Origin of the sequence: Oribacterium sp. Sow4_G1_1, from assembly GCF_052116105.1 — a bacterium.
In the GTDB taxonomy this organism is placed as follows: Bacteria; Bacillota; Clostridia; order Lachnospirales; family Lachnospiraceae; genus Oribacterium.
Genome location: NZ_JBQKLS010000001.1, coordinates 1 through 57,671 on the forward strand (window position 1 = coordinate 1; position 57,671 = coordinate 57,671).

Sequence of the window (57,671 nt, forward strand, 5' to 3'; positions counted from 1 at the left end):
AAAAATAACATCAAACAACCCCCCCCCCCCCCCCCCCCCCCCCCCCCCCCCCCCCCCCCCCCCCCCCCCCCCCCCCCCCCCCCCCCCCCCCCCCGGTACTAGCGTTCGCATATTAAGGCTCGGAAACCTCGAAAATCATATCACCATAGCTCGGATACGGCCACAGATCCTTATCCACGATCTGCTCCAGCTCATCGACCGGTGTACGCAGTGCCCGCATATCCGGCACGATCGTATCGTGGTATGCCCGTGCCTTCTTCTCGGCATCCTTCTCCGGGCCATACAGCTCGACATCCTGCAGCAGCTTCGTTCTTGCCTGCTCCATATCCGAAAGCAGCTTCGACGCATGCAGCAGAAGTCCCTTCTGAACCGATACATCCGCCTCCGGGCATGCCTCGCTCACCTTGCGGATCGAATCGGCGAGACGCGTGGTGTAGTGGATAACCGCCGGGATGATCTGCTTGCCGGAGATATTGATCATCGCACGTGCCTCGATATTGATGACCTTCGAGTACTGCTCGTACTCGACCTCCTCACGGCTCACCAGCTCGGCCTCTGTATAGATACCGAACTCCTTAAAGAGCTTGATCGCCTTCTCGGTGGTCAGGGCCGGAATCGCATCCACCATGGACGGAAGATTCGGAAGACCTCTGCGCTCTGCCTCCTCTACCCACTCCTCGGAGTAGCCGTTTCCGTTAAAGATGATCCGCTGGTGCTCCGTCAGGAGCTTCTTGATGTAATCATGACACGCATCGCTGAAGTTCTCTGCCTTCTCCAGTACGTCGGCGGCTTCCTTAAACTGCTCAGCGACGATAGCGTCGAGGATAATGTTCGCACTTGCGATGGACTCGGCCGAACCCACCATACGGAACTCGAACTTGTTACCGGTAAAGGCAAACGGTGACGTACGGTTACGATCGGTGACATCCGCATAGAGATCCGGCATGGTGTTGACACCGGTCGGAAGGATCTTGCCCTGCTTCGACTCGGTCGCATAGCCGGTACCGATCAGCTGCTCCACGACATCCTCGAGCTGGGTGCCGATGAACGCAGAAACGATCGCTGGTGGTGCCTCATCCGCACCGAGACGATGCTCGTTTCCGACATCCGCCGCACTGAGACGAAGGAGATCCGCATGCTTATCGACCGCGGCCAGTACGCAGGAAAGAACCAGAAGGAACTGAATGTTCTCATGCGGTGTCTCGCCAGGATACATCAGATTGATGCCATCATCCGTTACGAGCGACCAGTTGTTGTGCTTACCGGAACCATTGACACCGGAGAACGGCTTCTCATGGAGCAGGCACTCGAGACCATGGCGTGGTGCGGTCTTCTTCATGACCTCCATCACCAGCTGGTTATGGTCGACCGCAAGGTTCGCCTCATCATAGACCGGTGCCAGCTCATGCTGTGCCGGTGCGACCTCGTTGTGCTCCGTCTTCGCGGTGACGCCGAGCTTCCAGAGCTGCACATCCACATCGCGCATGAAGGCGGCGATGCGATGACGGATGGAACCGAAGTAGTGGTCATCGAGCTCCTGGCCCTTCGCCGGCATCACGCCGAAGAGGGTACGCCCCGTATAGATGAGGTCCTTCCGCTTCAGATACTTGTTCCGGTCGATCAGGAAATACTCCTGCTCTGCACCGACGGATGGCTTCACCGACTTCGATGTCGTGTTACCGAACAGACGGAGAATACGCAGTGCCTGCTCATTGATCGCCTGCATGGAGCGAAGCAGCGGGGTCTTCGTATCCAGCGCCTCACCACCGAAGGAACAGAAGGAGGTCGGGATGCAAAGTGTTACGATTTCGCCATTCTCTCCCTCGCGACGAAGGAAGGCCGGGCTGGTGCAGTCCCAGATGGTGTAGCCTCTCGCCTCAAAGGTCGCACGAAGTCCACCGGACGGAAATGAAGAAGCATCGGCCTCACTGCGGACCAGCTCCTTGCCGGAGAACTCCATGATGACCTTACCGTCGGCATCGGCGGCCGAGATAAAGGAATCATGCTTCTCTGCGGTGATCCCGGTCAGCGGCTGGAACCAGTGCGTGTAATGGGTCGCACCGTTCTCGAGTGCCCACTCCTTCATCGCCTGCGCAACCGCATCCGCGATGGTCGGATCGAGCTCGTAGCCCTCTGTGATGGTCTTCTTCAGCTTCTTATAGACTGCCTTCGGAAGACGCTCCTGCATCACCTTGTCGTTAAAGACATCCTCACCGAAAATTTCCGTAACATTTATAACTTCACTCATTCATTGTCTCCTTCTACTCCCCTATGAAAGGCAGGACATAGTGCGTGAAAAGAACCCGTCCCAGGATCTGGGACAGGTTCTAAAAGTAACCGTTAGATTAAGCCTTGTGTGCGGAACCGAATACAGCGATACGTGCCTTGCACTCCTCGATGATGGCCTCTGCACCCGGCTTCAGAAGCTTACGAGGATCGTAGCCCTTACCCTGAAGATCCTTACCAGCCTCGATGTACGCTCTGGTCGCCTTGGCAAATACGATCTGAAGCTCGGTATTTACGTTGATCTTTGAAACACCGAGAGAAATGGCCTTCTGGATCATCTCATCCGGGATACCGGAACCACCATGCAGAACCATCGGAAGATCACCGATCTGCTCCTTGATGGCTGCGAGTACATCGAAGTCGAGACCCTGCCAGTCTGCCGGATATACACCGTGGATGTTACCGATACCAGCTGCAAGGAAGTCTACACCGAGATCTGCGATGCGCTTGCACTCTGCAGGATCTGCCTTCTCACCGGCAGAGGTAACACCATCCTCTACACCACCGATACCGCCGACCTCAGCCTCCAGGCTGCAGCCATGCTCGTGTGCGAGCTTTACGAGCTCCTTGGTCTTCTCCACGTTCTCGTCGATGTCATAGTGTGAGCCATCGAACATAACTGACGTAAAGCCGGCCTCGATGCAAGCCTTCGCTCCATCGTATGTGCCGTGGTCAAGGTGAAGTGCCACCGGAACGGTGATGCCGAGCTCCTCAACCATCGCCTTTACCATCGCAGCAACGGTCTTAAAGCCGGTCATGTACTTGCCTGCACCCTCGGATACACCGAGGATTACCGGAGACTGCACCTCCTCGCATGCAAGCAGTACAGACTTCGCCCACTCCAGATCGTTGATGTTGAAGTGTGGTACAGCATAGTGACCAGCCAGTGCCTTATCAAGCATTCCCTTAGCGTTAACTAACATTGTATTTCCTCCTAATAAAACAGCATTTAGAAACTATGTGAATATATTAACACAGCCTGCATTGTATTTCTATAGAAACATAGACAAGCTCTACTTCGTTTTCCATGTTTCCTATACACATTTTCACTAAACACATCCCTGTCGCTCTCTCACAGGCACGATGCGCTCTCTGAAAAATCTCAGACGAAGAGGAAGTCCTCGACCATCTTTTTCATCTCGGAAATCTCGCAGACCTCGCTGTGACGGATCGCTGCGTTTCGTACCTCACGAATCGCACGTGGCTCCGGCACACCGGAAATCTCCGACAGCTGGTCGATGACAGCGAACACATCCTGATGCTCCACATCGTACCCAAGGGCCTTCATCACATTCGGTGCAAACTTATACGGGCTTGCGGTCGATGCGACCACGGTCTTACGGGTATCGCCCGTCTTTTCAGCATACTGCTTATAGACGGCAGATGCAACTGCTGTATGCGGATCCAGTACATATCCGGCCTCTTCCTTCAGATCACGGATGGTCTTAAAGACCTCCGGCTCCTCTGCGAAGCCACCGACGAAGTCCGCCATGAACTGACGCATATCTTCACTCACTTCATACACACCCTTCGTACGAAGGTCCTCCATGAGCTGTGCGGTCTTCACACTGTTGCAGCCGGTGCTGAGATAGATAAGGCGCTCCAGGTTCGAGGAGATCAGGATATCCATCGACGGGCTGGAGGTAAGGATAAACGGACGGTTCCGATTATACTCACCGGTACCGAAGAAGTCCGTCAATACCTTATTTTCGTTGGATGCGCAGATCAGCTTCTCGATCGGCACCCCCATGTGCTTCGCGAGATACGCTGCCAGGATATTACCGAAGTTACCGGTCGGGACGCAGACATCGATCTTCTCACCCTCTGCGGCATCACCAGCCTGAAGCATCTGACCATATGCATAGACATAGTAGACCACCTGCGGAACCAGACGGCCTATGTTGATGGAGTTTGCCGAGCTCAGAACGACGCCCTGTGCCTTCAGCTTCTGTGCAAATGCCTGATCATGGAAGATCTGCTTCACACCGGTCTGGGCATCATCGAAGTTGCCACGGATCGCTGCTGCGTGGGTATTCTTCCCCGGTTCGGTCCGCATCTGCAGCTCCTGGAAACGGGAAACACCTCCATACGGATAGAATACGATGATTTCCGTACCCGGTACATCCGCGAAGCCGGCCATCGCCGCCTTTCCGGTATCACCGGAGGTCGCGGTCAGGATCACGATACGATCCGTCACCTGATTCTTCCGTGCACTGGTCACCATCAGGTGTGGGAGGATGGAGAGGGCCATATCCTTAAATGCGATGGTTTTTCCGTGAAACAGCTCGAGGTACCATGCGCCGCCCTTCTTTACCAGCGGTGCGATCTTCGGATCCTCGAACTTCTCATCGTAGGCCGCACAGATACAGTGACGGAGCTCCTCCTCGGTAAAATCCGTGAAAAACTCCTTCATAATCTCATACGCAAGATCCTGATATGAAAGCGTGCTTAATTCCGAAAGTGACTTCGTAAGTACCGGCAGTTTCTCCGGCATGAAAAGACCACCATCCGACGCGAGCCCCTTCAGAATGGCCTCCGATGCGCGGAGGCCATTCTCTCCCCCTCGGGTACTGTTGTAAAGCATGCGGCTACCTCCCATTTTTATATACATGTATGTTTAACTGACTGCTTCTATCCTTCATCGGCCGACCTCGACCGTGAGGGGCGGTTAATCGGCTCCGTTCTCCAGTGTATCGAGAATCTTCTGAATCTTCGTACGCATGAGATCGAAGGCGACATCGTTCATACCACTGTTGATGACGATGTCCGCGAGTGCTTTCGTCGGCTCGACATACAGATAGTGCATCGGCTTCACGGTCGTCAGATACTGCTCGGAGATATCCTCGACATGACGGCCACGCTCCTTCACATCACGGATGATGCGACGGATGATACGCTCATCTGCATCGGCTTCCACATAGATTTTAATATCGAAAAGGGAACGAAGCTCCGGATTTTCGAGGACGAGGATGCCCTCGACGATGATGATTCTGCTCGGTCGAAGCTCGGTCGTCTCCTGCGAACGATTATGCTCGGCATAGTTATACACCGGACACTGTACGCACTCGCCGCGCCGAAGTGCCTTCAGATGTGCGATGAGAAGATCCGTTTCGAAGGCATCCGGATGATCGTAGTTCACCTTCTGACGTACCTCAAACGGGATGCCATCGTTCGACTTATAGTAATTATCGTGATAAATCACGGTAACCTGATCACCAAATTCCTTCTTAAGACGATTCGTAAAGGTAGACTTGCCGGAGCCTGAACCACCGGCGATACCGATCATGATACAGTTCATCTTTCACCTCTCCCATCTCTGTTCAATAGATAACATTTAAGCATAAACAGACTTCGTTTTCAAGAATTGCTTTATGTGCATAAAAAGAGAAACAATCGCGATTCCGAGCAGCACCCCGCTGCTGTCAATGAGCACATCGCTCACCCGCCCGGCACGTCCCGGCACAAACAGCTGATGAAACTCATCACTCGCTGCATAGAGAACACCGAGCGGAAAGGCCGTACAGAGCAGCCTTCTCCGCTTCGGTACCACCGCTACCGACAGTGCACTCAGACTGTACAGTATGCCGAGCACCGTATACTCGCTGGCATGGGCGAGCTTCCGCACCGGATAGTCGATCTGCATCGCAAGTTCCCGCTGCTCTCCTGCCGGCCAGTCACGATAGCCCGGCACCACGAGCTCTGCCACGAGCGTACCGGCCCGAAGGCTTGTTTCCGTCGACACATCTGCGTTCTGCTGCGACATCATAAAAATAAACACCATCCATAAGAGGCTCAGCAGGAAGCAGACACGTGCCGCTTTCCGTCGTCTCGGAGCTGCAGCCTGTATTCTGTTTTCCGTGATATCCACCACTTCTTTCATTCTGTTCGTTCTGTCTCCTGTCACTGTCGATCCCGTATGCCATGAGCCGAAATCTATCCCTGCGGTCGAAGCATAGGACATCTTCTGTCCTTGCCGCTCTTTCGTCTACGCTTTCCGGCGTACCGGATGCGGCTTCAGCTGTCGCATACTGAAGCCGAGTGCCAGAAGCGACAGAAGCATAAAAAACAGGAGGGCGATGACATACGCCTGTACCCCACCGATGCCGAAGCGTCCACGGAACTGAACGAACAGCAGCGCGGCCAGGATGCAGAGCGCCATGCCGGCATACGACACCAGCGTGGCGGCCGTTGTGATATAGATACTGACACTGACGAGTATGCCGATGCTCGTGGACAGCAGCGCGCATACGAAGGCCGTAAGCAGGTACATCAGGATATCGAAGAAGGTAATACCGCCATAGATGTATACGGTTGCGAAGATCGGAAGTGCCGTCGCAACGAGCAGCATCAGTGTACTCATCACACTCATCAGCTTGCCGATGATGATATCCGCCGGTGTCAGCTGAGTCGTCAGCAGAAGCCCCAGTGAACGCTGGTCCCGCTCACTGGCAACGGAGGACGCGGCCAGTGCCGGCGCGAGCAGAAGCACGAGCAGAAGCTCCAGCAGTGCTGCGATATAGTAGATACGCAGGAAGCTCTGATACGCGATCTCCCCCGTCAGCTCCGCCGTCGAGACGATATAAAACAGATTGATCAGAATCAGGATGCTCAGTCCCCCGTTCAGGAGTGTCACAAGCAGCGGAAGCGTCAGACTACGTGCATTGATGAGCTCATCCCTCCGGAAAATCGGATTCCGCTTCATAGTATGTCACCCTCCTTTCTTCACGTGCACCGGTCAGCTGCAGGAAAAGAGATTCCAGGTCGCCCTTCTCCCGATGGAAGCCGCGTACCGGCACACCCGCCTCGATCAGTCGACGAAGCAGTGCCGATTCCTCCTTCTGTGAGCCCGCATACGTAATCAGCAGATTCTTATCCCGGATACTGATCGATTTCACCAGACGATCATGCTTCAGTGTCTGCATCGCCGAGCTCAGATTTCCTGCGATGCTGATGATGATCGGATTCGACGCATCCACCCGATCCAGCACCTCATGGATTTTTCCTTCCATGACCAGACGACCGCGGTCGAGGATGCCGATATCCGTACACAGATCCGAAATCTCCGTCAGTGTACGTGAACTGATCAGGATGGTCTTTTCGGAATCCGCGAGGCTTGCGAGGATCTGCCGGAACTCGAAGCGCGTCGCCGGATCCAGATCGACCGTCGGCTCATCCATAACGAGAATCTTCGGGTCATGGATCAACGCACGGGCCAGGCTCAGCTTCTGCTGCATTCCCCGGCTCAGCGAATCCATATACTGCCCCTGCCGATCACGTAACCCGACGAGATCGAGCAGCATCTGAATCTGTCGCTTCGTCTTCACACCGGACAGATCATAGCAGTCCGCAAAAAAGTCCATATACTCTGATACACGAAGGTTCGGGTAGGCACCGATGCGATCCGGCACATATCCGATGCGGCGCTTCAGGCGACGCACATCCGCGCCTGCCTCCATATCATCGATCAGGACCTGGCCGCTGTCCGGATATACGAGTCCGAGCAGCATACGAAGTGCCGTGGTTTTCCCGGCACCATTCGGTCCGACGAGTGCATACAGTGCGCCATCCTCCACATGCATCGTGAGCCCATCGAGCGCTGTCACATGGCCGTAGCTCTTTTTGACATTTTCAAAAGAAATCATGGATACGCTCCTTTCTCATCCGTGGCTGACCCCCCATACAGATTCTTTCCGATCTCATCCGATGCCGGGCTCTGTTTCCTCCGACACACTGCCTTCCCCGACATACTCGGATGCCTCAAGTTCAGCCGCATCGATCATCTCCACCGGCTTTTCTTCTGTATTCCGTGCCGTCACGGTCAGCATCGGGAGATACCGTCGCTCATCGATCCCCGTGTTCTCCTCACTCGAGGTATAGCGCACGATGAGTATGTTGTCCTCATCGAGATAGCTGTTAAGCTGTGCCCGCGTCAGCACACCGTTTCCGATATCGATGACATCGAAGCCGCCGGTCGTATAATTATAGAAGCTCATGCTGCCACGGAACGGACGCACGCTGCCGATGGACTTCGCCTCCCCCGCATCTTCCGCCGAAAGACTCTCGATTGTGAGAGTCGTGATGTCACTGCCCTCGCCGAGATGGTACTCAAGCGTCGTCGGCCATGCACTCGCGACCGTGTTCTCCGTCGCATCATAATCACCCGACTGGATCTGCGGATCCGTCGAGAGTGCACTGTAGCTGTAGACATCCCCCACGCGGGTACTGAACGGCAGAGAGGAAACCACCATCGTGAAGCCATAGCTGTCGATATCCGTCTGCTCTGTGAAATCCAGTGGCTGCTTCTCTGGATTCTCCTCCCGGACGCAGCCGACGATGCGCGCATCACTGAAATAGCCGTTCAGGCTGTTCATCAGATAGTAGCGAAGGAAGCTCTGCCAGCCTCCGCTGGTGACACTGGCGGCGATTTTCCGGCTGTCACCCACCGGCACATTGATGGTCTCACAGCTTCCGAGGTCAATGCTGGCACCGGCATCCAGACGTCCGATCCGGATCACCTTTCCATAGATCAGCAGTGCCGCATCGCCGAGGTCATAGGCCGTACCATTTGTGAGCGTGCCACGTACACTGCCGTCCGCAAAGACGATATCCGACTGGAAGCTTCCATCGGCGTTCGGCATGTTGTTGTGAAGCTCGAAGTAACGGGCCGCAAACGGTGCCGCGTTCTGAATCGTGATCGTCTTTTTCTCACGACCGTTATCGATGCTCGTATGACTTACATTCTCCTCCATAGACAGCAGTCCCTGGATATCGCCTGTAAAGTCCGCGCCCTTCAAGATTGGATACACATCATACTCGGTCTTCACCGGAAGCTCATAGCTTCGGTAGTAGGGTGAGCGCAGATTCAGATAATCCGTCTCATCGACGCTCTCCGCCGAGATGTTTTTCAGACGGACACAGGTCAGGAACGGCCCCATGAAACGTGTGCCGAGTCCCATGACATACACGAGAATGATCGTCAGCGCCGTCACCAGCAGGACGCCCGGACGGTACATCCGAAGGACCTCCCGTTCACGCATGAAAAAGTAAAGTCCTGGACCGATCAGAAGAACATAGGCAGCGAGAATGACGGCATAGAGCAGTGGCTTCGGCACCTTTCGGAGATCACTCAGGTTCATAAGCTCCTGTACATTCCAGTAGCGGGCGAGACTCCGCTCCGAAGCCGTGATCGAGAGATTTTCGAGACGCGTTTTCCCGAGAACAGCAGAAAAGAGCTGGTCGATGTATCCACTCTGATCCGTGGCGAAACGCGTAAGGTCACAGAAATCATACCCGCTGATGGCGACGATACCCGCACCCTCCGAGATCTCCGAAACGATCGGCACACCATCCGAAAGCACGACCTCCTGTCCACCCTTGATCTGAACCGGGGAGGCCGTCAGTGAGAGGAATTCCAGATCTCCGTTCTCGTGATACGCGTTCCCCATTTCGAGACTCATCTCCGTCGGCTGAAGTGCATTTCGTAGATACCCTGCGTAGTATGGGCTCAGGGCATCCTCCCCACGCGCTCCTGTTCCCAGCAGCAGGATACCGCCATCCCGTACCCACTGTGCGATGACCTCTGCCTCGTTCTTACGTATCCTCTTCATCGAAAAGTTCGAAATCAGAAGAACGTCCAGCTGATCGAGCTCGTTTTCTGAATCTGGCAGATCATCGACCGGCAGAATCACACTCCGGGTCCTGAGAATACCGTTATTGATCCCCACATTATCCAGATAACTGAGCGCCTCTGGATGATCGGAGATGATCCCGATGATAAGCTCTGCATCGGAGCCTGCGACATCGAGGCCGATCCGCCGTGAGCCCAGCGTATGCCCCTCTCTGTCCTCCGCCGTCACCAGCAGCTGGCTGATACCGGAGCTGAGTGACACGGTTACATTCAGCGTATCCGAGGAACCGCCCTCGACGATTTTCTGATAGCGGTACTCATAGACACTGTCCTCCGACTCAACCATATAGACATGGATATAGCCGGAGAAGGTACTCTCCTGATGGTTTTCGATGCCGATGCTGAGCGGCAGACGTCGGCCGGCTTTCGCTGTGTTCTGATAGCCATAGGTCACCGAGAGATCGACGGTATCCGCATAGCTACGCACTGAAAACAGAAGCAGCAGGCAGAGCAGGGTCAGTATGAACCACAGCCCCCGGCCGGTACTGCGGAAGCCAGATAGACGATATGAAATTCGCTGCATCGACATACTTCGCTTATATCCGGAACTCAAAATGTTCTCTCCCCATCAAAATGAATCTTCAGTCGGACCGTGAAGACCGTTCCCGAAAGATCTGAAGAAACCGACACCGTACCATGATGCATATCGGTGATGTTCTTGACGATGGCCAGACCGAGGCCCGTTCCACCGGGACCGGACGCGTTCGTCCGGCTGTGATCCGTCCGATAAAAGCGGTCGAAAATCAGCGGCAGCTCATTTGCCGGAATCACATAACCGTAATTCACGATTTTGATCGTCACGATCTCTCGATCCGCCCGGAGATTGACCCGGACACGCTTTCCTTCCTTACCGTACTTGATGGCATTGCCGATCAGATTGTCGAAAAGTCGTGCCAGCAGATCACCATCGGCTTCGATGATCTGCGACTTCCGATTCGATACGAAATCATAGCTGAGGCCGTTTTTCTGAAAATTCGGGTAGCTCTCCTCGAGAAGCTGTGCCAGCAGCTCGACGATGTCCACCTTCGCCACGTTCATATTGATTTTTCCATAGGATAGCTTCGTGAAGCCGAACAGCTCCTCGATCAGCTTCTGAAGGCGTACCGACTTGTTGTAGGCGATGTCCAGATACTTCTGCTGCATCTCCGGTGAGAGCTTCTGATTCTTCCGAAGCAGCTCGAGATATCCGAGGATAGAAGTCAGCGGTGTCCTGAGATCATGTGCGACATTGGTAATCAGATCCGTCTTCGACTGCTCCGATGTCCGCTCCTTATCGATGAGCTCCTGGATATCCTCCTCCATACGATTCAGATTTTCGGCGATATCCGTGAGTTCCCCCTCCCCCTCCAGCTCCAGGCGGGTACTGAGATCCCCCTCGGAAATCTGCTTCACTGCACGGGCGATCGTCTCGACATCCCGCGCCATCTTTCGTTGCAAAAGCAGGAAAATCAGGGAAAACAGGAGAATTCCGAGCAGCACAAAAAGCAGGACACTGATGGTCGAGCCGAGCGCGAAGCGCTGCAGGGCCTGAGAATCGTTTCCTGTCTGATAAAGAAAGCTGGTGATGGCTGTAAGATTCGTGATGAGAAACACGAGGAGGATGATCGTAATCACCGACGCGATGCCGATATGTGCCATCAGCTGCATCATATAGCCATGCCCATGGGTATGATTTTTCTGCTCGTTCTTATCTTTTTCCAAGGTCGTGATGCTTACTTCTCGATCTTATAACCGATGCCCCAGACGGTCGAGATGATCTTGTTCTCGCGGCTCTCCTCCCGCAGCTTTCCACGCAAACGGCGGATGTGCACCATCACCGTGTTGTTGGCCTCATAAACCTTTTCATCCCATACCTTTTCGAAGATCTCATCGGTGGAGAACACCTTGCCCGGATGGGATGCCAGCAGGAACAGAATCTCGAACTCGATCGGCGTCAGCTTGATTTCCTCGCCGTCCACCAGTACACGATGATTATCCTTGTTGATGGTGAGGTCACGGATCGTGATCTCACTGCTGGCGAACTGATCCGCTGCGTTCGGGTTCAGCTGCGTATATCGGCGAAGCTGTGACTTCACGCGTGCCGTCAGCTCCAGCGGATTAAACGGCTTCGTCACATAATCGTCCGCACCGCCGGTGAGGCCGACGATCTTATCGAGGTCCGTGGACTTCGCCGACAACATGATGATCGGGATGTTGGACTTCGTCCGGATCTTCCGGCACATCTCGAGACCGTTCATGCCCGGCATCATGATGTCGAGCAGCACGAGATGGATCTCCTGCTCATCGAGGATCTTCAGGCCCTCTTCTGCATTGTAGGCCTTAAATACCTTATATCCGTCACTGACGAGATAGATCTCCACCAGCTCTGCGATTTCCTTTTCATCGTCAACGACGAGCACACTAATCTGTGACATAGTTACTCCTTTCCGTAATTCCCCAGGATACGAAGGGATGTGATCTGATCCTCGAGTCCGGCGAGTGCATTGATGACATTCGGCATGGACAGGTTTCCCTCGAGATCGACGAAGAAGCGATACTCGAACGGCTTCTCCTGAATCGGCCGGGACTGGATCATCAGCATATTGACATCATTGAATATAAAATTACCCAGTGCATTATAGAGCGTACCCGGCTTATGTGCTGTTTCGAAGCAGATACTGATCTTCTCTGCATCCGCTGTATAGACGCGCTCACGGCCGAGCACGATAAAGCGGGTCGTGTTGCTCTTTTCCTGATTGACTCCATGCTGCAGAATCGTCAGTCCATACAGCTCCGCAGAGAGCTCGGAGGCGAGTGCTGCGCAGCACGGATCCTGATGATCCCGGACGTACGCTGCAGCGACTGCGGTGTTCAGCACCGGCACCGCCTCGATCTCCGGATGTGCCTCCAGAAAGGCCGCGCACTGACCGAGTGCCTGTGGATGTGAGTAGATCCGCTTCAGTCCGTCCACGCTGGCGCCCGCCACGCTCATCAGCGCATGCGCCACATGCAGATCGACCTCCTCGACGATCGCGAGCGACGGATAGCGCACCAGAAGATCGAAAATATCTGAAACTGCCCCATGACTGGAATTCTCGATCGGAAGCACTGCGTAGTCCGCCTGTTCCTCCACGACCTCGTCCATGGCATCCTTCCATGTTTTCACATGGCGGAGTGCTGTCTCCGTGCCGAAGCACTGTCGTGCCGCAAGATGGGCATACGCACCCTCGACGCCCTGATAAACGACGCGCTTTCCACTCTTCGGAATCGCATCGAGCTTCTCGAAATCCGCATGGAAGCTCTTGCCATGTGCAGACAGAATACCGAACTGCCGGCGTCTCGAAATCGTCATCATCTGCTGATAGAGCTCCCGGATCGCCTTCCGATCGAAATCCGTATCGAGATAGGACTGTACGGTATCCAGCTTCTGCGCCTCCCGTACTGGATCAAATACCGCTTTGCCGGTTTCGATCTTATACTCTGCCACCTTTTCGCAGAGGTCCATCCGCTGCTTATAAAGCTCTGTAATCTGGTAATCCAGTACATCGAGCTGGTCACGAATCTTTAAAAGTGCGTTTTTTTCTTCCATGTAATGACCCTTTAGTCTTTCTCTTCTGCCAGCAGTGTCTGGATATCCGCCTTCACCCTCGCCTGAACACAGGCGCCGATGTGCTTCTGCTCCTCTGCACCGAGGTTTTTCACCTCGATCGGAGCACCGATGCGCACCTTGATATGCTTCGGTCTGATCGCCGGGAACTGCGCCTCCAGAATATCGCGTGTTCCGATCATCGATACCGGCACGATCTTACATCCGGTCTTCTCTGCCACCTTGAAGGAGCCCTCCTTAAAGGTCTCCATGTCGAGCTCTGTCGCACCTTCTGAACGGGTGCCCTCCGGGTAGATCCAGATGGACTGCCCCTCCCGCACCTGCTTGATGGCCGTGATGATGACCTTCAGGGACTGCTTCAGATTATTTCGATCCATAAACAGACAGCCGAGCTCGTCCATCCAGCGCTTCAACGGCCGGATCTTCTCGATCTCTGCCTTCGCGATGAAGCCGGTCGGGCGGTCCACCAGGGTATAGGCGATGATGACATCGAAATACGAGCGGTGATTTCCGACGAACAGGACACCCTCGTCCTTCGGGATCGACGTGAGGTTTTCCATTCCCTCAACCTCCACCGTCACATGGGCTGTTTTCAGAATCTTCCGGAAGATGCCCTGCACGAGCGGCAGAGTATACTCCGCGCGCTTCTTCGGGTCCTGGATCGCCTCGATCTTTCTACGGTAGTAAAGACTTCCGAAGGTCAAAAAAAACAGTACATTTGCTAAAACTGCGATCGTATACAGCATATCGACTCCTTATGTGCGCTTCCATACTTCTGCACGTTCCGGCAGAAAGCATGCATACGCAGCTGTGTATCTGTAAACACCCGGTTTCAGGGTGCCTGGTCACATAGTTTCGAACGTTTCATCCGCCTGTGCGCTTACAATACATCCGAAAAATGCGGACGGAGCTTACGGAAAAACGAGAGGCCGACGAAGAAAATCACGAGCGTCACCACCCAGAAGTAAATGCCGAGGGTCGGGCGCATCCAGAACCCGGCTCCCGTCAGCATGGAATCACGGTACCCCGCCACGATATAGTAGAGCGGATTCAGCTTCAGCAGGGTTCCGACCCATGGTGCACGGCTCGTAAAGAGGGTTTCATCGTACATGATCGGGCACATCCAGATACCGAACTGGAGGCAGATTCCGACGATCTGCTGCATGTCCTTAAAGAAGACATTGACCGCACTCGTGAGATAGCCGAGACCCAGCACCAGCACGGAAGCAGCGAAGCTGTAGTAGATGATCTGGAGCCAGCTGAGCATCGGGGTTTTGCCGGACACGAGGAAGGCGACCAGCATGATCACGATGAAACAGAGGTGAACGAAAAAGCAGGACGCGAGCTTGATGATCGGAAGGAGCTCCACCGGGAAGACGACCTTCTTCACGAGGTAGCTGTACTCCTGCAGGATGCCGGTCAAGGTGTTCAGGCTCTCACTGAAGAAGAACCAGGGCACGAGGCCCGGAATCAGCCAGATCACGTAGCTCGTGTTCGGCACCGGCGGCGCGGACTTGAAACCATAGGGTCCGAAGATGAACGCATAGATGGTCACCGTCGCGAGCGGCTGGAGAAACATCCAGATGATGCCGAAGTAGGAGCCGACGAAGCGCTTACGAAAATCGGACTTTGCAAGGTCCAGGATCATCCGACGCTTCTCGGCCATGTGCTGTAATAATTCGATAAATGCTTTCATGTATAGTTTATTCTTTCCATCTTCCTGTGTTTATGTGAACACTTTATTATACCACCTTTCAGGCCCGCTGCACAACGGTGAGGAAACAGCCGAGGAGCACGAGTGCATCCATCAGCAGCATCACGCTGAGAAGCAGTGCGTCGAGCCCGATGCCGACGCGGCCAATCACCCGCAGGCGGTGGAGCCGTGGTGTACGAAATGCCAGCAGCAGAACCGGAAGGAACGGCAGGAAATAGCGTCCCTGAACGCCCAGGATATAGAAGGTATCCGCCGGTGTATAGGCGAGCAGCATGCTGACCATCAGGATGAAGCCGAGGAGCAGAAATACGAGAACCATCCACACTCTCCGTGGGATGGACAGTGTCGGTTCCTCCCGGCGTCCGGTGATGGCCAGCAGCAGTGTACCTGTCCAGAAGAGCACAAGCATCGGCACTGGCGTCGCCAGTCCCCGGTCGAAGGCGCCGAGCCACATGCCGACGGTCGTACCGAGGAACTGTCCACCCAGGATCTGAAGTGTATTCCGTATGATGCGGAACACGAGCGTCCGGTCATGGATGAGCTCGGCGAGGTCATGTAGCTTCACTGTGTTCACGTCGCCGGAAGAGGTAAATTCCGGTGCCTGTGTCACGCCGGAAGCATTGACATAACGGAGGACCTCCCGGAAATTCACGAGAAGGATGGAGCCGACGATCAGCGCACCGATGAGGAGTACGGACAGGATCCACTTCGGCCACGGCCTCGCGCCCCACTTCTGAACCGGGATCAGGAGGCAGAGAAGGAAGAGCGTCGCGTAGATCATCTTGCACGGGGACAGCAGCAGCGCGAGTGCGGAAAGCTCGATCACGTTTTTCCGCGTGATACCGGTCGATGGCTTCGCGAGCGCGAGATCGAGGATCACGGCGGTCAGATAAAAGCTGAGCGCGATGATATAGCTGTCGTAGCTGTAGCTACCAGCGAGCTCAAGGGTCATCGGAAAGAGCGAGATCGCGAAGAAGAGCTCTTTTCCGATCGGCGTACGGCGGACGGTCATCGCGCCGAGGGTCGCAAACAGGAGGAGGTTCATGAAGCGGCCGAGCAGCACGAGGCCGACGGCGCTGAGCTTCAGAAGGCGGGCGAGGGTGATGCCGAGGGCCGGCAGGAGGTACGCACATGGGGTCGTCTTCACCGGCTGCTGCAACGTGATACTGGTCCCGGTCTCCGTCGCGTGGAAAAGGCCCTTCTCATGCATCGCTTCATACACCGAGCGGTCAAGTGTCTGCCCGAGCACCGTAGCTTTACATGGGTCATCGTCGCCCGGCCAGTTGACGAGGTACTCGTCCTCCTCGCGGATGCGGACGTGGCCGTCTTCATCCCGGACCGACTGCCCCATCATCTGGTTAGACAGCGCATAGGCTCCGGTGAAGTGCAGGATCTCGTCCGGTGCGGAAAGCGGCGGAAGTGTGCACATGAAAACAAGCCCCATTGAGAACACCGCGATGAAGTAGATCTGGTGAAGCTTCCATCTGGATTTTTTAAACAGGCAGAGGCAGGTCGCGATGATCACGCATAGCGCGATCATCAGGCAGACGAAACGGCCGATCAGGAACTGATCGCCGGTGCCGATGAAACTCTGAAAAAGATGCAGCATATAATTCCTTCTGTATTATTCTCGGACGTAAATCGGAGATGAAGCCCGCTACTCACTTAGTTCAAAGTACAGAACCTTTCGGATCGTTCGTGGCTGCCATAACAGGCAAGCCTGTATGTCATCCACGGACGATCCGATAGAACCTGTTCTTTGAATGCGCAATTAAGCGGGCTTCATCTCCGGTTTCCTGTGCGTGACGACATTTATAAACGAAGTCATTTTACTATATATTGCGCATTCAGGCAATTTTTACTACATTAATGATGATCACTATAAATAAAGGAAATGATTATGGGAACTTCATCGAAGCGTTTATACTATCTTGATTCTTTAAAATATATTTTTTGTCTGATGATTTTCTGGGCGCATCTGGCGGGGGTGTTCTGGACGCTGTGTGATCCGCGACCGGCGCTGCGGCAGGAGCTCGAGCGGCTGTTTATGTATCCGCTGTCGGTGCTGCTGGATTCGAGCCTCGCGCTGTATGGTTTCTGTATCCTGTCCGGTTATCTCGCGTCGTTCAAACGAACGAGGGCGCAGCATCTGCTGCCGCAGCTGCTGGCGCGCTATCTTCGCTTCGTGGTGCCGTTTTTCTTCATCAATCTCGTCGCGTTTATCCTGTACTATACCGTGGGCTATCCGACGGCGGAGGCAAGTGCACTGCTGCACAACGCCTGGCTCGCGACCTACTACACGCATGCACCGACGATCCCGGAGCTGCTCCGCGCCACCGTCACCCTGGACGGGGATCTGAACGGTCCGCTCTGGATGATGAAGTACATTCTGCTCGGCACCTGCATCATCTACCTGTATAACGCAGTGGAGCAGAAGCTTCCGCTCCGCCTCTTTCAGTTCAGCTGCCTTGCGGTCTTCGTTTACAGCTTTTTCCATCTGCCGGAGCCGAACTTCTTCCATGTGCATCTCGTGTTGATGGGGCTCATCCTCCGAAAGCTGGATGACGCACTGAAGGCGTGGCTTACACAGCACGAAAAAGACGGGCACCCCCTGCTCCGCTTCTTCTTCCTGCTGCTCGTGCTGCTCCCGATCGCCCTGGATGCCGGTGGCCTGCAGCGCGTACTGTATCCGTTTTTCCGTGCACACTGTCCGGCGATCGCCCCAGTGTTTATCTGGAGCGCCTACTGGGTCATGCTGTTCAGCTTCAGCCTCATCGTCGGTGTCATGAACTGCCCGCCGCTCCAACGTGCACTCGAGTGGGCCCCACTGAAGCGTGTCGCGCCGATGAACTTCGCGGTATACCTCGTACACTTCCCGCTCATCGCGAGTCTGTCACTCCATCTCTACCTCCGTCTCGTGAATCGCATCTCCTACTCGAAGGTATTCGTGATCCTCACGGTGGTGAGCTTCGCGGCCCTCTTCCTCACATCCTGGCTCTATGAGCAGAGCATAGGGAAGCTTCAGGATAAAATCGTAAAAAAAATCACCGCGCGCCTCGCAATGTGATAGAACGGTACATCAGATGATGCCGAAAATCAGGATTCATGGTCTGCACTCAGCTGCACGTCCATACATCGGCATCGGATAAGCCACTACATCATGTGCATCCTCATCGATGCACGAAAGGAACATATCATGCAGATCAGTCTATTACTTGCGCTTCAGATTCTGAAGCTGTTTGCCATCATGCTGATGGGCTACGCCATCGTGAAGCTCGGTCTTTTAAAGGCCTCCGACAGTAAAGCGCTGTCGGTCGTGCTCGTCTATCTCATCATGCCCTGTGTCATCATCAACGCCTTCCAGGTGGAGGCGACGCCGGAGGTGCAGAAGGGACTCGCGCTGGCCTGCGTGGCCGCGGTTGCAGTTCATATCCTGTTTCTCGTCATCACGATCCCACTGCGGAAGCTGCTGCACCTGAACGCCATCGAGCAGGCGAGCTGCATCTATCCGAACGCCGGCATCCTCGTCATCCCGCTGGTGCAGGTGCTTCTCGGACAGGAGTACGTCATCTACTGCAGTGCCTTCGTGGCGATCCAGCTCATCCTCCTCTGGAGCCATGGCAAGTTCCTGCTCTGTGAGGAAAAGAAAATCGACTGGAAAAAGGTGCTGCTGAACGTAAACATCCTCTCGATCCTCGTCGGTGTCATCCTCTTCCTTCTGCACATCGAGTTGCCGGGCAGTGTCCAGGATGTCCTCGTGATGATGAACAACATGATCGGTCCGACCGGCATGATCCTCGCCGGCATGGCGATCGCCGAAACGCCACTGAAGCGCATCGTACTGACACGGCACAACTATGTGACCGTCGTGCTGCGCCTCATGGTTTATCCGCTCCTCGCACTGCTTCTTATGAAGCCGTTTCTCGATCTCGCGCAGATACCACATGCCGACGCCATCCTGCTCACCGTCTTCCTGCCATCCATCACGCCGGCCTGTGCCACCATCACCTCAATGGCCCAGCTGTATGACCGCGACGCCGCCTACGCAAGCTCGCTCTACGTCCTCACGACCCTGCTCTCGATCTTCACCATGCCGTGCATGGTCTTCTTATATGAAACACTAAAGTAAAAAAGAGTCTGCCCCACGATCGGTGAACACCGTTCGTGGGGCAGACTGCGTTATTTATACTATTGAATCGGAAATCTGGTTTACTGTGGTTCGCCCTGACCGGCTGCGGCAGCGGATTCTGCTTCCTTCACGGCCTGCTCTTCCGCGGCGCGTGCAGCAGCATCCTGCTGTGCGGTTACAACCGGATCGGTCGGATCGTAGGTCTGCTCTCTCGGGATCGGCTGCTCGATGGCATCCTTCTCGATCGGGCCCTTATCCCACATATCGTTGTAGATGATGACTGGTGTGCCGTTTCCACAGTTGTTGTAGATCCATGCACAGTCGACGGCCTTCAGACGGATGCATCCACCGGAAACCGCGTCGTCCATGTAGTTATAGTTGATGGCGTCGAGCGTGTTGTGATCCGGTGAGCTGTAGAGCAGCGAGTGGAGCAGGTACGGTCCGTTAAAGCGGCTCAGGAACTGGCAGTAGCAGCCCTTATGCATGAAGTGCCATCTGTACTTCGCGTAGATCTTGAAGGAGCCGAGCGGTGTATCCGTACCGACGGTGACCATCAGGGTCTTATACGGGATGGTGAAGTTGCCGCTTTCATCCTTCGTCATGACATAGGCGGTTCTGGTCGCCTTGTTGATGCGGATCGCGTAGCTGGACTGTGCACCCATGACGCCGGAGAGATCCTTCAGTGCGACACCCTTCTCATCGAAGTAGATGTTGTAGCCATCGACGGCATGCCAGCCGGTGACCGCGACACCATCGACGAAGTAGTACTGGTTCGAATCCTCATCGAAGCCCCAGCCGGTATAGGCACGGCCATCACCGGTGATGTAGCGTGCGCCCTCCGAGGTGATGATGACACCCTCGTTGTTTGCATTGTCCAGCGGCTTGGTGGTCTCATATGGGAACTGAACGTCCTTGCGCCAGTACGCGAGCTTGATCGCGCAGATGTAGCGGTTCGAATCACCGACAACACCGACGGCCTGGCCCTCACGTGCCCAGTCGGTGATGGTACCGTCGTTCAGGACGGCTCTGTAGTACAGGGTGCCATACTTATGAGAGTTACCCTTTACACGGAGCTGCATCGCAGATACGACACCCTGGTTCGGTGTGTTTTCCTTCGATGTGGCCCATGGACCCCAGCCGGCAGTAGCGTTATAGGTTCTGTAGTACCAGCGGGCGATGCCGGCGTGCTCCAGAGAGAAGCTGGTGAAGCCGTTCGGTGCATAGGCGAAGGACTCGTTCTGTACGGTGGTTGCCCAGTCGATACGGTTGCCGTTCGCATCCTTGATGAAATAGGTGGCGAGCGGGATCAGGTTGAGTACCGGATCCGCCTGCATGTCACCCGTGCTGTCGACCATCATGTATGGACGGATCGTCTCCACGACCGGATTGATCTTCGGCAGGATCTTATTTCCGGTGCTGGCGGTCATACCGGTGGTTGCAGCAGCCGCATCGGTTGTGGTCTGTGCAGCATCCGGCAGCACCGTGCCCGGTGCGGTGGTACCAGCAGGAACGACGGTGCTTACCGGTGCCTGTGTAGCGGCCGGAGCGGTCGTCGTGCCGCTGGTCTGATTTGAGAAATCCACCGTGGCCGTGGTGCCCGCGTCATGGATCTCGAACTGCGGGGTCAGGTTATCGCCCGGTGTGGCAGCGAGGGTGGTCAGCGGCTGTGCCATCATCATAGCGGCAGCGGCCACGATCGCAAGTGTACGCTTCATACTCATACATTAAATCCTCCAAGATTTAAAATGGTTAAATTTTCTGCCTAAAAGATAACACAAAAGCCGAGCGCTTTCCACCCCGGGTTTACATTTTAAATGCAATATTATAGAATCGTAACGAGTTCGTCAGAATGTCGAAATTTCGTAGGAAATTCGTAATTTTTACATCGGCGAAGCCGCAGAAGCGGCAGGAGAAAAAATCATGAGTGATTCAAAAATCATCAACGTCACGCGTGCCAGTCTGCCGCCGCTTTCCGAGTACGAGGAGCTGCTGCAGCATATCTGGGACACAGCGTGGCTTACCAATATGGGCGAGTACCACGAGACGCTTCGGGCGAAGCTTCAGGACTATCTGAAGGTCGGATCCGTGCAGCTCTTCGTGAACGGACACAGTGCGCTGGAGTTTCTGCTGCAGGCGATGGACCTCCATGGCGAGGTCATCACGACACCGTTTTCCTTCGCCTCCACGACCCATGCAATCGTGCGGAACGGCCTCACGCCGGTCTTCTGTGATATCAACATGCGGGACTATACGATCGATGTCGATCAGCTTGAGTCCCTGATCACCGAGCGCACCAGCGCGATCGTGCCGGTGCATGTCTATGGAAACATCTGCGATGTTCACCGGATTCAGAAGATTGCGGACCGCCATCATCTGAAGGTCATCTATGATGCCGCCCATACCTTCGGCGAGGAGCTGGACGGACAGGGGGTCGGCACCTTCGGTGATGCCTCGATGTTTTCCTTCCATGCGACGAAGGTCTTTAATTCCATCGAGGGTGGCGCCGTCACGACCGGAAAACCGGATCCAGCGCTGATGGAGAAGCTCTACGAGCTGAAAAACTTCGGTATCCTCGGGCAGGAGGAGGTCGCGTCGGTCGGCGGCAACGGAAAGATGAACGAGTTTGCGGCGGCGATGGGCCTCTGCAATCTGCGTCATGTGGACGAGTACATCGCGAAGCGGAAGCTCGTGTTCGAGCGCTACCGCGCGCATCTCGCGGATGTTCCGGGCATCACTTTCCCGGAGATTCCGTCGAACGTAAAATCGAACTATGCCTATATGCCGGTACGCTTCCATGACTATACGTACACGCGGGACGAGATTTTCGACCGTCTGAAGGCGGAAAATATCCGTGCCCGGAAGTACTTCTATCCTTGCATCAATGCCTACAGTTGTTACCAGGATCACTATGATGTGAAGGATACACCACATGCACTGCTGGTGAGCCAGGAGATCCTGACCCTGCCGATGTATCCGGATCTCGCACTCGAGGATGTGGACCGGATCTGCAGCATCATCCTCGGATAGAGAGCCACTGCCGCTGCATGATGATGTGGCCGGATCTCCGACATTGACCTCAGATACATGATCGGAACCACGGCACGCAGGGCTCTGTAGATAGATACCGCGGGGGAGCCTCGCGGTGAGAAAGGTGATCGTATGAATACAACACAGCGTACCGCCCTGGTCACGGCGATCGGCTCCTTCAGTGCCGATACGGTGATCCGGACACTGCGTCAGGAGGGCTGGCGCATCATCGGCACGGATATATATGAAGCAGACTGGGTGGCGGCCTCCCTCATGGTGGACGCCTTTTATCAGGCACCGTATGCGAGTGAGGAGGAGAAGTACATCGACTTTATCCGGGACATCTGCACCCGGGAGCAGGTCAGCCGTATCCTGCCGCTCATCGATGTGGAGGTCGATGCATTGAATCGGCATCGTGCGGAGATCGAGACCGGGGACTGCCGGATCTGTATGTCGCCGGAGAAGAGCATCCGTATCCTGCGTGATAAATTCGAGATGAAGACGCTCGTGGACGGGGTGCTCGACGAGAGCCCGGAGGAGATTCGGACAGCGGTTCGGACGATTCCGACCGAGCGTGCCTCGGAGATCGATTTCGAGACGGTCAGCTATCCGATCATCCTGAAGCCGGTCGATGGCCGCAGCTCCAGTGGGCTCTACCGCATCTACCAGGAGGATCAGCTCGGCTTCGCGTTTTCGAGTATTATGGACCCGACGAAGCTTGAGGATACCAGCCTCGAGCACTATCTCGTGCAACCGATGATTAAAGGACATGTCATCACCGTGGATGTGATTCGTGATGCCGCCGGTCACTGTACCGCCGTTCCGCGTGAGGAGCTGCTGCGTACACCGAACGGCGCAGGTCTTTCGGTACGCGTGTTTGAGGATCCGGTACTGGAGGCAACCTGCCGCGCGATCGCAGCGCGGGCGGAGATTCTCGGCTGTGTGAACTTCGAGTTCATCCGGGGCGAGGGCTCCGGCATCTACTATTTCATCGAGTGTAACCCGCGTTTCGCGGGTGGTGTCGCTTTCACGGAGCTCGCGGAGGTACCGGCGGTGCACATGCATCTCGCGATTTTCGACGGTGGTGAAATCAGTGGAGAAGAGAAACCGGTGACGGGCTTCATGACCAGAAAATATCAGGAATTCAGGATGTGATCTCCATCGCCCACAGTCAGGGCGTGGCTTGCCAGTGATGGCAGAAGTGTTTAACGTATGAATGATGTACTACTTATCATCCCGGCGTACAACGAAGCCGGGAACCTCCCGCGGGTCATCGAGAACATCGAGACGCAGGACTTTCCGATGGATTATCTGATCGTATCGGATGGCTCGACCGATGGCACGATCGCACTCTGCGAGGAGAAGCACTATAACTATGTCGCACTGCCGACAAACCTCGGCCTCGCGGGCTGCTTTCAGACCGGAATGCAGTACGCGGCACGTCGTGGCTACCGCTATGCGGTACAGTTTGACGGCGATGGTCAGCACCGTGCCGAGGACATCCGCGCACTCTACGAGAAGATGCAGGAGGGGGACTACGATATCGTCCTCGGCTCCCGTTTTCTCGACCAGAAGAAGGGCGGCAGCATGCGGGAGATCGGTTCCCGCCTGATCACCGGCGCGATCCGGCTCACGACCGGTGTCCATGTGACGGACCCGACCTGCGGACTCCGGATGTACAGCCGCCGGATGATCTCCTGCTTTGCCTACCGTATGAACTACGGCCCGGAGCCGGATACGATTTCCTATCTCATGAAAAATGGTGCGCGCATCACGGAGGCACCGATCCAAATCAACGCTCGTCTGTCTGGTGAATCCTACCTGCGTCCGCTCACCGCAGCCCGCTACATGGCGCGCATGCTGGTGTCGATCCTGCTGGTGCAGGGCGCACGAAAAAGAGAAAGCTATGAATAACGAAAACAATCAGAAAAAGGATTTTCTGTGGAACGCCGTCGGCAGTCTTCTCTACGCGCTGGCCTCCATCGTGCTCGCCTTTGCCGTCATCCGGATCGCCGGGGACGACGAGGGCGGTATTTTTGGTTTCGGCTTCTCCACCCTGGGGCAGCAGATGTTTATCGTCGCCTACTTCGGCATCCGCCCGTTTCATATCACGGACCGGACACCGGAATACAGTTTCGGTGATTACCTCGGCACCCGCCGCCTGACCTCACTGCTCGCGGTCCTCGGAAGTCTCCTCTTTCTCGGCGTCCAGCTCGGCACAGGACAGTACAGCCTGCATAAGGCGCTCATCCTCCTGCTGCTCGCCCTGTATAAGATCATCGACGGCTATGCAGATGTCTATGAGTCGGAGCTGCAGCGCCAGAACCTGCTGTACCGCAGCGGCCAGTCGCTCGCCTTCCGTACGAGCCTCTCGGTCGTGACCCTGCTCGGCAGCCTCCTCCTGAGTGGCAGTCTGCTTACGAGCGTCCTGCTCGCCGATCTCATGCAGCTCTTCGGCACCTGGGCCTTCGCGATCCGCGTGCTGCGTGCCTGCCAGAAGGGACAGCTCGATACACAGTTCTCCTGGACGCATGCCGGAACACTTCTCCGCAGCACGAGCCTCCTGTTTTTCGGCGTATTCCTCGACTTCTACATCTTCTCCGCGTCGAAGTACGCGATCGATCGTCAGATGTCGAACGCAGATTCCGGCTTTTTTAACATCCTGTTTATGCCCACCTCCTTCATCTATCTGCTGGCGAACTTTCTGATCCGGCCAATGCTTACACGTCTGGCAGATCAGTTTACGGCGCGGGATACGGAGGGCTTCTGCGCCTCCGTCCGGGTCATGGTGCGGGCGGTCATGTTTCTCAGCCTCGGCATCCTCGCGGCGACACTGCTTCTCGGCCGCTGGGGCCTCGGCATCTTCGAGCTCATCCTCGGAGCGAGTGCGACCGGTCGTCTCGTGCCGGCCTTCCCGTCCTTCCTGCTGATCATTCTCGGCGGCGCGCTTTATGCGATGGCCAATGTGATGTACTATATTCTCGTGACGGTGCGCGAGCAGCGCCGGATCTTCCTGTGCTATCTCCTCACGACGGTACTCGCCTTCGTGAGCGCCGACCGCATGGTGGCGGCCCGGGGCATGCTCGGCGGTGCCATCAGCTATGTACTGCTGATGGGCGGGCTGCTGGTGCTGTTCAGCCTCTTCGTCTCCGTCACACTTCGGAGGATGAAAAATATTTAATGAAATGAGGAAACGACATGTACAGTGTGGATGTCATCATCCCGAGCTATAAGCCGGATCAGAAGCTTCGGAAGCTGCTGGAGCTGCTTCTCCGGCAGAGCTACCCGATACAGAACATCATCATCATCAATACCGAAAAATCACTCCTCGATCCGGCGCTGATTCCGGAGGATGCACGCATCTCGGTGACGCATATCCGGAAGGATCAGTTCGATCACGGCGCGAGCCGGAACCTCGGCGTGTCGAAGTCGGATGCAGAGCTTTTTCTCATGATGACCGAGGACGCAGTACCGAAGGATACCACCCTCGTCGAGAGGCTGGTGCGTGTCTTCGAGACGGACCCGTATAAGGACGCGGCACCGGTGCCTGCATCTGCGGATGACACGGCGCTTTTGGGAGAAACAGACACTGCGGACGGGTATGCCGATGGAGACATTGGACACGGAAAGGCAGCCCGCGGCCCGATCGGTGCGGTCTATGGCCGGCAGCTCGCGACGCAGGAGAGCTCCTATGACGAGCAGTATGCGCGGCAGTTCAACTACCCGGCGCAGTCCTTCGTGAAGACGCAGCAGGACATCGCGCGGCTGGGTATCAAGACCTACTTCGAGTCAAACGTCTGCTGCATGTACCGCCGCGACATCTTCGACCGGCTCGGCGGCTTCATCGATCATACGATTTTTAACGAGGATATGATCTACTGCGGGAAGCTGCTGCAGGCGGGCTACGCGAGTGCATACGAGGCCTCGGCGGAGGTTTACCATGCGCATCACTACAGCGGCTGCCAGCAGTTCCACCGGAACTTCGACCTCGGCGTGTCGCAGGCGGATCACCCGGAGATCTTCGCGGGGCTTCGCTCGGAAGGCGAGGGCGTGAAGCTGGTGCTCGGCAATGCAAAGGACCTCCTCCGTCATGGCCGCCTCTTCACCGTACCGAACCTCGTCTGGAAATCAGGCTGCAAGTACCTCGGCTTCCGCATGGGCCGCAACTACCGGAAGCTGTCTCGCCGGATGGTGCTCCGCTGCACGATGAACCCGCGCTACTGGGCGTATGCAGGCAGATGCATCGAGGAAAACGGCGATCACAGCGGCGACCGAAAGAACAGATAAAGTGAAAACCTGCCGTGACCGTGCCTTCGTGCGTCGGCGTTCGGCATAGTATGAAAGGAAGAAACGCGATGATGACCCCCCTCTTCCGCGTGGTACTGGTCGTAGTCTCGATCGGCACACTCGCGACGGTTCTCAAACGAATACAGAAGGCGAAGCTTACGATCGAGGACTCCATTTTCTGGATCCTCCTCGCGATGATGTTTGTCGTCTTCGCCCTGTTCCCGGTCGTGCCGGATACCCTGGCACGTCTGCTTGGCATCTACTCCACGGCAAACTTCCTCTTCCTCTTCATGATCTTCATCCTGCTGATGCGGATGTTCTCGATGAGCATGCGGATCAGCACCTTGGAGGATAAGATTCGGAAGCTCGTGCAGGAGCTCGCCCTCCGCGACAAGGATGCGCGGGATGAACGGACGGAAGCGTCGGCAGAGGGGTGCGGATGTGATCGCGCAACGCGAGCTCAGGATACAGCATCCTCGTCGAGCAGACATGCAGAAACGTGTATGGAGGAGAAAAACGCATGAAGACCACCGGACGAAGCCTCTACTGGGATATCTTCAAGGGCCTCGCCATCATCATGATCGTCTTCGGTCATACCGGACATGGCGGTGCCTTCGTGTACCTTTTCCATCTCGAGCTGTTCTTCTTCGTGACCGGCTTCCTGTATAACGAGATGAAGTACGGTGACCAGCCCTTCACCTTCCTGCAGAAGCGCATCGAGGGTGCCTGGCCACGCTATACGGTCTACAGCATTTTCCTCGCGCTCACGCATAACTACATGGTGAAGCACGGCCTGATGGCTCCGGGGACGGATGTGCACTACGCACTTCCCGAGATGCTGACCTCCCTTTTTCACGGGATGATCTTCCAGTCCCCCGAGCTTCTCGCCGGACCGATGTGGTTCGTGCCGGTATGGATCCTCGGCGCGGCGCTCTTCGGCGGCGTGGTGTGGCTGGCGCGGTGCATTGGACGCATGAAGGATGGAATCATCGTGCTCTGTGCACTTCTCGGCATGGGCATCGGCTACTACTTCATCGGGCAGGGCATCCGCCTGTTCTATGGCTTCGAGCTTTCGTTCTTCGTACTGCCGCTCTTCGCCGAGGGCTACTTCCTCCGGAAGTATGCCGGTGACTTCGCGACGAAGATCCGCGGACCGCTCGCCCTCGGACTGCTCGTCGTGAGCTTCATCGCACTGAAGCTCTTCGTGAAAAGCGGCATCTGGTTCGACCTCTCTGCCCGCAGTGTGCACGGGGCTTGGTTCTTCGTCGGCACCGCCATCGGCACCGTCTTCACCCTGATGCTGACGCTGCTGATCGAGAAGCTGCCACCAAAAATCGGCGAAGCCCTCGCCTACATCGGTCGCCACAGCTTCGACGTCATGGCCTTTCACATCTTCGTCTTCAAGATGCTCGACATGTTTCTCCGAAAGCTGTACTTCCGAAACCCGGCGATGGACCTGAGCGGCTACCCGTCACCACTGTCCGAGCACTACTGGATGCTCTACACCCTAGTGCCCCTCGCCGTCTCCGTCCTCGCCGGATGGATCCTCGACCGCATCGGCGCACGCTGGAAAAATACCCGATAAGAAAGCTCAGTTGATCTAGATTCAAAACGCAGGCTGCCCCACGAACGGTGAAAACCGATCGTGGGGCAGCCTGTCGTTATTTACGATAACCAGGTCATCTGGCAACATGGGCAATGCTGATTTCTGGAATTTCATCCGTCTGTCAACACCAGCGTGGCTTTTTAGTCAAATTGCCCCGGCGCAGAGTAACAGTCCAGCCAGGTAAATTAGACAAAGATTGATGGTACTATCCAATAACTGGTTGATTTTGAAATCGTGGATATTTTCAACATCGTTTATCATTTTTGTGCACAGAGCTAAAATATCCATAATTTTGAAATAAGGCACTTATTGGATACTTTTCCGCGAAATCAGACATACGCATATAAGCGTACTATCCATTTTCCCTCGGTTTTTCAAATAATGGATATATATTTTGAGCTTCATAGAAGCATTTCTTTAAGCAGATATCCAATATAACTTCTTTTTTTAAATACTGGATACTCGAGCCCGGATTCCACTTATGAAATAAGGCTTTTCGTATCCAGTATTTTTGAAATCGCCTAAGAGTGGATACTTTACAATCGATTTCGATTATTGCAGCCAAAAAACATATCCAGTAATTTCAAAATCAAAACATATTGGATAGAGATGTAACATAGCAGTATGGGGCGAATGAGGACCAGCCTCAAACTTCTGGAGAGAAGCAAGGGGGGGCGGCAAATATCCGTAATGGCAAAAGAATCCCTGTATTCGTGTTTCTTCTATGCTATAATGATATGACTTTTAGCAGGAGCGTCATGAAAACGTCACACCCTCCGGTGTGTTGTCCACATCTGTTTTCATGACGCTTGTAACAGTTCAGGTAGTGGGGGGGGAGACCTGAACTGTAACTGCCGTTTTCTGATCCTGTCCATCATCTGAATCGAGGTATCTGTCTATGCCGACATCTGAAACCACACACAACACGAGCCGTACCCTGGTCGTGATTCCGAACTACAACGGTCTTCGCTTCCTGCCGGACTGCATGGAGGCGCTGTCCCGCCAGACGGTGAGGGATTTTACGACCCTGGTGATCGACAATGCTTCCGGCGGAGAGGATATCACCTGGCTCCGCACGTGGCAGGCGGAGGATCCAACACGACGGAAGCTGCTTCTGAACGACGCGAACCTCGGTTTCTCCGGTGCGGTCAACCAGGGCATCCGACAGGCGCTCGAGGAGCACTACGAATTCACGCTGCTGCTCAACAACGATACGAAGGTCCGCCCAGACTTCATCGAGGCCCTCGAGAAGCGCATGGATCAGGATCCGAAGGGTCGTGTCTTCGCCCTCTCCAGTAAGATGGTGAAGATGCATGATCCGCACGAGATCGATGACGCCGGCGATGCCTATACCCTCCTCGGCTGGCAGTTCCAGCATGGCCTCGGCGAGTGTGCCGAGAAGCCGGTCTGGAACCGGGAAGCCGTCGTATTCTCGGCCTGCGCCGGTGCGGCGATGTACCGCACCGCACTCTTCCGTACGGTCGGTCTCTTCGACGAGCATCACTTCGCCTACCTCGAGGATATCGATGTCTCCTACCGCGCACAGCTCTATGGCTACCGCATCCTCTACTGCCCTACGGCCGTGGTGGAGCATGTCGGCTCCGGCACGAGCGGCTCGAAGTATAACGCGTTCAAGGTACGCCTCAGCGCACGGAACTCCGTGTATCTTCTCTATAAGAACATGCCGCCGCTCATGCTCCTCGTGAACGCCCTCCCGCTTCTCCTCGGTTTCCTCGTGAAGCAGCTCTTTTTCCTCCGAAAAGGCTTCGGAAAGGAGTATGCCGCAGGGCTCCTCGAGGGGATCCGCACCCGAAAGCAGCTTGAAAAGGCCAAATCAAAAGAGGTACCGCTTCTGCGATACCTCTCGATCGAGTGTTCTCTTATCTATCAGACGCTGGCGTACGTCCTGCAGCTAGGCCGTAAATATACTGCAGGGGCTCGCGGTTAAAGAGGAGCGACAGCAGCAGATAGACGATCACGCCGACCAGCATCTGAACAAGCAGCATCGGGAGCATCCCGAGCGGCAGTCGATGCAGGAGGTAGACCACGACGCCCATCACGGCGGAGATCCATGCACTCGGCAGGACATCGGCCCACTGACGGAGCGGTCCGTAGCCGATCAGCGCACGATTCGGCCAGGCGTTGATGAAGGTGCAGAGATACTCATCCACCACCTTAAACAGGAGCATCGGCCAGATGCCGAGCGGTAAACTAAGCACCAGGATCACGATCCCGAGTGCTTTTTTTATGATCTCGAGCTTCAGGAAGAGATCCGAGCGTCCCATCGCGTTCATGACCTGCAGGTTGATGATGTGGATCGGATAGGTCGCATAGCTCACCGCGAGCAGTACGAGGTACGGGGCAGCCACCAGCCACTTCTCCGTGAGAAGCAGGGTCACCAGCGGCTCCGCTACCGCCGCGAGGCCTGCCATCATCGGAAAAAGCACGAAGGCGCTGAGTCGGATCGAACGGCGTGCCATGCGCTGCAGCGTGTCCGGGTCGTCCTGCTTCTTACTGTAGGCCGGCAGGAGCACGGACTGGATGGCGGTCGCGAGGTTCGTCGAGATGATCTTCGGGAACTGCTCCCCGCGGTTATATGCCCCGAGATCAGCGCTCGTATATTTCCGGCCGATGATGAGGCCGTAGATGTTCTGCCAGAGGGTATCGAGAAGACCGGATACGAGGATCTTCCAGCCGAAGGTGAAGAGCTTCCGGAGACGTTCTGTCCGGATCAGGATGCGCGGATACCAGCGGATCGTCACAAACAGCACCAGCATCAGTGCGAAGTAGTAGACGATCTGCTGCGCTGCCATCGCCCAGACACCGAAGCCCCGCATCGCAAGTGCGATCGAGACGACGCCGGAGATCACGACGGCGACCATCGTCGACTGGAAGAGCTGACGGAAGCGCAGGTTCCGGGAGACGAAGGCGGTCTGAATCGAGACCACGGCCCCCGGGAAGAGCACGAAGCCCATCACCCGGACGAGGGCCTCGAGGACCGGTGTACGGAAGTAGGCGGCGATCCACGGTGCACCGAGGAAGAGGGCGATGTACAGCACGACCGACAGCAGCATCGAGATCCAGAAGACGGAGGAGTAATCCTCGTCCTCGACCTCCTTTCCCTGCACGAGGGCGGTCGCGAAGCCGGACTGCACGAGGGTGTTCGCGATGGTGATGAAGATGGTGATCAGGCTGATCGTACCGTACTCCTCCGGCGTCATGAGACGCGCGAGCACGAGGGCGACGATGAACTGGATGCCTTGGGAGCCGCCCTGCTCGAGCACCTTCCAGAAGAGCCCCTGCACCACCTTTGATTTCAGTGAATTCTCTGTCATAAAATACCGAATGCTGCCCATTCCGCGCAGTACTGTGCGGGACGGGCAGCCCTTTCTATGTTTATACGCTTCCCTTTTCTTCAATCTGCTTCGGAGCCCCGCTCTTCAGACGGCGGAGTCCATGATACAGTTTCGGGAAGCGATGCTCGAAGTCGATGAAGAAGCGATCATGTCGGCTCAGCTCCTGCAGGAAGTCCGCATTTTCCGGCCGATAGATCACGTCGAAGTTTCGTGTGTTGACGGCGGTCAGGAATTCCACACGTCGACCCGCGTGTTCACAGGCTTCGTGGAAGCGTCCACCGGTTTCCACATCGAAGCGGTGATACATTTTCCACATATCGGCAGCATATTTCCGCTGCTTCTCCACATAGTCCCCGTTCATCTGGTTTTCCGTCCAGGAGCCGCGGATGCCGAAGCGGTACACACTCATCGGCTCATCGAAGTAGTAGCTGTCCCCGTAATCCGCCGCCATCAGCTCGAGCGGGCGGTCGCCGACCGGGCAGTCCACATAGTAATCCGGCAGTTTTTCGACGATTTCACGTCGCAGGAGGAAGCTCGCGAAGGGACTGCCGGTGGCCTTATCCACCAGCTCCGCCGGTTTAACCACACGGGAAGTGTGATACGGACGCATGAGCTCACCGTTCACGAGGGCACCATCCTCCGTGACCACCTTCGCCGAGTGGAAGGTAAAGCCACATTCCGGATGCGCCTCCATATAGTCCACCTGACGCTGCAGCTTATAATCGTCGCACCAGTAGTCATCGCCGTCCGTCAGCGCGACATACTTTCCGACCGCGCGCGGGAAATTAAAGGCACCCGAGATGTTCGTGATGCCCTGGCTGTACTGATTCTCCACCCGAAGAATCGGCTTGATGATGTCCGGATAGCGTTTCTGATAGGCCCGGATCACGTCCTGCGCCCCATCCGTCGAGGCGTCGTCATGGATGAGGATCTCGATGCGGAACTTCCGGCGCTGCCGGAGGATGTGATCTAAGCAGGTACCGATATACTTTCCATGGTTGTAGGTCACGACACACACCGAGACCATGATGTCATTTACTGGATAAAGAGACATTCGCCCACCGTCCTGTGAAATAAATTATAGGTAAAGCCATAGCGGAGGATCGTACGGATCTTCCCGAGCCGGCTCCGCTTCGGGATCGCGGTGAACTCGTCGAGCAGCCGCTTCTGCTTCGCCGAGAGCTCTGCATCGAAGCAGCTCCGGAAGCTCTCCGCCTGGAGAAACATCTCCCGGTACACGCGCTGCGAGTGTGCATCCATCTCCGCCTTCGTTTTTCCATCTTTCCGGCCGAGGCCGAAGCGTCCGAGGATCTCCATGATGCGGGAGCCCTTCCCGGCGCCGAGGACATTATCCCCGTGCTGTCGGTAGAGATAGAGCGACGCCGGTACGAAATCGATGTGTCCGAAAGCACTCGCCACGAGCGCGATCCACTGATCATGCATGACGCAGTGCGCCGGAATCTCCGTGATGCGCTCTGCCAGAGCACGGTTCATCATGAGGGCACCGCCGACGACGTTGTTCTGCACGAGCAGCTGCTGGAGCTGACAGCGGGACGGCGTCATCTTCTGGTAGGCCACGAAGCTCGGGGCGATCTCCCGGAGTTCCCGGTCGACGATACGTGAGTCGCAGTGCACCAGGATGGAAGCATTGGCCTCCCCGGCGGCCCGGCAGGCCGCTTCATCCGCCTGCATACGTGCGAGCGTCTTCTCGACCTTGTCCGGGAGCCACACATCGTCCTGGTCGGACAGCATGATATAGTCGGCACGAACGCGTGTCCCGTCCGCCGATCGCTGCTCCGGTGCCGGCGCTGCATCATTTATGTCGCGCTGCACAGGATCTGCATCGACCGTCGTGGTCTCTGTGCTGCCCGGCACATCGTAGGCCCGCTCCACGAGAAGCTTCAGGAAGTGCCGCTCTGCGCTGCCGGTCGGCGGATCCTGCCGGAGGATCGTGATGCGCCCCGGATACGCTGCTGCCATCGCCTCGACGATGCCAAGCGTCTCATCCGTGGAGCCGTCATCCGACACCACCACATGCAGGTCCTGCACCGTCTGATCGAGGATCGACTGAAGCTGCGCGCGGACGTACGCCGCACCGTTATATGTACATAAAAGGACCGTGACCATCCTGTCTTTTCTCTCCTTCTGTTTCTCGTTTCATCGCTGTACGTGGTCAATGTCTACGACGGAGCATCCTCGCTCGCCGCCACGTATGTCATATACGCATATCTCTCCGCCTCACTTCAGCCGAACAGCTCCTGCAGGAAGCCGTCGAGCCGGTAGCGATCATAGACTTCTGCCGGCAGCGGCCGATACGGGGTGTCCAGGAAATCCGCCGGGATCTCGAAGTGATCCGGGTCATAGACATAGATGTTCTGTGGATCATAGAAATCCGCATCCTTCACATGCGGGTTGTTCGTGAGGAGCTTGCAGTGGCAGCCCATGGCGTCGTAGGTCCGCATGCTGAAGCCGTTCTGCTGCGGGAAGGTATAGTCCACGATGCAGCGGGTGTGCGGATAGAGCGCATAGGTCTCCGCCTGCGGAAGCGGCTGGAAATGCAGTGCATCCCGGGCGCCCTCGTAGAGCGGATTATGCCGGAGCAGCGTCTCCCGGATGTACTGGAGCCGCGGCACATAGATGTAGCTGTAGAGTGTTTTCTGCTGCTTCTCCGCGAGCGCCTTCAGCTTCCGGAGCACCTCCATCCGACGCGTATGCATCGAACAGATGAGGAGGAAGTCGTAGCGCTTCTCCTCCGACGGATGGCAGATTTCCTCCTCGAAGAAGGTCGGCCGGTAGATCCAGCTGTACTGCGCAGCGTCCACCGGATCGAAGGTATAGATCTTCGTGAAGAAGCGGTTGATGCGGAGCTGATCCGGGAAGGTCGCGACACTGTCCCAGTGGTAGATTCGGAAATCCGCCGACGCGAAGCGCGCCTGCAGCGCATGCAGGACCTCATCGGTCATCCAGGTACCCTTGATGATCATGACCTCGTCGAGGGTATCCGGCACATCCCGGAGCGCGTGCTCATAGTAGCGGTACACCAGCTGGTCGCGGAGTGCCTTCGTATAGAACATGACGAGCTTCTTTCCGAGTCCGTAGGCATGGATGTTCGTATCCACGAGCCAGACCTCTGCACCGGCCCGCTCGAGATGCGCCCGGATCGCGTCCTCATAGTGATAGAAGAACGGCATGATCAGGAGTATCTTTTTATTTTTCAATCTGTTCATGATAGTACCTGTCTGAGATATACTGGCGTACCTGCGGGCACAGGAAGGTCGCGAGGTTCATCGCATGGTAGAGGGCCATGTAGGCTTCCTTTCCCTTCACACGGGCAGCGCCGGCAAACGGGGTCTTCTTCAGGTATTTATCGTAGGCACGCGTATAGTGGTTGAGGTTTCCACGGTTCCACGGACGCTCATCCGAAGCGAAGTGCACGATGACCGGATGATGCTTCGCAAGATGGAAGCTCTCCTTCGACTCACCGCGGGCGAAGGAGGCTGACTTCGCACAGAGCGTCTCATAGCGGAAGTAGTAGTAATTCGTGATGAAGTCATAGGTCTGGCCGACACGCCGGATCCGTCCCTTCAGCACATGATTCAGGACATCCTGATCATTGAACGGCAGCTGACCGCCCATCTGATTATAGTAGGCGAAGCAGTTCGCCTCCATATCCTCGAGCCGCCATGCGGACAGATTCATGAGCAGCATACCGGCATTAAAGTAGGTATCCTCCTCCGTGAGGCCGATCTTCTCCTTCACCTCCAGATAGATGGTCGGCTCCGCCGCCATCGCCGCCATGTTCTCCTCGAGGCGCAGACGATAGAGCGGTGCGATCGAACGCAGCACCACGGTATCACAGTCGAGGTACAGCACCTTCGTCACCATCCGCGGCAGAATCGAGCCCATCAGAAGACGCGCGAGCGTCGTGATGCGGAAGCGCCCCGTATCGAGACCATAGATCTGGCCCCGGAGCTCCTCCATCAGATGCTCGATCGGATAGAATACGATCTTCTTTCCATAGCCACGGACCATGGCACGAAGCTGATCCTCCTTCTCCATCGAGATCCCGTCGGACAGGATGTGAAAGGTCAGCTGCTCACTTTTATTATGTTCAATCAGAGACACGATGGACACCGCCATATGCTGGCAGTAGCCCTCGTCAGATGCATACACGATATTCATAGTCGTCGCCTTTCTGCGCCAGACAGCGCATCATTGCATAATTCACACTATTATAACGTAATTTCAGCTAATAAAGAAGAGGCTGTCGCTCTGCGACAGCCTCTTCCAGCATGTTTATTTATGAATTTCCGAAGAGATCCCGCGGATTCTGTCCGGCCTTCTTCTGCTCGACACGCTTCTTTCCGGCCGCCTCTGCTTCCTCCGGGAAGAACATGCGGTTCACCGCACTGAAGAGACCACGGATCGAAGAACGTGTGATGTTGGAGCTTAAGCCGACACCATAGCTGGTCTTTCCGGTATTCACATCCAGCAGGTGGATGTAGGAAACCGCCTTTACATTCGAGCCGGAGCCCAGCGCATGCTCCTGGTAATCGAGGACCTTGATGTTGATCTTCAGCTCCTCGGCGAGTCCGGCGATCACCGCATCGATCGGGCCGTTACCAACACCATCGAAGTGCTGCATACTGCCGTGATTTAGATAGGTCACATGTGCCATCGTGGTATAGGTATCGTCGCCGTTCTCGGTATCGGTGGTACGGATGTTCTTGAAGTGAATCGGCTCCTTGGTCTCGACGTACTCTGCCTGGAAGATATCGTAGATTTCCTGTGGTGACACCTCGCCCTCCTGCTCCGACAGCGCCTGGATATAATCCGCGAACTCACGCTGCATGCCCTTCGGCAGCTTGTAGCCGAACTGCGCATCCATGACGAAGGCGACACCGCCCTTGCCAGACTGGCTGTTGATACGGACGATCGGCTCGTACTTTCGACCGATGTCGGCCGGGTCGATCGGCAGGTACGGAACCTCCCAGATCGTGCTCTGGCGCTCGTGCATCGCCTGCACGCCCTTGTTGATGGCATCCTGGTGCGAACCGGAGAACGCGGTAAATACCAGGGCACCGGCATACGGCTGTCTCGGTGGAATCGTCATCTTCGTGCAGCGCTCATAGACTTCCTTGATGCTGTTGATATCCTCGAGCGCAAGCTTCGGATCCACGCCCTGCGAGAACATGTTATAGGCGAGCGTCAGGATGTCAACATTGCCCGTACGCTCTCCGTTTCCGAAGAGGGTACCCTCGACACGATCCGCGCCGGCGAGCAGCGCAAGCTCCGTGGATGCGACGCCCTCACCACGATCGTTGTGTGGATGCACGGAGAGGATCACATGCTCACGGTACTTGAGGTGCTTCGACATATACTCGATCTGATCGGCATAGACATTCGGCGTATTCATCTCCACCGTGGACGGCAGGTTGATGATGACCTCGCGGCCCTCACCGCACTCCCAGGCGTCGAGCACGGCATTACAGATCTCCGCCGCATAATCCATCTCGGTGCCGGTGAAGGACTCCGGCGAATACTCGAGGCGGATGTGGCCCGGGAAGCCGGCGGCATACTTCTTTACGAGCTGGGTACCGGTCAGGGCGATGTCAATGATTTCTTCCTTACTCTTATGGAAGACCACGTCTCTCTGAAGGACGGAAGTAGAGTTATAGATGTGGACGATAGCCTGTTTGAGACCGGCGAGGCAGTCGAAGGTACGCTCGAGCTGCTCGGCACGGCACTGCACCAGCACCTGTACCGTCACATCGTCCGGGATCATCTTCCGCTCGATCAGCTGACGCAGGAAGTCATACTCGATCTGGGACGCTGCAGGGAAGCCCACCTCGATTTCCTTGAAGCCCAGCTTTACAAGCATCTGGAAAAATTCGATCTTCTCCTCTACGCTCATCGGATCTACCAGCGCCTGGTTACCATCACGTAGATCGACGGAGCACCAGATCGGTGCCTCCGTGATTTCCTTATCCATCCAGGTTCTTTCCGGATATCTGAACGCTGGAAAACGTCTGTAACGCTTGTAATTTAACATAGCTGCCGCTTCCTTTCCTTGAAAGTCTTCTCTATTATGTCTTACTCTATCACATATGCCGTACAGTTATATGTTTGTACATCTGTATAATTTCTTATTATAGCATTACTGAACCGTGAGGACCAGCCCCTCTTTGTTCATAACTGCGATAACCTGATCGACATAACGCTCACACTTCTCCTCGGTGTCTGCCTCCACCATGACACGTACGAGTGGCTCGGTACCGGATGCACGAAGAAGGATACGACCGTCGTTTCCGAGGGCCTCGGTCACCTCCTGTACTGCCTTCTGCACCGCCGGGTTGTTCTGTGCACTCTCCTTATCGAGGACGCGCACGTTCTTCAGCACCTGCGGGAAGACAACAAACGGAGCCGCCAGCTGCTTCAGAGACTGCTTCTTCGCAAGCATCGTCTCCATCACCTTGATGGAGGTCAGGATACCATCACCGGTCGTCGCATGACGCAGGAAGATGATGTGTCCGGACTGCTCTCCACCGAGGGAGAAGCCGTTCTGTGACATGTTTTCATAGACGAAACGGTCGCCGACCTTCGTCTTTTCATACCGGATGCCGACCTCATCGAGCGCCTTATAAAGTCCGAAGTTCGACATAACGGTGGTCACGATCGTGTTATCCTGCAGCTGTCCCTGCTCCTTCATGTAGCAGCCACAGACATACATGATCTGGTCGCCGTTGACGACACGACCATCCTCATCGACGGCGAGGCAGCGATCCGCATCACCGTCGTAAGCGAAGCCGACATCACAGCCCTGCTCCACGACATACTTCTGAAGCGACTCGATGTGGGTCGATCCGCACTTGTCGTTGATGTTGGTGCCGTTCGGCTCGTTGTGGATGACATGGGTATCGGCGCCGAGTGCGTCGAAGACGGACTTCGCAACCGAGGAAGCGGAGCCGTTCGAGCAGTCGAGGGCGACCTTCTTTCCCTTGAAGCTGCGGGTAGCCAGTGAGATGAGGTAACCGATGTAGCGGTTCCGTCCGGCCGCGAAGTCGATGGTGCGTCCGATATCCGCACGGGTCGCGAGCGGCACCTCCGGGGTTACGCCGTCGAGGTAATCCTCGATCTTCTTTATGACATCATCGCCGAGCTTCTCGCCGTTTCCGTTGATGACCTTGATGCCGTTATCATAGTACGGATTATGGGAGGCGGAGATCATCACACCACAGTCGAAGTCCTCCGAGCGGGCCACATAAGCGACGGACGGGGTCGTCGTCACATGCAGAAGGTAGGCATCTGCACCGGTCGCAGTGATCCCTGCGGCGATCGCATATTCAAACATATAGCTGGAACGTCGCGTATCCTTACCGATAACGATGCGGCAGTGCTCGCCGTTTTTTCTCTGCTGTCCATAGTACCATCCGAGGAACTTGCCTACACGGAAGGCACTGTCGGCCGTCAGATTGACATTGGCCTCACCACGGTAACCATCGGTTCCAAAATATTTTCCCATTGTTTTCTCCTTTATGCTTCGCTGCTCTTCAGCGCCTCGAGATACCGTCCGACCGCATCCTGCCAGGTCGGGAGCGGTGTGAATCCGGCCTCACGAAGCTTCGACTTATCGAGGCGGGAGTTAAACGGACGGGCCGCCACGCTCGCGCCGTACTCAGCACTGGTCACCGGCACGACCTTCGTGGTATAGCCGGCCTGACGGTAGATTTCCTTCGTGAAATCATACCAGCTGATATAGCCGCCCTCGTTGGTTGCGTGGTAGTAGCCGTATTTCTCGGTCTCCAGCATGTCCACAAGCAGTCTCGAAAGATCCAGTGTATAGGTCGGTGTACCGATCTGATCATTTACCACGCGTACGGTATCGTGGGTCTTTCCGACGTTCAGCATGGTCTTGATGAAGTTCTTTCCGTTGAGGCCGAAGACCCAGGCGATGCGGACGATGAAATACTTCTCGAGGGTCCGCGCGACGGCCTGCTCACCGCCGAGCTTCGTCTCACCATAGTAGTTGAGCGGCGCATAATCCTTACAGTCCGGCTGCCACGGGGTCTCGCCCTGACCGTCGAAGACGTAGTCGGTGGAGATATAGATCATCTTCGCATCCACGAGCTTCGCGGCATCGGCGATGTTCTGCACGCCGTCAACATTGATCGCCTTTACCTTCGGACGGTTCGCCTCATCCTCTGCGGCGTCAACCGCGGTCCAGGCCGCACAGTGCACGATCACATCCGGATGAAGCTCGCGAATGATGGAGGAAACCTGGGCACGATTCGTGATATCCATCTGCACATACGGCATACGGGTCACCGCCGAATCATCCATCACACCGCTGTACACCGGCTGGATGTCCGTGCCGACACCCTCGTAGCCGCGTTTCGCGAGTTCGTTCATCACATCGTGACCGAGCTGACCATTGACACCTGTTACAAATACGTTCATAAAAAACCTCTTTCGTATGCCATCCACCGCCTGCAGGCTGCCCTGACAGACCGTATCCCACGCCATGATGGCGCTATGGCATCTTCGTGTTTTAGTTTCAGCCTTTAAAAAAGCAAATCCCTCACATATACATGCGAGGGATGAATCGGCTATTTACTGAAGACCCTTACCCTGTACATACATCTTCTCGAAGTAGCTCTGGTACTCGCCGGAAACGATGTGCTCCCACCACTCCTTGTTGTTGAGATACCAGTCGATCGTGACAGGGATACCGGTATCGAAGGTGTACTCCGGCTGCCAGCCGAGCTCGGTCTCGATCTTCGTCGGGTCCATCGCATAGCGGAGATCGTGGCCCGGTCTGTCCTTTACATACTCGATGAGCGACTCCGGCTTGCCGAGCGCCTTCAGGATGGTCTTCACGACCTCGAGGTTCGTGCGCTCATTGTGTCCGCCGATGTTGTAGACCTCACCTGGCTTACCCTTCCGGACGATCAGGTCGATGGCCTTGCAGTGATCGGTTACATAGAGCCAGTCACGTACGTTTGCGCCGTTGCCATATACAGGGATCTTCTCATCATTGAGCGCTCTGGAGATGACAAGCGGGATCAGCTTCTCCGGGAAGTGATACGGACCGTAGTTGTTCGAGCAGCGTGAGATCGTCACCGGGATACCGAAGGTTCTGTGGTACGCCATGACGAAGAGATCTGCACTTGCCTTCGATGCAGAGTACGGGGAAGATGCCTTGATCTTGTTGTCCTCGGTGAAGAAGAGGTCCGGACGATCCAGTGGCAGGTCGCCATATACCTCATCGGTGGAAACCTGATGGTAACGCTGGATGCCGTACTTCTTGCAGGCGTCGAGCAGGGTTACGGTACCGCCGACATTCGTCTGAAGGAAGATGTCCGGGTTCGTCACGGAACGGTCTACGTGAGACTCCGCAGCGAAGTTGATGATGACATCCGGCTTCTCCTCCTCGAAGAGCTTGAAGATGAACTCGCGGTCAGCGATGTCACCCTTGACGAACTTGTAGTTCGGCTTGCCCTCAAGCGGTGCGAGGGTCTCGAGGTTACCTGCATAGGTCAGGGCATCGAGACAGATCCACATATCCTCTGGATAGGTGTTGACTGCGAAGTGCATGAAGTTGCCGCCGATAAAGCCGGCGCCACCGGTTACGATATATTTCATAGTACATTCCTTTCCTGGATCAACGGCTGCCCGGGCGTTTCGCACCGGATACGGCCGTTATGATCATCGCTGATTTCAGAGCCTCATTCAGCTATGATTACTTACCGAGCTCGTTCTGCTCTGTGATCTTATCGACATACTTGCCGTCGAGCACGTCCTTCAGGTACTTGCCGTACTCGTTCTTCTTATACATCTCGTAGGCTTCCTCGACCTTATCGCGGCCGATCCAGCCGTTGAGATACGCGATCTCCTCGAGGCAGGCGATCTTCCGGTGCTCGTGGGTCTCGATGGTGCGGACGAAGTTCGTCGCATCGACGAGGGACTCGTGGGTTCCGGTGTCGAGCCAGGTGAAGCCCTGTCCGAGCAGTGTCACATCCAGCTCGCCATTCTCAAGGTAGATGCGGTTCAGGTCGGTGATCTCGAGCTCGCCACGTGCGGATGGCTTCAGGTTCTTCGCGTACTCTACGACACGGTTATCATAGAAGTAGAGACCCGTTACACAGTAGTTGGACTTCGGGTGCTCCGGCTTCTCCTCGATGGAGATGGCCTTTCCGTTCTCGTCGAAGGCGACGATACCGAAACGCTCCGGATCATCGACATAGTAGCCGAAGACGGTCGCGCCGGATTCCTTCGCTGCGGCCTGGCGGAGTGCCTTCTTGAAGCCGTGGCCGGAGAAGATGTTGTCTCCGAGGATCATCGCGACGGAATCGTCACCGATGAAGTCTGCGCCCAGGATAAAGGCCTGTGCGAGTCCATCCGGGGATGGCTGTACCTTATACTGTAGGTTGATGCCGAACTGGCTGCCGTCGCCGAGCAGGTCCTCGAAACGCGGGGTGTCGTTCGGTGTCGAAATAAGCAGGATGTCGCGGATGCCGGCGTTCATAAGGACGCTGAGCGGATAGTAGATCATCGGCTTATCATAAATCGGAAGTAACTGCTTGGAGGTTACTTTGGTCAGCGGATATAATCTCGTACCGGATCCACCGGCAAGAATAATTCCCTTCATAATGTCTCCTTTAGATGGGCGGGGACTGCGGAAATGGGCGCAGAAGCCCCGTATCTTCACATACTTATGTGGATTTTAGCACAATCATATCTCATATACAAATTTAAACTTCTTTAAAATCCGCTTAAGATATACATTTTCGAGAGCACCTGAGGCCCTCCCGGGCCCTCGGCCTGCGCCGCTCTCCGCGTTAGCGGATCGCTTCGCGGATGGTGCCTCCGCCGACGACGGTGTCGCCGTCGTAGAGGACGACGGCCTGGCCGGTGGCGACGGCGCGTTCCGGCTGGTCGAAGCGGACGAGGACGCGGCCGATGCTGAAGCCGTGCTCGTCGCGGAGGACTTCGGCGGTAGCCGGGACTTCCTTCGCCTTGTAGCGGGTCTTTACGGTGACGCGGACAGCTTCGGTCGGTTCGTCAAATGGGATCCAGTTGAAGTGGTCCGCGATGAGGGCACTGCTGTAGAGGGCCGGGCCGGTGGTGAGGATGACTTCGTTTTTCTCCATGTCCTTTCCGCAGACGTACATCGGCGCCGGAAGGGCGAGGCCGAGGCCCTTTCGCTGGCCGATGGTGTAGCGGATGATGCCCTTATGCTCGCCGAGGATATGCCCCTCGGTGTCGACGAACTTTCCGGGTGCGAAGTTTTTTCCGGTATAGTGCTCGATGAAGTCGCCGTAGTCACCGTTCACGACGAAGCAGATGTCCTGGGAGTCGTGCTTACGGGCGTTGATGAAGCCGTACTTCTCGGCGACCTCTCGAACCTCTTCCTTCGAGGCGAAGTTCCCGAGCGGAAACATGGTGTGCGCGAGCTGCTGCTGGGTCAGAAAGTAGAGCACATAGCTCTGATCCTTTGCGAGGTTTTTCGCCTTCTTGAGGAGCCAGCGTCCGGTCGCCGGGTCCTGCTCGATGCGGGCGTAGTGGCCGGTGACGATGACGTCGCAGCCAAGGGTCTCGGCGCGGTGATAGAGCTTCTCGTGCTTCATATAGCGGTTACAATCGATGCACGGATTCGGGGTGCCGCCCTCCTCGTAGGTCCGCACGAAGCGTTCGATGACCTGGCGGTCGAAGTCTTCGGTAAAGTTAAAGACATAGTACGGCATGCCGAGGCTCGTCGCGACCTGGCGGGCATCCTCGGTATCCTCGAGGGTACAGCAGGTATTTTCGCGACAGACATCGACGGTTTCATTATCATACAGCTTCATGGTAACACCGATGGCGTCGTAGCCGGCATCGCACATCAGCGCGGCTGCCACCGAGCTGTCGACACCGCCGCTCATCGCCACCAGGGCCTTTTTCTTTGCTTCACTCATATATTTACCTCTTAAATCCACTTTTCGCACCGGTTATCAGCACGCGGGCGCCGATGCGGGCAAACTCGCCGAGCATGCGGCGGAGCTCCTGCTGCTCCTCCTTCGGGAGCGAGGCGGCGACGCGGAGCATGTCGGCGATCAGGCGGGCCTTATCCTCGAAGAGCTCCGTGAAGGTATGGGCACCGCCGGACTGAAACGCATCAAACAGGGTCTCGATGAAGAGGATCCGCTGGTCAATGCTGAGTTCCTCGAGCCAGGTCCGCATGCCTCGTTCAGCCGCAAGGGAGGTCGCCGTCCGTTTCTCTGCTTCCACGAAATGATTTCCATAAACCTGCCAGCTGAGGGGATCATGCTGCATGATGCCCATGCCGGTCGCCTGCACCACATGGTGGTCGATGTCACTCGTCAGCAGGATGCCGATCAGGGAGTTCTCTGGAATCGTCGAGACGATCTTCGGCTGAATCTGCTGATACGCCGTCGATTCCGTGATTTCCGGGAGGAAGCCCGGGCCGTCATTCGTATAGATGCGGCAGATCTGCCGGCGTACCTCCGACGCACAGAAGGCGGAGGCGTAGACGGCGAAATTGCCGCCCTTCGAGTGTCCACCGACCATGAGGCGGAGACATTGTCCCCGGAAAAGCGCGTCGAGATAATGCACGGCGGACTGCTGCCCCGGCGTGCGGAGCTGGTACGAGAGGTTCATATCCTCCTTCCAGCCGACGATGGAATCATCGGTGCCGCGGTAGGCGACGTAGGCCGTTTCTCGTTCATCTCCCGGGAGCTGTATGCGCGCGTGCGCGGCGTCGCCGGCGCAGTCGAGGGCGATCGGCACCTCCCGCCCGAGCAGGAAGGTGATGGCCGAAAACTGTGCGTCCTTCGCTTCGTCGATGACATTCACATAATTTGCGAGGCGGAGGTTCTGGAAACGCCGACTCGCGACGAGATGATCCATCACGAAAGGGGCCATGTGATAGAAGGTCGTCTCGGCCTCGATCTCTTCGCGGGTATGACGCTGATAGAAGGCCGCATACGCTTCACGGAGCGAAATGCTCTCACCGCTGCCCGGTGGTGGCACGATCCCCTCGAAATCGGTATAGGCCAGCTCGCTCAGGATGAGGTTATCCACATCGTTAAAGGGGTCGATGCTGAAGGGCACATCGCCCCGCCAGTCCAGATATTCATTGATATTTGCCATCTTACACCTCCGGTCGCCTGCAGCGGCCGAAGCACCTCGAGGGTGCCCGGCACGCTGCAGGTGGATCGTTATGGTAACAGTTTAGGCAGGGGCCCCGGAGGGGCCCCCCCTGCCTGAACTGTTACTCGTTATGCTTCTGTATTTTCTGCGGAGCTCTCCGACTGGAGGTTCTGGCGGATCTTGATGCCGTTTACCTCGATGTCGTCCGCGATCGGGATGAGGAGGTACTCGCGGCCGTCAATCACACGTGTCTCGACGAGGCCGGCGTTCTCCGACTTCACATCGAGCTTCATCGTGAGGGACTTCACCACCAGGTTTTTCTGACTCTGCACATTTTCTGCGAGCAGCGGGGTCGTGTCGTCGCCGACCGCCTCATCATAGATGCGCTCGAACTGATGGAGCTGCTCGTCGTTTGCGCCGTTTCGGGCGAGGAGCTTCTTCATCTCGTTCTTATCGAGGGCGACCTGATCGTCGGTTTCCTTATCCTTCTTGTTCTCCTCGATCATCTCCTTCAGGTCTTCGTTGATGTTTCGGATGGTTTCGAAGGTGCAGTCGCCGGAGAGGGTCGTCTCGATGATCTCACGGAAGACGTTCTGCTGATCCTTCTCGGTGCGGCTGAGCTCGGTGCCGAGGACGTCGATGGCGATCTCCTCGTGGCGCTCCTCCGGGTGACGGGTGAAGTACAGTGCACTGTGGATGTCGGTGTTCCGGAAATTGTAGGCCGGGAAGAGGAAGGCCGTCTCCGGATTTTTCACGCCCCAGTCGTCGGTGCGGTTCCGGAAGGTCTGCTCTGCCTTATCGTAGCAGAGGCCGTCGTGCAGGAGCTCGACCGGGCAGATGGAGCAGAGAATGAAGCTGTAGACATACTCACTGTCGAGCTCGGCGCCGTCCTTCATCTTCATCGGGATGTCGTAGACGCCGTGGCTTAAGAGGATAAGGTACTTTCCTGGGAAGGTGTAGCTACCGATCACGCGGTCGAAGAACTGCTCGACGAGCGCGTCGTCCCGAAGATCGGACTGCTGGAGCTGGTACAGGAAGGCCTGGTGGCCGCCCTCGACCTCCTCGGCGTACGGAAACTCTACATTATATAAGTTGCGTCCGAACTTGCCGGACATAGAGCGCTTGAAGATCTCGCAGTACTTCGTCTGCTCTTCATCCGCGAGCTGGAGGAACATGTCGTGAAAGGTCGAAAGCTTCTCCTTCTCCTCGTTGACGTAGCAGGCGCGCATACGATCGATGCGGCAGTTCTGACGATTGAAACACTTCGTCTTGATCTCACTGACTGATTTTTTATCCATAATTCTCCTTTACTCCGAATCCGGACAGGAAGGGCGCCACTCACTTAGTTCAAAGTACAGAACCCAACCCAGGGTTCGTGGCGGCCATAACAGGCAAGCCTGTATGTCCTCCACGGACCCTGGGCCGGAACCTGTTCTTTGAATGCGCAATTTAGGCGCCCTTCCTGTCCGGATTCTCACTGAATATCCACTATTCAACAGAATCTTTTAGTATTTTGATTTCTTCCTGCCGGAGTTTCCGAAACTCTCCTGGTGCGAGGTCCGGGTCGAGTCGGAGGGCGCCCATCGTGATGCGGCGGAGGTAGAGGATTTCTTTTCCACCGGGGAGGGCCTTCACCATCTTTTTGATCTGGTGGAACTTGCCTTCCTGGATGGTGATTTCGACTTCGCTTACGAGTGTGTCGTCCGTGATGTCGGCGGGTTCTTCGGCGCCGATGAAGGCCGGGCCAGCGAGGCGGGTGCGGAGCAGGCGTTCACTCGTTGCGGTGAAGCCGAGCTCACGCCGGAGGGCGGCGACGGTTTTTCCGGTGCTGAGGACGCGGAGGGTGGCCGGGAGGGCAGTCAGCTTTTCGTCATAGCGGATGCCGCGGGTGAAGGCGCACTGGTCGTCTTCGGTGATGGTGCCGGTCACGATGGCGTAATAGGTTTTATCGATGTGGTTCTTCGGCACGAGGAGCTGGTGCGCGAGGGGGCCGTCGTTCGTGATGATGAGGAGGCCCTCGGTGTCCTTATCGAGGCGGCCGACCGGGAAGAGATCCTTCCGGACGCGCGCGTCCTCCGTGCTTCGGGCAATGCGGCCATCGGCATGCCCGTCCGCGGCGGATTCGGCTGCGGTCGCGGCGTGATGATCTGACGCAGAGGCATTAGCCGCGGATGCATCTGTCGATGCAGCGTCACGGATCAGGTCGACGACAGTGGTCTGTCGCCGGTCCTCGCTCGCGGACAGAACGCCCGCCGGCTTGTGAAGCATATAGTACTGCTGCTCGGCATAGCGGATCTCCGCGCCATCGAAGCAGATGCGGTCCTCGGCGGACACCTGCGCGCCCGGATCCTTCTCCACCGCGCCGTTCACCGTCACGAGAGACTTTCGGATGGCCTTTTTCAGATCACTGCGGGAGCCGACGCCCATATCCGCTAAAAATTTATCTAATCGCATAGGATTCCTCTTTCTCTACTTGTTTTCATAGTGTAGCATATCTCAGCGATTTCGTACTTGTCGTTTTTTTAAGCCGGATGAACATTTTGCTGTATTTTGATTCGTTACCGTTCCGTTCTCTCCGGGCCATCGAGCTGAATGATAACGAAATCCTTCATTATGCCTGTCGTATTCTTTTATAGATCGCATACTGTCGCTTGAGTTCCTGTGCTTCATCCTGCTCGAAGGACAGTCCCTTCGCTTCGAGGATTCTTTCTATGGCCTGGGCCGGGTCCATCGTATGATAGGGTAAGAAGACGTTTCGTAATTCCTGCGGCTTCACGATTCTGTAAATCTGCGATGAACTGAAGTCATATGCGAGCGCAAAATATCGATAAACATATCCGATCCAGTACATTTCGTTTCGCGTATACTTCACGGAGCCATAGCTTGAAACGCCATATTCTTCGTTCAGCAGATCCAGAATATCATTCGGCTGAACATTCGTCTCCAGAATCGAAGTATTATCGAGTTGCTTTGCAACTTTGCTGTTCATAAAACGGCGTATAAATATCGGCGAGCTGGAGAGGATTCTTTCAACCGAATTCTCAAACACGCTTGCCTGAAGGACACACAGAATATATCCATCATTGTCGACTTTTTTCATCCTAACCTCCTTCTGGAATCTTCGCTGGAAGCGCTTGTGACTACTGCACGCAGGAAGCATTGTCCGCTCAGACCAGAATTTCATCGATGTACAGCCCCTGACCACGATACTGCTTCCGGGCCAGCTTGACTTTATCGTCCCCCAGCTTCGTTTCGTCGCTCCGAAGCTTTTTGAAATACGCTCTTTCATTTGCGGATATATAACAGCGCTCGATCAGACGGGTCTTCGCCACGGCCTGCTCACTTGTCAGGATATACTGCATCCCCAGGTTCGTCGCTGCGAGACAATGCTTACACTGCTCGTCGGTCAGTTCACCATTTATAAAGGCGTTGATAATCTGAAACATGCGGTTGTCTGCGATGGGTGCGATGATATAATCACATGCTCTTGACTTCTCTATCAGTTTTTGAATCGTCGGATGATCCCTGTACGCATCCAGAGAGCCACGATAATACGCAATCGTCATCATCCACTCCTGATCGACAGCGTATTTCCTGCATTTTAGATTTGAAACGTCAAAATTCAGAAAGTATACGGATGACTGAACGAAGCCGGAGACGAAGGAAAGCGCCTGCTCATAACTTTCCCCTGCATAAAACCCCTGTCCGAAGTCATTATTCTTTCGACCACGGGTAAGATCGATGGCACCGTGGATTTCACTTTTTGCACCATGAAACAACAGCTTCTGATGCGTCGCCAGCTCATCCCGCCAGAGCATTTCCTTCAGCTTATTTATTCTGATTTTCTTCTGAAACGCATAGGCGTAGACACTCTCCAGAAGCTTCGCTGAGGGCGTGGTTTTCCCTAACTCGCTTCGAGAAATCGTCACCTGTTCTACATCGATTATTTCGGCCAGTTCGCTCTGTGAAAGTCCGAGTATTTCCCGTATGGCCATCAAATCACTGGAAAAATTATAGTCCATATGTCTCACCTCAACTTGTTTATAACATATTACTTAAATAAGTTCAATCTGGTGATGATCAACAATCATGTAAGCGTTCAGGTGAGGTGTTTTCTTCATCCCGGTTGATTTTCAAAAATACCAAAATACAAATTGTGATTGAAAAATTCTGATATTCGGCGTAGAATATATATATTATGCGGCTGTAGTACATCGGTAGTACGCTGGCTTCCCAAGCCAGATAGGCGGGTCCGACTCCCGTCAGCCGCTTTTTTTGTTGCCTGGAAATCGTCCGGCATGCCATGTGCCACTTTTCGATGTTCAGAAATCACCTGGAAATCATCGAAGAGCCAACGAGGGAAACAGCGGAAAAATGGTGATGAAAAAGACGCTTGTCTGACCAGATTATCCAATCCGGTCAGGCAAACGTCTCTTTTGATTTCTGGTATTTATGTTTCCGCGACAGGGCTTTCTGCAACACTGCTCTCGGCTACAGGTGCCAGGGCTGCTTCCGAGGCTGCGACCGGTGCCGCGTCGGTAGCGGCCACCGCTTCCGTAGCCGGAGCGGCCTCGGTCGGCTGTGGTCGGAAGGCGCTGTACTGCTTGCCGTTTCCGCCGGCGACAGCAGCCTGCCGGAACTGGATGAGCTCAGACACCGTCACCATCTGGTAGCCCTGCTGATTCAGCCATGGAATCACCGTGTCACAGGCCTGCGAGGTGGCATCATACAGCTCATGCATGAGGACGATGTCTCCATCCTTGATGCTTCCCTGGATGGCATCGATCGTGGACTGTGCGTTTTTCGTCTTCCAGTCGAGCGTATCGATCGACCAGAAGATCATCGGCATCGTAAGGGTACTCTTCACATCCTCGGATGTAATGCCGCCCGGAAGGCGGGCAAGGGTCGGCGTGACGCCGGTCAGCTCCTGGACCTTCTGATTCGTTTTATCAAATTCACTGCGGATATAGTCGACGCCCTTCTTCGACAGCTTCTCATCATGATCCCAGCTGTGGTTTCCGACCTCGTGGCCGTCTGCCACCATGCGCTTCACTTCATCCGGATCCTTATCGATGCGTTCACCGACGACGAAGAAGGTACCGCGGCCGTTATTGGCTTCGAGGACATCCATCAGATGGTTTCCGACGGACGACTTCGGACCGTCATCCCAGGTGAGCGCCACCATCGGCTTCGTGATGTCGAGATAGCGGCCGTTCGAGAGGACATGGGTCGGGTCGGCGATGTCGGTACCGGTCGTGGATGCACTTCCTGTTTCGCCATTCGCCAGATTCGTACTGATGCCATCCCCGAGTGCACTCGCATCACTGGCAGCATCACCCGGTGTGTTCGCTGTGACGGCGTCGCTCATCGCGGCACCGGTGCTTTCCGTCACATCGATACTACTGTGATCCCGCTGGATGTCGATATCCTGCATGGCGTTGACAGCATTCTGACGACTGGTCTCGATGTAGTTCGCGATGTAGGAAAGTCCCTTAAAGCCCAGGAAGCAGATGAGAATCAGTGTGATCAGCACGAAGGCTCTCGCCTGATATGCCCGCTTCCGTGCCGCCTTCCGGCGACGCGCCAGCGCCCGCTGCCTGCGGTAGTACTCCTTCTCAGCTTCCGTCAGCACACGGCGACGGCCGTGCGCAGTGCTCATAGAAGCGCTTCGGGGCTGGGCGGAACGTGAAGAGGAGACGCTGCTCCGATACCGCGTAGGTGTACTGCTTCGACTCTGCGCCGAACGCGAAGAGGACGTACCACGTCCGCTTCCTCGATTCCCGCCACTGCTTTCAGATCTGCCAGTGGAGCGATATGCACCAGCATCATAGGCAGCAGAAACAGGTCGCCGTCCATTCGAACTGCGACCCGTCTGATTTCTATTCAGATTTTGAGTCATTCCCCTCGCCATGCGACAGTACACCTGCTCCCTGCACGAAAATCGTCACCTGATGCATTCATTTTACCACAGAATGTCCCGTATAATTATTAATTCGTCTTAACCTTTTGGAACGGAAGTGCCCGAATAATATAACTTCATTTTCTATGTCATGAAATCTCGCTGCTACCTGTTTCTTCTATGGATCAAAATGCCCCGTATGCCTCGACAAATTCCTTAAATCTCGGCAGGGCAAAGGAAATCTTTCCATACTGACTGACATCGATGATGCCGTGATCCTTTAAGCGTCTGCGGTACTGGTTGAATTTATTGCCATCCATCTCTGCCTGCAGGGCAATGTCTTTCGTTTTTCCACCTTCATTCCCCGCGATGCTCATGACCACCTTTCGATCCATATCGGACAGATCCATCCAGAGCCGGTGATAGGACGCATCCGCCAGCTGCGCATCGAACTTGTTCAGCAGACTTCGCGTCGGAAAATCCCCCGGTTCATTCCAGTAGAGGTAGCCCAACACCTGAAAGGCATACGAATATCCCTTCGTCATCGAGGCCATAGCGCCCGCCTGCTTATCCGAAATATCAAATATTCTCTGATATGTCTGCGCCATCGCTACGATATTCAGCGGCTCCATCGTAATCTTCGGTGTTCGATACAGAAACGTTAAATTCGGAACATTTTTCAGCTTCTCGATTTCTTCAAATAAACCAGTGCCGATAAAATAAATTGGTCGGTTATTCGTGATAAACATCTGAAGCGCACTGGAAAACTTCCGCATCTGAGGTGTATCCGTGATCTCATCGATGGCCACCAGAATACTCATCTTTTTCTTTTCGAACAGCTCGAGCAGTCCATCAATTTCGGCATTTACACTCTGCTCCGTACTCTTCATACTGATATTGAGATGGGAGGTCCCAAATGTGATGGTGGATTCTTTCGCCTTCCCACCGGCAGTTTTCAAGGTTTTCAGAAGCGTATCCAGGATATCATCCAGCGGACTGATCTTGATCACCATCCAGTGATCCAGTTCTTTGATGCGCTCACAAATCGCCGTCATGGTTACCGTTTTACCACTTCCACGCACACCCGTGATCATATAGTTCTGAATCGTTACCGGCTCACAGGTAAAGGTTTCAACTACCTGATCGATGACACTGCTTCGCACGATATATTCCGGTGGGATACGCCCAAACGATAAACTGAATGGATTCTTAGCGCGACTCATCCTCATGCTCCTTTCGTTTCTTCACAGCGGACATTCTGATTTCATTTCTGTATTTCCAAAACCGTTTTACATCTTTTTACAAACTTTTACATCTTTCGCTTTGTTTTATAAGTTTTTACATCCTTTTACATCTCTGGATTCATTTTACATCCTTTTACATCATTTTACAAGTTTTCATATTATAAAGGCTCCGACAGTATCCATATTATACAGAATCCAGTTCTCATATTATAAAGAATCCAACCGTTTCCTTGATGAAGAGAACCCGACACCGTCGATGCTTCATTCTGCATCCACTGCGTCGGGTTTATTTTGGCTCAGATTTTTCCGTTTCTGTTCTTTGATGGCGAAGTTTTTCTGTCCTTCGTAAACTTCCGTGTGTTCGTAGCTTTCACGACTGACTTCGAGCTTTCAGATTGCGCGGGTGCTGCTTTTTTATTCTTCTCTGGATTTGCAGATTTCGTGACTTTTCTCGACTTCGAAGATTGTGCGGATACCGTTTTCTCGATTTTTGAAGACTTCACCGTTTTCGTAGACTTCACTGCCTTCGCCGGTTTCTTCCGAACGGAGTAGCCGAAGCTGCCGAGCTTCTCGCCGAGGGACATGTAGTCTCCGTGACTGTAGGCGACGAGCCCTACCTGATCCATATGAAAGGCACCCTTTTCATCGATGTAGCGGTCATCGACATCGACCGCAACGACCTCTGCGAGGAACATGTCATGCGTACCGAGTGGGAGCACCTGTGTCACCTTACACTCGATGGAGACCGGTGCCTCCTCGATGGTCGGCGCAGCGACGACACTCGCCTGACCTTCATGCAGATTCATTTCTTTCCACTTATCGACCTGATCGAGGCTTCGGACGCCACAGTAATCGTGTGCACGCACGAGCTCCTCACTCGGAAGGTTGATGACGAACTCGCCGCTCTCTACCAGCATCGGATAGCTCGCCCGGCTTTTTCGCACGGAGATATAGGCCATCGGCGGGTCGGAACAGATCGTGCCGGTCCACGCAATCGTGATGATGTTCGACTTCCCGGACGCATCCCGGAGGCTCACCATCACCGCCGGCACCGGATATATGAAATTACCTGGTTTCTGAAATGTGATTTTACTCATAAAACTCCTGCTGTTCATCTGTTATGTTCTTTTTCAGCGCACTTGCGCTGATTCATCTGATTTTCAGTATACTATTCGAAAGGTGACTTTTCATCTTAAATATCGCGACGCACTGTAGTAAACTGTTTATCCGGGTAACGCCACACAAAAACCGTGGGAAGCATTGTCGAAACGTATTTAAAAAGTTATAATAGCGCGTTGTAGGAAGACCATGGAGAGATGCCGGATCAGCGGCGGTTCCATTCACTATAGTATAGTAATAAGGGAGATTGATTATGAAAAAGAGATTTATGACCGTGGCTATGCTGGCTGCTTCCATGCTGGTGCTGAACGCCTGTGGCTCAGGCAATGCGGAAGCTGTGACAACGGCGGCGGTCACCAGTGCAGCAGCGGAAACCACTACAGCGACCGAGGAAACCACCACAGCAGCAGAAACCGCGGTAGCGGAGGAAACAACGACCGCTGTGGAAGAAACCACTGCTGCAGCGGAGGAGTCAAAGGACGAGAAGGAAAGCGCCGAGGCGGAGTCGAAGGACGAGAAGGCCGTAAAGGATGAGACAAAGGCAGACGAGAAGAACGAAGCCGCTGCACAGGACGCGAAGGCGGAGGAAACCACCGCTGCTGAGACGAAGGCGGCTTCCACCGGTGCCGCACCAGCGGATATCTACAGTAAGCTCACCAGCTACCTGCCGAGCATGGTCAGCTTCGATGACAGCTATATCTCAAACTACTACGGCATCGACGCCTCTCAGCTCGACGGCTATGTCTTCGCTGCCGCCGAGGATGTCACTCAGGCCGATACCGTCGTGATCTTAAAGGCGAAGGATGCATCCAGTGTCAGCACGCTGTCGAGCCAGCTCGCGACCGTAAAGCAGCAGAAGGAGGCGGAGCTTCAGGACTACAACCCGACCGCTTACCAGGTGGCTGCTGCCGGCTTCGTAAAGACCTCCGGCAACTACGTTTATCTCATCATGTCCGGAAACGCATCCCAGATCGATCAGGTGATCTCCGCAAACGTAGGCTGATCCACAGCTTTTCGCCTGACAGCACACGAAAACGAATAAACCCTCGGGCCACACTGCCCGAAGCTTCACGAAGAAGCCGAACCCATAACACACAGGGCTGTCACAGAAGCGCAGGCCGCCGGTATCGGACCCATCCGATGTCGCTGCCGCGTCCCTGTGGCAGCCTTTTTCAGTTACCACCCAGTTCAGTGACCCCAGATGCCGGCTATGGACGCGCAGTGCTCCAAAGCCGACGAAATTCAGGCCGGCTCCCCTCCCTGCACGGTCACTTTTTTCAGGAGACATTTTATGGTTTTCAGCAGTATCCCGTTTCTTTTTTACTTCCTGCCGCTCTGCCTGATCCTCTACTATCTGGTACCGTTCCGCTGGAAGAACTATGTCCTGCTCGCATTTTCCCTGCTCTTCTACGCCTGGGGCGAGCCGGTCTATATCCTGCTCATGATTTTCGAGACCCTGTCCGACTACACGCTCGGCCGTGTAATGGACCGCGCGGATCAGCGTCCGGCCATCCGCCGGCTCTGTCTTCTGCTGTCGGTGCTCATCGACCTCGGCTGTCTCGGTTTCTTCAAGTACGCCGATTTCCTGGTGGAGACGGTCAATGCCCTCGCCGGTACTACCATCACGCCGCTCCACCTCGGTCTCCCGATCGGCATCAGCTTCTTCACCTTCCAGACCATGAGCTACACCATCGACCTCTATAAGCGTGAGGTGGCGGTCGAGAAAAATTACTTCTACTACCTCACCTACGTGTCGATGTTCCCGCAGCTCATCGCCGGCCCGATCGTCCGCTTCTCCACCGTCAACGAGAAGCTGCACGCGCGCGCCATCACCTTCGACGGCTTCGTCGACGGCGGTCTCCGCTTCCTGCAGGGCCTCTTCAAGAAGGTCCTCCTCGCGAACACCATCGGTGCCGTCTGGGAGCTCATCAAGTCGAGTGCCTTCACGATGGGCCCGGCAGCTGCGTCGGCCGATGCTTCGGTCCAGGGCATCGTCACCTCTCTGCAGACCGTGCTCGGTCCGGGGGCGACGATCTCGGTGCTCGGTGCCTGGCTCGGCGGCCTCTGCTTCACGCTCCAGCTCTACTTCGACTTCAGCGCCTACAGTGACATGGCGATCGGTATGGGCCGCATGCTCGGCTTCCACTACCTCGAGAACTTCAACTATCCGCTCTCCTCTGTCTCCGTCACCGATTTCTGGCGTCGCTGGCATATCTCGCTCAGCACCTGGTTCCGTGATTATGTCTACATCCCGCTCGGCGGCAATCGCCACGGAAAGTGGAAGCAGCTTCGGAACATGTTCGTCGTCTGGTTCCTGACCGGACTCTGGCATGGTGCCGCCTGGAACTTCGTGCTCTGGGGCCTCTACTACGGTGTCCTCCTCGCGTTCGAAAAGGATGTCTGGGGAAGCGCCCTTCGGAAGCTTCCACGCATTCTCCAGCACCTCTACGCGATCCTGATCGTCATCTTCGGCTTCATCATCTTCGTGTTCGATGATATGACGCAGCTCGGACAGTACATCCGGATCATGTTCGGCATGGCCGGTGTACCGCTCGTGAACAGCACACTTCTCTGGTATCTCCGGAACAATTTCGCGACCCTCATCGTCGGCTGCATCCTCGCCTTCCCGGTCTACCCGTGGCTCCGCGCGAAGCTGCAGAAGCGCATCGACCTCTGCGCCGGCGCTACGTGCCACGCTGAAGAGACAGCGTTTGCGGAGAACCATCCAAGTGACGCCGGAAGCATTGTACATGGAAATGCAAACGGAGATGTCACTGCAAAGAGCCATACGAGTAGCGCCAAATGCATTGACCATACAAACACAGGTGGAAGCATCGTAGCGGCACATCGTATCGTAACCCTCAGCACCGTGCTGACCGCGCTCGGCTACCTCGTACTTTTCCTGCTCACGACCGCGTACCTCGTGAACGACAGCTACAACCCGTTCCTGTATTTCCGTTTCTAAGAGAGCGGACCCACCGCTGCTGTGTCATCAAACATCGATCCGATTTTCCAGCCGTCCTGTCGACTGGAAAACAGACGAGCATTTATCATCGATTAAAAGGAGGAAATCATGGATCACAGCGCATCGCTTGCCACTTTTCCGATCAGGCGTCTGCGGCGCCGGGCCGAGGTCCTCACCGTAGGTATCATCACCGCCTTCATCCTCTGCTTCAGCGTATGGTGTCTCGTGGCACCGAAGCAGACCTTTTCAGAGAACGAGAACCGCGCCCTTGCGAGCTGGCCGGTCTACAGCTTTGACACCCTGAAGGACGGCTCCTACATGAGCGGCATTCAGACCTATCTCTCCGACCACTTCCCGCTCCGGGATCCCTTCATGACCCTGAAGACGAAGTATGAGATGCTGACCGGCCGGGAGGAGATCAACGACATCTACCTCGCGAAGGATGGCTACTACATCGAAGCCTACAAGACGCCGAAGCAGCAGAAAAAGATCATCACGCAGTTCCAGAAGCTGCAGGATGCCATCACGACCGGCGCGAAAGAAAACGTCCGTGTGATGCTCGTCCCGACCGCCATCAGCACCTACAACGCGAAGCTCCCGAACTGCGCACCGGACCGGGGCGTGCTTCGGCAGGTCGACACCATGAACGAGATCTACGCAGCGCTGCCGAACATGCAGAAGGTCGACGCCTGGAGTGCACTGCAGGCCGCGGCGGCGCAGGAAGAGACCGCCCGTACCCTCGCCTCGGGTGATGCAGACGGCGCACAGCCGGTGACCGACGCGGGGGATACCGACCGCACACGGGCCTCGGGTGATGCAGACGGCGCGCAGCCGGTGGCCGAGGCGGAGGATACCGGCTGCGATACTTCCGCTATGGACGGCCTCTACTACCATACGGACCACCACTGGACGACCCACGGAGCCTACGTCGGCTATCAGGCCTACTGCAGCGCCGCCGGGCTCTCCCCGATCCCGGAAGCAGACTTTCAGAAGACCTGCGTAACGACAGACTTCCATGGCACGATCTTCTCGAAGCTCCATGACAGCACGGTGCCGGGCGACGCGATCACGCTGTACGAAAATCCGGCAAACCAGCTGACGGTAAGCTATCCGGATACCGGCGAGGTGACGGACACGCTGTACAACCGCGACTATCTCGCGCAGAAGGACAAGTACTCGATGTTCCTTAGTAATCTGCATCCACTCGTCGAGATCACGAACGCGAGCGCGGATTCGGACCGCCAGCTCGTCCTCATCAAGGACAGCTACGCGAACTCCATGGTACCGTTCCTCGTGCATCACTATCAAAAGATCTATGTCTTCGATACACGCTACTACCGCTTCGGACCGTCTTCGTTCATCAACGAGCACCCGGAGGTGACGGACGTGCTGCTGCTCTACAACATGAACACCATCGACACGGATCTCGGCGTCGGAGGAATCTTCTAAGGGCGCTTGCTTTCAGCTTCATTTCAGCATATAGTGTATCTGTGCTGCATCCCGCTGCATATGCGGGGGATGGAAGCACAGATATTTTTTACACAAAATGCGCAGTGCACTGCGCTTAAAAAGAAAAGGCGGCGGGCTTCGCCGCCATCGAAGAAAGGGCATGTTTAT

The 57,671-nt window shown here is 55.5% G+C and carries 48 protein-coding genes, 1 tRNA gene and 1 pseudogene (1 of these 50 running past the window's edge); 15 read left to right on the plus strand and 35 right to left on the minus strand.

All coding sequences use genetic code 11. The annotated features are described in order from the left end of the window. Nucleotides 1–112: 112 nt before the first annotated feature. The 14 genes from ACTQ52_RS00005 to ACTQ52_RS00070 form a co-directional block, all read right to left on the minus strand. The gene (locus ACTQ52_RS00005; RefSeq protein ID WP_441981412.1) at nucleotides 113–2,248 is read right to left on the minus strand and encodes a glutamine synthetase III family protein; all 2,136 of its coding nucleotides are present in this window, start codon (nucleotides 2,246–2,248) and stop codon (nucleotides 113–115) included. 97 nt (nucleotides 2,249–2,345) lie between these two features. Next, a complete protein-coding gene (fba, locus tag ACTQ52_RS00010) occupies nucleotides 2,346–3,209 on the minus strand; it encodes a class II fructose-1,6-bisphosphate aldolase (protein ID WP_410042895.1) in 864 nt (287 codons plus the stop codon). A 179-nt stretch (nucleotides 3,210–3,388) separates the two neighbouring features. Further along, nucleotides 3,389–4,870, minus strand: a complete 1,482-nt coding sequence (gene thrC, locus ACTQ52_RS00015) for a threonine synthase (RefSeq protein ID WP_441981413.1) — start codon at nucleotides 4,868–4,870, stop codon at nucleotides 3,389–3,391. Between the two features lie 84 nt (nucleotides 4,871–4,954). Further along, on the minus strand, nucleotides 4,955–5,584 hold the full coding sequence (gene udk / locus ACTQ52_RS00020; protein ID WP_441981414.1) for a uridine kinase: 630 nt from the start codon (nucleotides 5,582–5,584) through the stop codon (nucleotides 4,955–4,957). 36 nt (nucleotides 5,585–5,620) lie between these two features. Continuing rightward, a complete protein-coding gene (locus ACTQ52_RS00025) occupies nucleotides 5,621–6,166 on the minus strand; it encodes a VanZ family protein (RefSeq protein ID WP_441981415.1) in 546 nt (181 codons plus the stop codon). A 105-nt stretch (nucleotides 6,167–6,271) separates the two neighbouring features. Then, a complete protein-coding gene (locus tag ACTQ52_RS00030; RefSeq protein ID WP_441226491.1) occupies nucleotides 6,272–6,988 on the minus strand; it encodes an ABC transporter permease in 717 nt (238 codons plus the stop codon). Further along, the gene (locus ACTQ52_RS00035) at nucleotides 6,957–7,928 is read right to left on the minus strand and encodes an ABC transporter ATP-binding protein (RefSeq protein ID WP_441981416.1); all 972 of its coding nucleotides are present in this window, start codon (nucleotides 7,926–7,928) and stop codon (nucleotides 6,957–6,959) included. The genes ACTQ52_RS00030 and ACTQ52_RS00035 overlap by 32 nt, the downstream gene beginning before the upstream one ends. 54 nt (nucleotides 7,929–7,982) lie before the next feature. Next, on the minus strand, nucleotides 7,983–10,496 hold the full coding sequence (locus ACTQ52_RS00040) for a hypothetical protein (protein WP_441981417.1): 2,514 nt from the start codon (nucleotides 10,494–10,496) through the stop codon (nucleotides 7,983–7,985). Nucleotides 10,497–10,522: 26 nt separating this feature from the next. Next, the gene (locus ACTQ52_RS00045; protein WP_441226575.1) at nucleotides 10,523–11,623 is read right to left on the minus strand and encodes a sensor histidine kinase; all 1,101 of its coding nucleotides are present in this window, start codon (nucleotides 11,621–11,623) and stop codon (nucleotides 10,523–10,525) included. Nucleotides 11,624–11,685: 62 nt separating this feature from the next. Further along, complete coding sequence (locus ACTQ52_RS00050; RefSeq protein ID WP_410042887.1) at nucleotides 11,686–12,387, minus strand: response regulator transcription factor; 702 nt, start codon at nucleotides 12,385–12,387, stop codon at nucleotides 11,686–11,688. Nucleotides 12,388–12,389: 2 nt separating this feature from the next. After that, on the minus strand, nucleotides 12,390–13,541 hold the full coding sequence (gene pheA, locus ACTQ52_RS00055; protein ID WP_441981418.1) for a prephenate dehydratase: 1,152 nt from the start codon (nucleotides 13,539–13,541) through the stop codon (nucleotides 12,390–12,392). A gap of 11 nt (nucleotides 13,542–13,552) precedes the next feature. Beyond that, nucleotides 13,553–14,305 carry a lysophospholipid acyltransferase family protein gene (locus ACTQ52_RS00060; RefSeq protein ID WP_410042885.1) on the minus strand — a complete coding sequence of 251 codons (753 nt, stop codon included), beginning with the start codon at nucleotides 14,303–14,305 and terminating at the stop codon, nucleotides 13,553–13,555. A 134-nt stretch (nucleotides 14,306–14,439) separates the two neighbouring features. After that, nucleotides 14,440–15,255: an ABC transporter permease gene (locus tag ACTQ52_RS00065; protein WP_410042884.1), complete on the minus strand. Its 816-nt coding sequence runs from the start codon at nucleotides 15,253–15,255 to the stop codon at nucleotides 14,440–14,442. Between the two features lie 58 nt (nucleotides 15,256–15,313). Then, nucleotides 15,314–16,882, minus strand: coding sequence for a DUF2142 domain-containing protein (locus tag ACTQ52_RS00070; RefSeq protein ID WP_441981419.1), 1,569 nt, complete (start codon nucleotides 16,880–16,882; stop codon nucleotides 15,314–15,316). 291 nt (nucleotides 16,883–17,173) lie between these two features. Here ACTQ52_RS00070 and ACTQ52_RS00075 point away from each other — a divergent pair, with 291 nt between their 5' ends. Both ACTQ52_RS00075 and ACTQ52_RS00080 read left to right on the plus strand, forming a co-directional pair. After that, the gene (locus ACTQ52_RS00075) at nucleotides 17,174–18,340 is read left to right on the plus strand and encodes an acyltransferase family protein (protein WP_441981420.1); all 1,167 of its coding nucleotides are present in this window, start codon (nucleotides 17,174–17,176) and stop codon (nucleotides 18,338–18,340) included. Nucleotides 18,341–18,469: 129 nt separating this feature from the next. After that, the gene (locus ACTQ52_RS00080; protein WP_441981421.1) at nucleotides 18,470–19,402 is read left to right on the plus strand and encodes an AEC family transporter; all 933 of its coding nucleotides are present in this window, start codon (nucleotides 18,470–18,472) and stop codon (nucleotides 19,400–19,402) included. Nucleotides 19,403–19,482: 80 nt separating this feature from the next. Here ACTQ52_RS00080 and ACTQ52_RS00085 read toward each other — a convergent pair whose 3' ends face one another. Next, nucleotides 19,483–21,123 carry a L,D-transpeptidase family protein gene (locus ACTQ52_RS00085; protein ID WP_441981422.1) on the minus strand — a complete coding sequence of 547 codons (1,641 nt, stop codon included), beginning with the start codon at nucleotides 21,121–21,123 and terminating at the stop codon, nucleotides 19,483–19,485. Between the two features lie 199 nt (nucleotides 21,124–21,322). Here ACTQ52_RS00085 and ACTQ52_RS00090 point away from each other — a divergent pair, with 199 nt between their 5' ends. The 8 genes from ACTQ52_RS00090 (at nucleotide 21,323) to ACTQ52_RS00125 (ending at nucleotide 30,270) form a co-directional block, all read left to right on the plus strand. Further along, nucleotides 21,323–22,429 carry a DegT/DnrJ/EryC1/StrS family aminotransferase gene (locus ACTQ52_RS00090; protein ID WP_441226499.1) on the plus strand — a complete coding sequence of 369 codons (1,107 nt, stop codon included), beginning with the start codon at nucleotides 21,323–21,325 and terminating at the stop codon, nucleotides 22,427–22,429. 132 nt (nucleotides 22,430–22,561) lie between these two features. Continuing rightward, the gene (locus ACTQ52_RS00095; RefSeq protein ID WP_410042878.1) at nucleotides 22,562–23,584 is read left to right on the plus strand and encodes an ATP-grasp domain-containing protein; all 1,023 of its coding nucleotides are present in this window, start codon (nucleotides 22,562–22,564) and stop codon (nucleotides 23,582–23,584) included. 57 nt (nucleotides 23,585–23,641) lie between these two features. Next, nucleotides 23,642–24,343, plus strand: coding sequence for a glycosyltransferase family 2 protein (locus ACTQ52_RS00100; RefSeq protein WP_410042877.1), 702 nt, complete (start codon nucleotides 23,642–23,644; stop codon nucleotides 24,341–24,343). Beyond that, on the plus strand, nucleotides 24,336–25,610 hold the full coding sequence (locus ACTQ52_RS00105) for a lipopolysaccharide biosynthesis protein (RefSeq protein WP_441981423.1): 1,275 nt from the start codon (nucleotides 24,336–24,338) through the stop codon (nucleotides 25,608–25,610). The genes ACTQ52_RS00100 and ACTQ52_RS00105 overlap by 8 nt, the downstream gene beginning before the upstream one ends. 17 nt (nucleotides 25,611–25,627) lie before the next feature. After that, nucleotides 25,628–26,716: a glycosyltransferase family 2 protein gene (locus ACTQ52_RS00110; protein WP_410042875.1), complete on the plus strand. Its 1,089-nt coding sequence runs from the start codon at nucleotides 25,628–25,630 to the stop codon at nucleotides 26,714–26,716. A 68-nt stretch (nucleotides 26,717–26,784) separates the two neighbouring features. Further along, nucleotides 26,785–27,240: a DUF2304 domain-containing protein gene (locus tag ACTQ52_RS00115; RefSeq protein WP_441226502.1), complete on the plus strand. Its 456-nt coding sequence runs from the start codon at nucleotides 26,785–26,787 to the stop codon at nucleotides 27,238–27,240. Next, entirely contained in the window at nucleotides 27,237–28,301 is a 1,065-nt protein-coding gene (locus ACTQ52_RS00120) for an acyltransferase family protein (protein WP_441226503.1), read from the plus strand. The genes ACTQ52_RS00115 and ACTQ52_RS00120 overlap by 4 nt, the downstream gene beginning before the upstream one ends. A gap of 919 nt (nucleotides 28,302–29,220) precedes the next feature. Further along, the gene (locus ACTQ52_RS00125; RefSeq protein WP_441226504.1) at nucleotides 29,221–30,270 is read left to right on the plus strand and encodes a glycosyltransferase family 2 protein; all 1,050 of its coding nucleotides are present in this window, start codon (nucleotides 29,221–29,223) and stop codon (nucleotides 30,268–30,270) included. On the opposite strand, the gene ACTQ52_RS00130 is transcribed toward ACTQ52_RS00125, so the two are convergent. The 17 genes and pseudogenes from ACTQ52_RS00130 to ACTQ52_RS00210 all read right to left on the minus strand — a co-directional run bounded on the left by ACTQ52_RS00130 (nucleotide 30,203) and on the right by ACTQ52_RS00210 (nucleotide 48,849). Further along, nucleotides 30,203–31,657 (minus strand): lipopolysaccharide biosynthesis protein, encoded by a 1,455-nt coding sequence (locus ACTQ52_RS00130; protein ID WP_441981424.1) that lies wholly within the window; start codon nucleotides 31,655–31,657, stop codon nucleotides 30,203–30,205. The two genes, ACTQ52_RS00125 and ACTQ52_RS00130, sit on opposite strands and share 68 nt — an antisense overlap. Before the next feature lie 61 nt (nucleotides 31,658–31,718). Further along, complete coding sequence (locus tag ACTQ52_RS00135; RefSeq protein WP_441981425.1) at nucleotides 31,719–32,732, minus strand: glycosyltransferase; 1,014 nt, start codon at nucleotides 32,730–32,732, stop codon at nucleotides 31,719–31,721. Further along, entirely contained in the window at nucleotides 32,714–33,805 is a 1,092-nt protein-coding gene (locus tag ACTQ52_RS00140; protein WP_441981426.1) for a glycosyltransferase family 2 protein, read from the minus strand. The genes ACTQ52_RS00135 and ACTQ52_RS00140 overlap by 19 nt, the downstream gene beginning before the upstream one ends. Nucleotides 33,806–33,921: 116 nt before the next feature. Next, on the minus strand, nucleotides 33,922–34,905 hold the full coding sequence (locus tag ACTQ52_RS00145) for a hypothetical protein (RefSeq protein ID WP_441981427.1): 984 nt from the start codon (nucleotides 34,903–34,905) through the stop codon (nucleotides 33,922–33,924). Next, complete coding sequence (locus tag ACTQ52_RS00150) at nucleotides 34,886–35,860, minus strand: glycosyltransferase family 8 protein (protein WP_441981428.1); 975 nt, start codon at nucleotides 35,858–35,860, stop codon at nucleotides 34,886–34,888. The genes ACTQ52_RS00145 and ACTQ52_RS00150 overlap by 20 nt, the downstream gene beginning before the upstream one ends. A 118-nt stretch (nucleotides 35,861–35,978) precedes the next feature. Continuing rightward, the gene (leuA, locus tag ACTQ52_RS00155; protein ID WP_441226508.1) at nucleotides 35,979–37,730 is read right to left on the minus strand and encodes a 2-isopropylmalate synthase; all 1,752 of its coding nucleotides are present in this window, start codon (nucleotides 37,728–37,730) and stop codon (nucleotides 35,979–35,981) included. 105 nt (nucleotides 37,731–37,835) lie between these two features. After that, nucleotides 37,836–39,200 (minus strand): phosphoglucosamine mutase, encoded by a 1,365-nt coding sequence (gene glmM / locus ACTQ52_RS00160; protein WP_441981429.1) that lies wholly within the window; start codon nucleotides 39,198–39,200, stop codon nucleotides 37,836–37,838. Nucleotides 39,201–39,211: 11 nt separating this feature from the next. Continuing rightward, nucleotides 39,212–40,135, minus strand: coding sequence for a dTDP-4-dehydrorhamnose reductase (rfbD, locus tag ACTQ52_RS00165; protein WP_410042864.1), 924 nt, complete (start codon nucleotides 40,133–40,135; stop codon nucleotides 39,212–39,214). Between the two features lie 153 nt (nucleotides 40,136–40,288). Then, on the minus strand, nucleotides 40,289–41,320 hold the full coding sequence (rfbB, locus tag ACTQ52_RS00170) for a dTDP-glucose 4,6-dehydratase (protein WP_410042863.1): 1,032 nt from the start codon (nucleotides 41,318–41,320) through the stop codon (nucleotides 40,289–40,291). A gap of 97 nt (nucleotides 41,321–41,417) precedes the next feature. Further along, nucleotides 41,418–42,326, minus strand: coding sequence for a glucose-1-phosphate thymidylyltransferase RfbA (rfbA, locus tag ACTQ52_RS00175; protein ID WP_441226511.1), 909 nt, complete (start codon nucleotides 42,324–42,326; stop codon nucleotides 41,418–41,420). A 190-nt stretch (nucleotides 42,327–42,516) separates the two neighbouring features. Continuing rightward, complete coding sequence (gene mnmA, locus ACTQ52_RS00180; protein WP_410042861.1) at nucleotides 42,517–43,632, minus strand: tRNA 2-thiouridine(34) synthase MnmA; 1,116 nt, start codon at nucleotides 43,630–43,632, stop codon at nucleotides 42,517–42,519. Between the two features lie 4 nt (nucleotides 43,633–43,636). Further along, the gene (locus ACTQ52_RS00185; RefSeq protein ID WP_441981430.1) at nucleotides 43,637–44,827 is read right to left on the minus strand and encodes an Mbeg1-like protein; all 1,191 of its coding nucleotides are present in this window, start codon (nucleotides 44,825–44,827) and stop codon (nucleotides 43,637–43,639) included. 128 nt (nucleotides 44,828–44,955) lie between these two features. Further along, nucleotides 44,956–46,125, minus strand: coding sequence for a DUF4317 domain-containing protein (locus ACTQ52_RS00190; RefSeq protein ID WP_441981431.1), 1,170 nt, complete (start codon nucleotides 46,123–46,125; stop codon nucleotides 44,956–44,958). 190 nt (nucleotides 46,126–46,315) lie between these two features. Further along, nucleotides 46,316–47,161: a pseudouridine synthase gene (locus tag ACTQ52_RS00195; RefSeq protein ID WP_441981565.1), complete on the minus strand. Its 846-nt coding sequence runs from the start codon at nucleotides 47,159–47,161 to the stop codon at nucleotides 46,316–46,318. A 39-nt stretch (nucleotides 47,162–47,200) separates the two neighbouring features. Beyond that, nucleotides 47,201–47,281 (minus strand): annotated as a pseudogene (locus ACTQ52_RS00200) (S4 domain-containing protein); the annotation flags it as partial. 157 nt (nucleotides 47,282–47,438) lie between these two features. Next, nucleotides 47,439–47,927: an antitoxin gene (locus ACTQ52_RS00205; RefSeq protein ID WP_441981432.1), complete on the minus strand. Its 489-nt coding sequence runs from the start codon at nucleotides 47,925–47,927 to the stop codon at nucleotides 47,439–47,441. A 67-nt stretch (nucleotides 47,928–47,994) separates the two neighbouring features. Further along, entirely contained in the window at nucleotides 47,995–48,849 is an 855-nt protein-coding gene (locus ACTQ52_RS00210; RefSeq protein ID WP_441981433.1) for a DUF3990 domain-containing protein, read from the minus strand. A 178-nt stretch (nucleotides 48,850–49,027) separates the two neighbouring features. On the opposite strand from ACTQ52_RS00210, the gene ACTQ52_RS00215 reads away from it, so the two are divergent. Then, a tRNA-Gly gene (locus ACTQ52_RS00215) sits at nucleotides 49,028–49,098 on the plus strand. A 179-nt stretch (nucleotides 49,099–49,277) separates the two neighbouring features. Here ACTQ52_RS00215 and ACTQ52_RS00220 read toward each other — a convergent pair. From ACTQ52_RS00220 to ACTQ52_RS00230, 3 genes are all read right to left on the minus strand, one after another. Next, nucleotides 49,278–50,486 (minus strand): polysaccharide deacetylase family protein, encoded by a 1,209-nt coding sequence (locus ACTQ52_RS00220; RefSeq protein WP_441226517.1) that lies wholly within the window; start codon nucleotides 50,484–50,486, stop codon nucleotides 49,278–49,280. Nucleotides 50,487–50,911: 425 nt separating this feature from the next. After that, nucleotides 50,912–51,949, minus strand: coding sequence for an ATP-binding protein (locus ACTQ52_RS00225; RefSeq protein ID WP_441981434.1), 1,038 nt, complete (start codon nucleotides 51,947–51,949; stop codon nucleotides 50,912–50,914). 317 nt (nucleotides 51,950–52,266) lie between these two features. After that, nucleotides 52,267–53,067: a flavin reductase family protein gene (locus tag ACTQ52_RS00230; RefSeq protein ID WP_441981435.1), complete on the minus strand. Its 801-nt coding sequence runs from the start codon at nucleotides 53,065–53,067 to the stop codon at nucleotides 52,267–52,269. Nucleotides 53,068–53,342: 275 nt separating this feature from the next. Here ACTQ52_RS00230 and ACTQ52_RS00235 point away from each other — a divergent pair, with 275 nt between their 5' ends. The 4 genes from ACTQ52_RS00235 to ACTQ52_RS00250 form a co-directional block, all read left to right on the plus strand. Then, the gene (locus ACTQ52_RS00235; RefSeq protein ID WP_441226520.1) at nucleotides 53,343–54,092 is read left to right on the plus strand and encodes a DUF4358 domain-containing protein; all 750 of its coding nucleotides are present in this window, start codon (nucleotides 53,343–53,345) and stop codon (nucleotides 54,090–54,092) included. Between the two features lie 288 nt (nucleotides 54,093–54,380). Continuing rightward, entirely contained in the window at nucleotides 54,381–56,054 is a 1,674-nt protein-coding gene (locus ACTQ52_RS00240) for an MBOAT family O-acyltransferase (protein WP_441981436.1), read from the plus strand. Nucleotides 56,055–56,162: 108 nt separating this feature from the next. Further along, nucleotides 56,163–57,503: a DHHW family protein gene (locus ACTQ52_RS00245; RefSeq protein WP_441981437.1), complete on the plus strand. Its 1,341-nt coding sequence runs from the start codon at nucleotides 56,163–56,165 to the stop codon at nucleotides 57,501–57,503. 166 nt (nucleotides 57,504–57,669) lie between these two features. Next, nucleotides 57,670–57,671 carry a 2-nt sliver of a GDSL-type esterase/lipase family protein gene (locus tag ACTQ52_RS00250; RefSeq protein WP_410042851.1) on the plus strand. 886 nt of this gene lie beyond the right edge of the window, so a 2-nt sliver of its 888-nt coding sequence is all that appears in the window; only part of the start codon is in view: it crosses the right edge, with 2 bases visible at nucleotides 57,670–57,671; its stop codon lies beyond the right edge, outside the window.

Excerpts from the sequence above, each read along its gene's own strand:
- ACTQ52_RS00005 (WP_441981412.1), bottom strand. The coding sequence starts at position 2,248 with ATGAGTGAAGTTATAAATGTTACGGAAATTTTCGGTGAGGATGTCTTT.
- fba (WP_410042895.1), bottom strand. The coding sequence starts at position 3,209 with ATGTTAGTTAACGCTAAGGGAATGCTTGATAAGGCACTGGCTGGTCAC.
- thrC (WP_441981413.1), bottom strand. The coding sequence starts at position 4,870 with ATGCTTTACAACAGTACCCGAGGGGGAGAGAATGGCCTCCGCGCATCG.
- udk (WP_441981414.1), bottom strand. The coding sequence starts at position 5,584 with ATGAACTGTATCATGATCGGTATCGCCGGTGGTTCAGGCTCCGGCAAG.
- ACTQ52_RS00025 (WP_441981415.1), bottom strand. The coding sequence starts at position 6,166 with ATGAAAGAAGTGGTGGATATCACGGAAAACAGAATACAGGCTGCAGCT.
- ACTQ52_RS00030 (WP_441226491.1), bottom strand. The coding sequence starts at position 6,988 with ATGAAGCGGAATCCGATTTTCCGGAGGGATGAGCTCATCAATGCACGT.
- ACTQ52_RS00035 (WP_441981416.1), bottom strand. The coding sequence starts at position 7,928 with ATGATTTCTTTTGAAAATGTCAAAAAGAGCTACGGCCATGTGACAGCG.
- ACTQ52_RS00040 (WP_441981417.1), bottom strand. The coding sequence starts at position 10,496 with ATGCAGCGAATTTCATATCGTCTATCTGGCTTCCGCAGTACCGGCCGG.
- ACTQ52_RS00045 (WP_441226575.1), bottom strand. The coding sequence starts at position 11,623 with ATGATGCAGCTGATGGCACATATCGGCATCGCGTCGGTGATTACGATC.
- ACTQ52_RS00050 (WP_410042887.1), bottom strand. The coding sequence starts at position 12,387 with ATGTCACAGATTAGTGTGCTCGTCGTTGACGATGAAAAGGAAATCGCA.
- pheA (WP_441981418.1), bottom strand. The coding sequence starts at position 13,541 with ATGGAAGAAAAAAACGCACTTTTAAAGATTCGTGACCAGCTCGATGTA.
- ACTQ52_RS00060 (WP_410042885.1), bottom strand. The coding sequence starts at position 14,305 with ATGCTGTATACGATCGCAGTTTTAGCAAATGTACTGTTTTTTTTGACC.
- ACTQ52_RS00065 (WP_410042884.1), bottom strand. The coding sequence starts at position 15,255 with ATGAAAGCATTTATCGAATTATTACAGCACATGGCCGAGAAGCGTCGG.
- ACTQ52_RS00070 (WP_441981419.1), bottom strand. The coding sequence starts at position 16,882 with ATGCTGCATCTTTTTCAGAGTTTCATCGGCACCGGCGATCAGTTCCTG.
- ACTQ52_RS00075 (WP_441981420.1), top strand. The coding sequence starts at position 17,174 with ATGGGAACTTCATCGAAGCGTTTATACTATCTTGATTCTTTAAAATAT.
- ACTQ52_RS00080 (WP_441981421.1), top strand. The coding sequence starts at position 18,470 with ATGCAGATCAGTCTATTACTTGCGCTTCAGATTCTGAAGCTGTTTGCC.
- ACTQ52_RS00085 (WP_441981422.1), bottom strand. The coding sequence starts at position 21,123 with ATGAGTATGAAGCGTACACTTGCGATCGTGGCCGCTGCCGCTATGATG.
- ACTQ52_RS00090 (WP_441226499.1), top strand. The coding sequence starts at position 21,323 with ATGAGTGATTCAAAAATCATCAACGTCACGCGTGCCAGTCTGCCGCCG.
- ACTQ52_RS00095 (WP_410042878.1), top strand. The coding sequence starts at position 22,562 with ATGAATACAACACAGCGTACCGCCCTGGTCACGGCGATCGGCTCCTTC.
- ACTQ52_RS00100 (WP_410042877.1), top strand. The coding sequence starts at position 23,642 with ATGAATGATGTACTACTTATCATCCCGGCGTACAACGAAGCCGGGAAC.
- ACTQ52_RS00105 (WP_441981423.1), top strand. The coding sequence starts at position 24,336 with ATGAATAACGAAAACAATCAGAAAAAGGATTTTCTGTGGAACGCCGTC.
- ACTQ52_RS00110 (WP_410042875.1), top strand. The coding sequence starts at position 25,628 with ATGTACAGTGTGGATGTCATCATCCCGAGCTATAAGCCGGATCAGAAG.
- ACTQ52_RS00115 (WP_441226502.1), top strand. The coding sequence starts at position 26,785 with ATGATGACCCCCCTCTTCCGCGTGGTACTGGTCGTAGTCTCGATCGGC.
- ACTQ52_RS00120 (WP_441226503.1), top strand. The coding sequence starts at position 27,237 with ATGAAGACCACCGGACGAAGCCTCTACTGGGATATCTTCAAGGGCCTC.
- ACTQ52_RS00125 (WP_441226504.1), top strand. The coding sequence starts at position 29,221 with ATGCCGACATCTGAAACCACACACAACACGAGCCGTACCCTGGTCGTG.
- ACTQ52_RS00130 (WP_441981424.1), bottom strand. The coding sequence starts at position 31,657 with ATGACAGAGAATTCACTGAAATCAAAGGTGGTGCAGGGGCTCTTCTGG.
- ACTQ52_RS00135 (WP_441981425.1), bottom strand. The coding sequence starts at position 32,732 with ATGTCTCTTTATCCAGTAAATGACATCATGGTCTCGGTGTGTGTCGTG.
- ACTQ52_RS00140 (WP_441981426.1), bottom strand. The coding sequence starts at position 33,805 with ATGGTCACGGTCCTTTTATGTACATATAACGGTGCGGCGTACGTCCGC.
- ACTQ52_RS00145 (WP_441981427.1), bottom strand. The coding sequence starts at position 34,905 with ATGAACAGATTGAAAAATAAAAAGATACTCCTGATCATGCCGTTCTTC.
- ACTQ52_RS00150 (WP_441981428.1), bottom strand. The coding sequence starts at position 35,860 with ATGAATATCGTGTATGCATCTGACGAGGGCTACTGCCAGCATATGGCG.
- leuA (WP_441226508.1), bottom strand. The coding sequence starts at position 37,730 with ATGTTAAATTACAAGCGTTACAGACGTTTTCCAGCGTTCAGATATCCG.
- glmM (WP_441981429.1), bottom strand. The coding sequence starts at position 39,200 with ATGGGAAAATATTTTGGAACCGATGGTTACCGTGGTGAGGCCAATGTC.
- rfbD (WP_410042864.1), bottom strand. The coding sequence starts at position 40,135 with ATGAACGTATTTGTAACAGGTGTCAATGGTCAGCTCGGTCACGATGTG.
- rfbB (WP_410042863.1), bottom strand. The coding sequence starts at position 41,320 with ATGAAATATATCGTAACCGGTGGCGCCGGCTTTATCGGCGGCAACTTC.
- rfbA (WP_441226511.1), bottom strand. The coding sequence starts at position 42,326 with ATGAAGGGAATTATTCTTGCCGGTGGATCCGGTACGAGATTATATCCG.
- mnmA (WP_410042861.1), bottom strand. The coding sequence starts at position 43,632 with ATGAGTGAAGCAAAGAAAAAGGCCCTGGTGGCGATGAGCGGCGGTGTC.
- ACTQ52_RS00185 (WP_441981430.1), bottom strand. The coding sequence starts at position 44,827 with ATGGCAAATATCAATGAATATCTGGACTGGCGGGGCGATGTGCCCTTC.
- ACTQ52_RS00190 (WP_441981431.1), bottom strand. The coding sequence starts at position 46,125 with ATGGATAAAAAATCAGTCAGTGAGATCAAGACGAAGTGTTTCAATCGT.
- ACTQ52_RS00205 (WP_441981432.1), bottom strand. The coding sequence starts at position 47,927 with ATGAAAAAAGTCGACAATGATGGATATATTCTGTGTGTCCTTCAGGCA.
- ACTQ52_RS00210 (WP_441981433.1), bottom strand. The coding sequence starts at position 48,849 with ATGGACTATAATTTTTCCAGTGATTTGATGGCCATACGGGAAATACTC.
- ACTQ52_RS00220 (WP_441226517.1), bottom strand. The coding sequence starts at position 50,486 with ATGAGCACTGCGCACGGCCGTCGCCGTGTGCTGACGGAAGCTGAGAAG.
- ACTQ52_RS00225 (WP_441981434.1), bottom strand. The coding sequence starts at position 51,949 with ATGAGTCGCGCTAAGAATCCATTCAGTTTATCGTTTGGGCGTATCCCA.
- ACTQ52_RS00230 (WP_441981435.1), bottom strand. The coding sequence starts at position 53,067 with ATGAGTAAAATCACATTTCAGAAACCAGGTAATTTCATATATCCGGTG.
- ACTQ52_RS00235 (WP_441226520.1), top strand. The coding sequence starts at position 53,343 with ATGAAAAAGAGATTTATGACCGTGGCTATGCTGGCTGCTTCCATGCTG.
- ACTQ52_RS00240 (WP_441981436.1), top strand. The coding sequence starts at position 54,381 with ATGGTTTTCAGCAGTATCCCGTTTCTTTTTTACTTCCTGCCGCTCTGC.
- ACTQ52_RS00245 (WP_441981437.1), top strand. The coding sequence starts at position 56,163 with ATGGATCACAGCGCATCGCTTGCCACTTTTCCGATCAGGCGTCTGCGG.